Below are 57671 nucleotides of genomic sequence, written 5' to 3'. Positions count from 1 at the left end.
CGTCGTTGATCAACACGGCGGAGTAGGTACCGCTGCCGACCAGCTTCAGGCGGGCGTACAGGCCAGGGGTGTATTCGCCCTTGCTGTTGTCGAACACGGCGCGACCACGGATGGTGCCGGTGGCCGGGTTGACCTGGTTGTCGACGAAGTTCATCTGGCCCAGGTGCGGGTTGCCGGTCTCGTTGGACAGGCCCAGGTAAACCGGAGTGGTCGCACCACGACGGCCTTGGCGGGCCAGCTCGGTGTACTTGAGGAACACACGCTCATCGGCGTCGAAGTAGGCGTAGACCTTGTCGGTGGAGACCACACTGGTCAGCGCGGTGACGTCGGCGGTCACCAGGTTGCCGGCGGTGATTTCGGCACGGCTGACACGGCCGCTGATCGGCGAGGTCACTCGGGTAAAGCTCAGGTTCAGCTTGGCCAGGTCCAACTGCGCCTGGATCCCGGCGACGGCGGCGCGGGCTTCCTGGGCGGACGTGGTGCGCGAGTCGGCCAGTTCGGCGGAGATCGCATTGCTCTGGCGCAGACGCTCGCCACGTTGGGCTTCGTTATCGCTGCGGGTTGCAGCGGCGCGGGTTTGTTGCAACTGGGCTTCAAGGCGGCGCACTTCGGCCTGGAAAGGACGCGGGTCGATCTGGAACAGCAGGTCGCCTTTCTTCACCAGGGCGCCTTCGGTGAAGGCCACCTGATCGATCTGGCCGGACACGCGCGGACGGATCTGCACGGTTTCCGGGGCTTCCAGGCGACCGGTGAATTCATCCCACTCGTTGACCGGTTGCTCCAGCACCTTGGCCACGCTGACTTTGGCAGCTGGCATGGCGGCCGCTTGTTCTGGGGTCTTGCCGCACGCGCTCATCACCACCACGGCCAAAATCGCCAGGGGGAAGCGCAAATGTTTGAGTGACTGTTCCATGAGGTGCATCCGCCAATGTATTTGAGATGGGCGGATCATGCGCGGCGATGTGCTATGTCACGAATCGAATGAAGCGAAGGTAACTATCATTCGGAATGATATAAGCGAGCGATTAGCCCTCTAGCATGGGGGTTTCGTTAGGGGGCTATCAATAGGCGTGATGACAAAGGTCTTTTGCGTGGGTGGTAAAGACGCGCTGGTGTCAGGCGTTATTAGAAACAGCCATGTGCAGAATATCCCTGTAGTGCCCGATTGCTTGGGGGATTCCGATGCGCAGCACTATTAGCGGCAACAGCACCATGAGGGCTGCGTCACACCTTGAGAATGTCGCCAGCCGCTGGCGCTGCGCACGTCAGGCCGGCGTTTGCGTCAGGATGTCGTGCCCATACTGTTTGCGGTGAGGTTGTTTGTGGATTAAAACAGCCGCCTGTGAGTGTTCACTTCAAGGAGATCTGATGTCGCCGGCGCCCGCTTCAACGTTCCAGATGTTTTTCCGCAGAGGGTTCAAGCGCCTGCTTGAACACTGGACACCGTTTACGGTGACGGTGATTTTCCTGGGCACGGGCTTCGGCATGCTCAGCCTCTACATCTACACCAAAGCCATCGGGCGCCCGGACATTTTCATGTCCACGCTGGACTCCAAATCGGCGTTGCTGGTGTGGGTACTTGTGGTGACCTTCATGATGACCCTGCAGTTGGCAGTGCTGATGGTTTCGGCATGGCTGTACGGAATGTCGGTTTCATTGCTCAACAGCCGCCGCGAGAACACCCGATACATTGCCGGATGGCTTTTGGTGCCACTGGTTGTCGGGTTCACCACGTTTATGACACTGGCTTTTTATTGGAATGAAGAGGTCAGTGCAGGGCAGGCCCTGTCGATTGTTTCGGGTACTACGCTCCTGGCACTGCTGGGGTTGGCTCAAATCAGAACGGTGCGGGTGCTTATCGCGCGAGGAGCGCCCCGGGACCAACGCAAGTGGGTGTACGTGACCATCGCCCTGATGCTGTTGATGACGGTCGTTTCCGGAACACTGCCGACGCTGTTGATCCTGGACAGCTACGTCGGCCAGGATGACGAGGCCGCAGTCACATTTGTGGCGATTTTCTCGATTTGCACCTTCGTGCTCAGCCTGATACCGGCACTCTTGTTTTTTGTCGTCCAGGGCAGTCTGTTTCGTCGCATGTCCATGGTAGCGGTGTCAGTGATGATATTTTTCATCCTGTTCCTGCTTTCCGCGCGCGGGCCCATGTCGAGCATCACTTACATCGTCGCGGGCACATTGGAGATCCGCCAGGCTCACGCTGCCCGGTTCATTCTGGAGGACCAGGTGAAATTGGGCGATCTGGATTCGCTGCAATGGCAGACACGCCTGCGCGATGATGCAAGGGTGCAGGTTAGCGCGTACCAGCTGTTCGCGTTCGGAGACCTATTGTTGATTTGTCCAATGGCTATCCATACCGCCAAACTTCACCAGCTGCCGTCCTATACCAAACTCTGCCTGTTCACCCGCGCCAGCCGGGTACAGCGCATGCCCCCGCAGATGAACCTTCATACACCGCCGACGGCAAAATCGATCTGGACCAAGCAGGCTGCTCGACTCGTGGGCTGGGAGCAGCTTAGACGAGAGATCACGCCGCCGTCGCCGTAACTTGCCGACCCGGTATCGCCGCAATCAATTCCCGCGTGTAGTCACTCGCCGGCTGATTGAATATCCGCTCCACCGAGCCTTGTTCAATCACCCGGCCATTGCGCAGCACCAGCACTTCATGGGCGAAGTTGGCCACCACCGACAGGTCGTGGGACACCAGCACATAGGCAATGCCCATCTCCCGTTGCAGCTCTTCCAAAAGATCAAGAATGTGCGCCTGCACCGACACATCCAGCGCGCTGACCGGCTCGTCCAGTAGCAACAGGTCCGGTTTCAACGCCAGTGCCCTGGCGATGGCGACGCGTTGGCACTGGCCGCCGGACAACTCGCGCGGCAGCCGGTCCAGGTAGCTGACGGGCAAGTGCACGCGACTGATCAACTCCCGCGCGGCCTGTTCCAGGGCCGGTCCTTTTAGCACGCCGAATGACACCAGCGGCTCGACAATGCTGTCGAACACGGTAAAACGTGGGTCGAGGGCGGCAAACGGGTTTTGCTGCACCAGTTGCAGGCGCTGGCGCAGCGGGCGGAAGTCGCGCCAGCTCAGGTCGGTGACGTCCCGTTGCTCGAACCAGACCCGACCCTGCGTGGGTTTTTCCAGGCCGAGGGCGATGCGCAGCGCGGTGCTCTTGCCCGATCCGGACTCGCCCACGATGGCCAGGGTCTGGCCGGGAAAGACCTGTAGGTTGAGGTCTTCCAGGGCCACAAACGTCGAGTCCTCACCCTGGACCTTGGGCAGCGCGAAGGTCTTGCCCACGTTATGCAGGCTCAGTATTGGTGGTTGTGCCGGATCAACGCGCACCAAGGGCTCACGGCGCTTGGCGAACGCGGGCGCGGCGGCAATCAGCGCGCGGGTGTAGTCGTGTTGCGGTGCGCTGAGGATCTGGCGTGGCGGCCCCTGCTCGACAAGTTCGCCTTGCTGCATCACCAGGATTCGATCGGCACGGTCGGCAGCCACGCCCAGGTCATGGGTGATGATCAACAGCGAAATCCCACGCTCACTGACCAAGCGTTGCAAGTGGTCGAGAATCTTGCGCTGCACCGTCACGTCAAGCGCACTGGTGGGCTCGTCGGCGATGATCAAGCGTGGGTTGCCGGCCAGGGCAATGGCGATCAGCACGCGCTGGCGCATGCCGCCGGAGAGTTCATGGGGGTACTGCCGTGCGCGCAGCACGGGCTTGTCGATGCCCACCTGTTGCAGCAGCTCGACAATGTCGGCATCCACGGCGGGGTAGCGTTTGCCCTTGGCCAGGATCAGCGCCTCGGCAATCTGCTGGCCGATGCGCAGGGTCGGGTTGAGGCTGACCATCGGGTCCTGGGGCACCAGGCCGACGGTGCGCCCGCGCAGGCTGCGTTTCTGGCGCTCGTTGGCGTGGGTGAGGTCGTTGCCGTCCACCCAGAGTTGGCCGGTGCTGATCTGCGCATTGTCCGGCAGCAGGCCGAGGATGGCATTGGCCAGGGTCGACTTGCCCGAGCCGGACTCGCCGACAATCGCCACCGTCTCGCCTTGGGCGATGGCGAACGACAGCGTGCGCACCGCTTGATGGACGTGCCCGCCGGAGCGGTAGCTGACAGTGAGTTGGCGAACATCCACTAAAGCGTTCATCGCTGGGTTTCCTCGAAGGTGCGGGCGATATGGTTGAGGCTGAACACCACGGCCACCAGGAACAGGCCGGGCAGCAGCGACACCCACGGCGCAGTGATCAGAAAGTGCCGTCCGTTGGCGATCAAGGTGCCCCATTCGGCTGCCGGTGGCGCGGCGCCAAACCCCAGAAAACTCAGGCCGGCAGTCGCCAGGATGGCCGCGCCAAAGTCCAGGGTCGCGAGCACCGCCACTGGCCCCCAGGCGTTGGGCAGGATGTGCCGCAGCAAGGTGCGGCCCCAGCTTGCACCGCCCAGGCGCGCGGCCTCGACGTAGGGCAATGTCTTGACCCGCAGCACTTCGGCGCGGGTGGTGCGCGCAAACCCTGGAATGATGCCGATGCCTACGGCGATAGCCACTGGCACGGTGCCGAAGCCGATCGCCGTGACGATGGCCAGGGCCAGCAGCAGGCCGGGCAGGGCGAGCAACACATCGACAAAGCGCATGATCACCGCATCAATGCGCCCACCGGCGAAGCCCGACAGGATGCCCAGGCCCAGGCCGCCCAGCAGCGCGATACCCACGGCGAGAAACGCCGCCAGCACCGAAAGGCTGGAGCCGAACACCACGCGGGTGTACAGGTCGCGCCCCAGCTCATCGGTGCCGAACCAATGGCTCAGGTTGGGCGCGCGGAGTTTGTCGATGGGGGACGTGGCGTAGGGGTCGAAGCCGCTCAACAGGTGCGGGGCCACGGCGGCCACCAGCGCAAACACCACCACCAGCAGCGCCAGGCTGAAACCGGGCCTGCGCAGCAGCGGCAACACCACCGCCGTGGCGCGTTGCAGGCGGCTGCGGCGGCGCCACAGCGCCGGGCTGGCCGGGAGGGCGCTGCGGCCCAGGTTCTGCTCAAGGATCGTCATGGTCTAGGACACCTTTGGCGTGTGAGAGATACGCGGGTCGAGCCACGGATAGAGCAGGTCGACCAGCAGGTTCACCAGTACAAATGCCGCTGCCGACACCGCGACGATTGCCAGCACCACCGGTATGTCCTGGCGCAATACCGCTTCCTGGGCCAGGCGGCCAATGCCGGAGCGGGCAAAGATGGTCTCCACCAACACCGCGCCCGACACCGTATTGCCCACCTGCAAGCCGATCAGGGTGAGGATCGGCAGTGCGGCATTCTTGAACGCATGCCGTGCCTGCACCTGGCCACGGCTCAGGCCCTTGGCGTAGGCCGTGGCGATGTAGGACTCTCTCCACACCCCCTGGAAACTGCGTTGCAGCACCTGGGCGTACACCGCCGCACTGGGAATTGCCAGGGTGATGGCCGGCAGCACCAGGCTTTCGAAACCCCGGCTGCCAGTGGCGGGAAACCAGCCCAGGCCAAACGCAAACACCTGGATCAGCAACAGTCCCATCCAGAACACCGGCACCGAAAACCCCAGCGACGGCAGGCGCGCCAAGGCCTGCTTCAACGGCTGCCAGCGGATATAGGCCGTCAGGTAGGCCAGGCCGATCCCACCCAGCAGCGACAGCACGATGGCCAGGCCGGCCAGGGACAAGGTCTGCGGCAGGCGTTCGGCGAGCAGCTCGGCGACCGGGCGATTGAGCGAGAGTGACTGGCCGAAGTCACCGCGCAATGCGCCGAGCAGCAGGTCGAAATACTGTTCGAACAGGCCCTTGTCCAGCCCGTAGTAAGCCCGGGCCTTGGCCAGGTCTTGCACCGACAGCGAGTCGGCTTCCATGCCCGACGCACTGAGCATGATCGACAAGGTGTCACCCGGCAGCAGATAGAGGATGAAATACGTGATGCTGTATGCACCCCACAGCACCAACAGGGCTTGGCCAACGCGACCGATCAAGTAACGGCTCATGGCGTGCCGATCTCGATATCACCCAGCAGCGCGAAGCCCTCGGCGGTCCAACGGAAGTTCTTCACCTTGGGCGACGTCGCCGCCTGCCACACGCGCTCGTACACCGGGAAGGCAGAGCTTTCATCGATCAGCAGGTCCTGCAGGTCACCATAGGCCGCTGCGCGTTGTTGGCCTTGGGTCGCGGTGATACCGGCATCGAACAAGCCCTTGGCTTTTTCCAGCACCGCCGGTTCGTAGGTGTTGGTGGCCACGGTGGAGCTGTTGGCGCTGCGCGGATCGAGGATGGTCTGCAAAATGATTGGGTCGGCGCGGGTCATGTAGTTGATGGTCAGGTCGTAATTGCCGGCAGAGTTGTTGGCGACCCATTCGGCGCGAGTGACCACGCTGAGTTTCAATTCGATGCCGACCTTGCGCAGTTGGTCCTGGATCAACACGTCGCCAGCGGTCTCGGCGGGGCTGATGTTGTAGCTGAGGTTCAGGCGCTTGCCGTTTTTTTGCCGGTAACCGTCCGTGCCCTTGGCCCAGCCGGCTTGGTCCAGCAAGCGTTCAGCGCCCGCAGGGTCATAGGCGAGCTTGTTGCCCTGGCTTTTGAAGTAAGGCGTGGTCACATCGAAGATACCGTCCACCACCGGAAACTCGGCGTTATAGACGGTGCTCGCGTAGCTTTTGCGGTCGAGGGCCTTCTGTACCGCCAGGCGTACGTGCTGGTCAGCGAGGATGCGCTCGCCACGGGTGTTGGGGTACAGGTTGAGCGCAGGCCCTGGCAGCGATCGGCTCTGGATGGTCGCGCCCTTGGACTGGAACAGTTTCAGGTCGACTTCCGAGAACGGGTTGCGTGGCCACAGGATGTCGGCCTTGCCTTGCAGGAACAGACCGTTGCGCACGCTTTCTTCGGGGATGTAGCTGATGTCCACCGCGTCCAGATGCGCTTCACCTTGGTTTTTCATATTGGCCGAGGCCCAGGCGTAGCCCTTGCGCTTGGTCAGGTGCGCACCGACTTCCGGCGTGTAGCTGGCCAGCACGAAAGGCCCGGTGCCGATGATTTTGCCCAGGGAGCGCTCCTTCACCGTCAGTGCGTAGGAGGCGGGCGCGAGGATCGCCAGGTTGGTCGTCGACGTGGCTTGCAGGAAGCCGGCGTTGGGCTTGGACAGCACCAGCTTGACGGTGAAATCGTCTACCACCTCGGCGTGGTCGAAGCCCGCCAGGTAGGTGGCGCCAAAGGTCGCTGGCAGCTCAGTGGCCAGTGCCTTGTCACTGTCGAACGCGGTTTTCACCGCCTTGGCATCGAAGCGCTCGCCGTTGCTGAAGGTGACGTTATCGCGCAGGTGGAAGGTGTAGGTCAGCGCGTCGTCACTGACCTCCCAGCTTTTGGCCAGCCAGGGAATGATCTTGCCGGTCTCCGGGTCCTGGTCGGTCAGGGATTCGGCGACATTGCGCAGCAGCACCCGGTGTTCCAGCCAATAGACCTGGAACGGGTCGACACTGACCAGGGTGGTGTTGTCGCCAAAGAACGCGATGTTCAGAGTCTTGCCGGCATGGGTGTCATTCCCGGGCGAGCAAGCGGCGAGGCTCAACGCCAAGGCGCAGGGGGCCAGCAGACGGCTCATCAAGTTGGAGGTATTCAATGGGGTGCCCTCATGTGGCGTTTCGGGTGCATGCAAGGTGTGGATCAGAAGTCGTACGCCAGCTTGGTGTACCAATAGCCGCCGCCTGGGTAGAACGGTGGGTTGCCGTAGGCTGCCAGGCCGAGGTTGCTGTACACGGCATGTTTGTCGGGGCGTACGTCGAAGATGTTGGTGCCGCCGATGCTGACGGTGAGGCTGTCGACGAAGGTGTAACTGACGTCCATGTCGGTGATCCATTTGGCGCCGAAGCTACGGTCGCCCGTTGGGTTGACGGCCAGGGTCTTCACCGCGCCGTAACGGGCGGTCTGCAGGTTGACGGCCAGGTCCTGGACCTTCCAGTTGGCGCCCAGGATCCACTTGGTCTTGGGTGATGCGTCGGTCAGGTCGCCTTCACGGTCGCGGCCCACCAGGGTCACGCCCGAACCTGCCAGTGCACTCGGCGTGTCGCGGGTGCCTTCGATGGTGGTCTTGTTCCAGTTGAAGCCCAGGCTCCAGCGCACATCGCCCCAGGTATCCAGCGGTGTGGTGTGGTCGGCCACCACGTCCAGGCCCTTGGTGCGCGTGTCGAACGCGTTGGTGTAATAGTTGACCCAGGTACCCGTGGGCACGCCCTGGGCGGCGAGGATGGCGTTGATTGCGCCATTGCCACGGTCATAGAGGTTGCTGGTCAGGGCAATGCGGTCGTCGATGTCGATCAAATAGGCATCGGCGGTGATGCTGGTGCGTGGCGCCGGTTGCCAGGTCAGGCCCAGCCCGAGGTTGCGGGATTTCTCCGGCTTGAGGTCATCGCCGCCAAGGGCCTTGGCCAGGTTGCTGCCCGACGGCGTCAGGCGCGTCACGGCCGGCACCACATTGCCGTTCACATCGGTCGCCACCCGATTGTCGGCCACGGTGTAGCCGATCTGGGTCAGGGAGGGCGCCCGGAAGCCTGTGCCGACGGTGCCGCGCACGGCCACGGTGTCGGTGAGTTCGTAGCGTGAATTCACCTTCAGGCCGAAGGTATTGCCCGAGTCATCGTCGTAATGCTCGACCCGGCCAGCCACGTCGAGAAACCAACGTTCGGTCAGGTCGAAACCCAGGTCCAGGTAACCCGCGTAGTTGTTACGGATCAGGCTCACTTCATCTTCGGGGCGAATCGTCACGGCAGCCTGCGCGCCGGAAGCGGCGGGGTAGGTGCCAGTGACATACGCTTCTGGGTCGCCGGCGAACGTACTGAAGTGCTCCCAACGATGCTCCAGGCCGGCCGATACCTGCACTGGCGGCGTCAGGTTGAACAGGCTGTCGTAGCGGCGGGTGAAGTCCAGGTTGTTGACCCACTGCTCGAAGCGGAAGGTTGCCAGGTTGTCGAATTTGGTCGGCGATGCGGTGCCCAGCGACGGGTTGATATTCAGGTCGCTGGAGTGGTGCACGTTGTTGCGCCCGTAGGTGGTGCTCAGGTCCCAGTTCCAGTCGGCCACCAAGCCCTTGCCGCCGAACAGGAACTGGTAGTCACGGTCCTTGATGTTGTTGAGCGGGAAGTAACCGTCGGGGAACACCTCAGGCACTGCCGCCGTGCCAGTGGGCAAGCGGAAGTAGTTGGCGGCCTCGGCGTCCCGCTCGCCATAGGTAGAGAAGGAGTACAGCGTCACGTCTTCCAGGGGCAGTTCGGCGTTGTAGGCCAGGTTGAAGGCCTTGAGGTCAGGGTCGCCATTCTTGATCGCCACCCGGTCCCAGGCCGCTTGTTTGGCCGGGTCGGTGAAGGCGCGCACGGTGCCGTCGGCCTTGTCGTTCCACGAGGCACTGCCGCGTTTGCGCGCATCGGCCGAAAAGTGGAAGAAGCCGCCTTGGCCGAGTTCAAAGCCCTGGTCACCCGCCACCTTGATGGTTTCGCCCTGGCCGGAATACAGCTGGCCGTAGCTGGTTTCCAGGTGGCCGCCATTCTTGGTGTTCTTGAGGATAATGTTGATCACACCCGCCACCGCGTCCGAACCGTACTGTGCGGCAGCGCTGTCTTTGAGCACCTCGATATGGTCCACGGCACTCACCGGAATCAGGTCGATGTCCACCGCGTTCGCGCCGCTGTTGTCGATTGACCCGCGCTGGCCCGTGGCGCCGTTGTGCCGACGTTTGCCGTTGACCAGCACCAAGGTATAAGCCGGGCCAAGGCTGCGGTTGCTCAAAGGTCGGGTTACCGAGTTATAGCCGGCGATGTTGGTGCCGAAATTGAACGAGGGCAGCAGCTTGGCAATCGCCTCGGACAACTCGGCGCGGCCGGTCTTGAGCAACTGGTCGCTGTTGATCACATCGATCGGCGCCGGGCTGTCCGCCACGGTGCGCTGCTGACCCCGCAGGCCGGTGGAAATCACCGTGACGGTGTCGAGCTTGGCGTCTTCGGTGGCGGCGTCGGCGAAGGAGGGCGCAGCGGCCAATAGCAGGGAGCTGGTCAACAGGGACAGGTGAAATTTCTTGATAGGTGTGGGGGATGCGATGTCTGGCATGGAGGCAACCTGGAGGCTAGGGGGTACGTCCTCCGCCAGGCATGGGGTCGGTCTGTGAAATGAAGATATCTCTATAAAAAACCGTGGGGAAAGTCTTTTTTGGAATAACCTAATTATTAAACATTGTCATGTTGTGAAAAAATAAGATCATCTATTTTTATTTAGTGGCTGTGTCAGTTCTGTAATCTCAGCAGCGGCCAAATCCGGCTCCCTAATGCAGTAGCTGCACTGCCACTTGCCGCTTATAGTCTGCACCCGATGCATCCTCGATAAGCCAAACGGATTCACACCGAATCAAGGACGACGAATGAAACGAATCGAGATTCAACAGATTACGCACCTGCCGGCAGAAGTTTTTACGTTGGAGAAAGAGGCAGTTGCAGAAGGTTTCAGGTTTCTCACGCGCCTGATTTCGGAGTGGGAGTCCGGAACGAATCGCTTCAACGCGCCCGGTGAATGTCTCATGGCAGCGTATTCGAACCAGCAAGTGATAGGTATCGGAGGGCTATCAGTGGATCCCTATACTCAGCCCGATACCGCAAGGCTACGGCGCGTGTACGTGGCACCGGCGGCAAGGAATCAACACGTCGGTCAGGCGCTGGTAAAAGCGTTGGTTGCGCAGGCCACGCTTCACTTTCAGACGGTGCGTCTTTCCACCGATACGTCAGGAGGCGACGCGTTTTACCTGCGCTGCGGTTTCACTCGAACAGAAGATGTCCATGCCACCCACATCATCGAGCTGGCCAACGCCTGACCGGGCAGCTTTCGCCATTGGCGAATTCTGGCGCCCACACCGGCCAGTTCAGCTGCGATGTCGGCATGCCAGTGCGGGCGCTATGACGCAGGTTTGGCGTCAGGCACCCACAAGGTGCAGGATGTTGCGGCCTGGGCGATCAGCCAATCGTGATCGCGCTTCGACAAGGGCCGAGGCATCCCGGCAGAAACCCGAAGTGCCATTTTGTGCGCTCCCGCAACTTCGTTTTCACTCGGCGTCGCCTCTCCCAGCTTTGTATTGTTCTTGAGCCCGCCAATGGCGCCCTGCAGCGCGAGCGTCTGCTTGAAGGTGTCGGCACTTTCTTCAACGATGGATACCGCGATAAAGGCGGCGTTTGAGCAACGATCCATCTTTTCCCACTGCTTCATCTGCGCCTCTGAGCCGAGGGCGGCTGCCGATGACACCAGGACCATAAAACCAATTAAACAACGCATTGTTTGCCTCCCTTCAAATAATCGCCCATCTTCCGGCATCTCACGCAAATAGACTAGCGCTCTCCCATTGAGCGCGCGTCAGTCCGTAACACTTCGCCAAGGCAGGTGCAGCGGATATTTTCAGTTCGGCGTCATACAAATGCACCGCCCCCAACTTCATCGTGGCCGTTTGCGAGCGAATGTTGGTAGGCGCGATGTGGAAATAGACAATGTCGTAAGCCGTGAAGGCATGTTCCAGCATCAACTGCTTAAGTTCGCGGTTGGCATTGCCGCCCCACTTCGCCCGCACCAGAAACGTAAAACCGATGGCTATGCTGTTCGGTAGATCCGGCGGCGTGTAGTAGCTTGAGGTGCCGACGATATCCCCCGAGGCACTCTCGATGACCGCGAGCGCCTTCTTCGTGGCAAGTAGAGAGGCGAAGTACGCCTCGAACACCTCGCGTTTATAGCGATCCCGCGCGGGATGACCGCACCAGATGTCCGGGTCAGCCGCTGCCTGGAACATGCCTTCAAAATCACCGTCTGCCAGCGGTTTAAGCCTTAGGGTGCTGCCGTACAGGTCGGGTTGGCAGTCGAAGTCGGGGGAGGGCATGGGTGTCTTTCCGAGTGGCCAAAGGGGTTGGAGGCAGTCTAGAGCGGCAGTTTGATAAAGAAAGATCCAATGTGACGGGTAACCATGGAGCCATCGCTGTGGAAAGCCGACGGACTTACTCTCCGGTTCCAAAGCGCCCCCTGTTGGAGGCGCCGCCTGGAGCATCACAAACGCTGAGTCATTCCCAAGGCCAACACCAACCGCTCTAGCCCGATGCCGAACCCCGCACCTTCTCGATAGGCACCACCGCCGCAAACTTGTTGCTGTGCACCCAGTAAAGGGCAACGTACTTCGAAGCCATTCCCCTCAAGGTAATAACTGAGTCCACGCTTCACGGCGAGACTGAGTTCATAGTCCAGCCCCAGCGAATCAAGAAAGCCTGTGCAGAGGGTTTGGCTACGCACCAAAGCCTCTGCGGGTTCAGGGCTCAGAATTTCGAGCCCCAGTTGAGTGAACTCGCGATAACGACCCGCTTGAGGTCGCTCATATCGATAACACCGCGCCACGTAGAAAAGCATCGCGTATTCTCGGGGCCCTAGAAGCGCGTCGGTGCGCTCCTGAAAGAGCGCGGTGGCTTCCGGGATGAGGCAGCAGGGACGTCCAGCCTTGTCGTTGAACGCCCACATTTGACCGATAATCTCGCTGCCGCCGGCCTTCTCGATAAAAGTGTCCTGGCCCCACAGCGCAGGAACAATGACCTCTTCAGCCCCGGCATCGATGAAGATAGCTCCGAAAACGGCCTTCTAGTTTACGCATCATTGCAGCTTCTTTCCCCGTCACTATTCGAGTTCCACGAAGCATTGTCATTTGCAAATCTCCAATTTACAGGCAATAAAAAAGGCGCCATTGGCGCCTTGGTTTGGTTCACTGAATCGTCAGAATCGGTGTGTCGAGTTCTGATGAATCGGTGAGCATAAGCAACCGCGGCACCGTGAGAGAGGGCCGTGATGATGATGGCGATTGCTTGGAATATATTGAGTCATGGCTGATCGTTGCACGAAAGCGGGAGCGCCGACAAGCCACAGCATCGACTCAACGATCACTACGGCTCCAGCCAATCAGAATAAAGCTGCGGAAAACGCGCCCCCAGCCACTCATATTCCGCCAGACGACCCTTCGCGGTATCGCCGTAGCACCGCGCTCATCATTTGACCGAATGAAGCTGTTCCTCAACGAACACAAGATCCGCCCCGTGATCGACCAGGTGTACCCATTCGAGCAAGCACGAGAAGCCTACGAGCATCTCGCGAAGGGCGCGTTTGGCAAGGTTGTGATCAAAGTCGCGAAATAACTTCAAGGCGCCATTTGGCGCCTTTCTTCGCCTATCGCAGTGCATTCGACTTTGGCGCCTGAGCCGTGCGAGGCTCGAAGTCGGATGTCAGCTGCTGGCCGTAACCAAGCATCCCTGCGCCGTCATTCCCTATTCCGCAACGCCGCAATCACCACCCTGAACGCAGACGAATGTTCCCGCCGATTAGGATAATAAAGGTGATACCCAGGAAACGGCTGGCACCAATCCTCCAACACGCGCAGCAGCTCGCCGTCAGCCACCGCCTGCAGCACCATATCCTCGGGCAGGAACGCCAGCCCGCAACCCGCGATCGCGGCGCGCAGGATGGGCAGGCTGCTGTTGAAGGTCCATTGGCCTTCAACGCGGGCCTTGAGTTCGTGGCCGTCCTTTTCGAAGTCCCATTGCAACAGGCTGCCGTGGGTAGGCAGCCGCAGGTTGATGCAGTTGTGCTCGGCAAGGTCGCCTGGGATTGCGGGCGAGGGACGGTGCTTGAAGTACTCGGGGGAACCGACCACGGCCATGCGCAGTTGAGGGCCGATCGGCACGGCGATCATGTCCTTGGCCACTTGCTCGCCCAGGCGGACGCCGGCATCGTAGCGTTGCGCGACGATGTCGGAGAGGGCGTAGTCAACGGTGATTTCGACATGGATGTCCGGGTAGTCCGGCAGCACCTTCAGCAGTTTGGGCCACAGGATGTTGTTGGCCGCGTGCTCAGAGGCCGAGAGGCGCACGTTGCCGGCCGGGGTGTCGCGAAACTCGCTGACGGCGGCCAGTTCCAGTTCAATTTCCTCGAAGCGCGGCGCCATCGACAGGTACAGGCGCTGGCCGGCCTCGGTGGTCGACACACTGCGTGTGGTGCGTGTCAGCAACCGCACCCCCAGCCGTGCCTCCAGGGCACGCATGGTATGGCTGAGCGCCGATTGCGAGACGCCCAGTTGCGCCGCCGCGCGGGTAAAGCTGCCTTCGCGGGTAATCACCACGAAGGCCTGGAGGTCATTGAAGTTGGCGCGGGACATTGATGAGCGGTTCACATGAAGGGCAGGACATTGCTGAATGTAAGCATGAGATGCCGGGACGTGCGAGGTTTTATCGTGACTGCACGGCGCCGTCCGCATAGTCCGCGTCTGAGACCTTCTCGGCCCAGGTGACGGCTGTGCCGTTCTCGGCCTCGGCGATAGCGATGTGGGTCATGCTCGACGTCGCAGTCGCGCCGTGCCAATGGCGCACGTGCGGCGGGATCCACACGGTGTCGCCGGGGCGGATTTCCTGGCGCAGGCCGCCCTGTTGCTGCACATAACCGACGCCGGCCGTGACAATCAGCGTCTGCCCCAGTGGATGGGTATGCCAGGCCGTACGCGCGCCCGGCTCGAAGGTCACGGTAGCGCCGCCAACGCGTGCAGGGGGCTCGGCGTTGAACAGGCCATCGACGTGCACCGTGCCGGTGAAGGTTTGCGCTGCGCCCAGGATCGAGGGCTGGGCACCGGCGCGGTTGACGCGGACTTCATTGGCGGTTTCAGCGCGGGTTTCACCGGACAGCAGTGACAAGGCAATCATGGGGGCAATCAGTTTTTTCATCGCAGGCGTCTCAATTTAAAGGTGAGAGATACAAGGGGAACGGGCGTGCTCAACGACCGACACGCGCCTTCAGCGATTCCGGGTAGCGTTCACCCTCGATATGAATCTGCGACAGCGCTGTTTCGATGGCCTCAAGCTCTGCCTTGGAAAGCGACAGCGACGCGCCGCCGATGTTTTCTTCCAGGCGATGCAGCTTGGTGGTGCCCGGGATCGGGACAATGCACGGCGCCTGGGCGAGCAGCCAGGCCAAGGCCACTTGCGCTGGCGTGGCGGCTTTCTGCGCCGCGATCTCACGGATCAGCACCACGAGCGCCTGGTTGGCCTGCAGGGCCTGTGGGTTGAAGCGCGGCACAATGCTGCGGAAATCATCGCTGCCGAACGATGCGTCTGCCGCGAACGCCCCGGTGAGGAAGCCCTTGCCCAACGGACTGAAAGGCACAAAGCCAATCCCCAGCTCGGCAAGCGTCGGAATGATCTCCAGCTCCGGCTCACGCCACCACAGCGAATACTCACTTTGCAGCGCGGTGACCGGCTGCACCGCATGCGCACGGCGGATGGTCTGCACGCCGGCTTCCGACAGGCCGAAGTGCTTGACCTTGCCTTCCTGGATCAGCGCTTTCACCGTGCCAGCGACGTCTTCGATCGGCACGTCCGGATCAACCCGGTGCTGATAGAGCAGGTCGATATAGTCCGTGCGCAAACGCCGCAACGAGCCCTCCACCGCGGCGCGGATGTGTTCCGGGCGGCTGTTGAGGATCTGTTGTTTGTTGTCGTCGCCAAAGGTGAAACCGAATTTGGTCGCAATCACCACCTGGTCGCGCACGGGGGCCAGTGCTTCGCCCACCACGTGCTCATTCAGGTAAGGGCCGTAGACCTCGGCCGTGTCGAAAAACGTCACGCCCAGATTAACCGCTTTGCGAATCAACGAGATGGCGACGCCGGTGTCCGTGGCAGGGCCGTAGCCATGGCTGAGCCCCATGCAGCCCAGGCCCAGGGCCGAGACTTCAAGAGAACTGTTGCCGAGTTTGCGCTTTTGCATAGGAGATCCCCCAGTCTGGCGCGCCGCGTTGAGCGGGCGCCGGGTGTTCACGAACAGGCTGCACTGGCCGGGACGGGCGAGTGCAGATGTGGTGTGAACACCTTAGGGGAGGTGGGTAGGGGGGACTAGACGGTTAAATCGGGATGGACCTATGAGAAGGATTCATGAGTCGCCGGGGGGCGGTTGGGTATTGAGTTGGGTTTTGTGATTCAGAGACTGTCCGGGTCGCCAAAAAACATCTGAATCCGCGACCGCAACCACCGCTCCCCCGGATCATTATCCTGCGACCCACGCCACGCCATGTGCAGTTCAAAGCTGCGCACCGGCAACGGCGGGTCTTCCGCGCGTAAGCCGCCCGCCGAGGTCAAGGCCTCGGCCGCGTAGTCTGGCACGGTCGCCAAGATATCCGTGCCCGCGAGCAATGTGCCGAGGCCGTTGAATTGCGGCACGGCCAGTACCACGTGGCGCTTGCGGTCGAGTTTTTCCAGTTCTTCATCGATGAAGCCGCTCAGGTCGCCTGCGAAGGACACCAAGGCGTGGGGGCGGGCGCAGAAGTCGTCGAGGCTCAGGGAGCCCGGTACGCTGTCGGCGCGCAGCAGTTTCGGCAGGCTGCGGCGCAGTACTTTGCGCTTGGCGTTGGCCGGGAGGTCGGCGGTGTAGCTGACGCCGATGGAGATCTCGCCGGAGGCCAGCAGGCCGGGCATCAGGATGTAGTTGACGCGGCGCACTACCAGGACGATGCCGGGGGCCTCGGCGCGCAGGCGTTTGAGCAGTTGCGGCAGCAGGGCGAATTCGACGTCGTCGGACAGGCCGATGCGGAACACGGCTGTGCTGGTGGCCGGGTCGAACTCGGCGGCGCGGCTGACGGCGGTGGAAATCGAGTCCAGGGCCGGGGAGAGCAGGGCGAAGATTTCGACCGCTCGGGCCGACGGTTCCATGCTGCGGCCGGTGCGCACGAACAGGGGGTCGTCAAACAACCCGCGCAGGCGCGACAACGCCGCGCTGATGGCCGGCTGGCCGAGGAACAGTTTCTCGGCGGCGCGGGTCACGCTGCGCTCATGCATCAAGGTTTCGAATACGATCAAGAGGTTAAGGTCGACACGACGCAGGTCGTTACGGTTCATCTTGTGTCCTGGAAGAGTCAGCAAACTTGACGAGAGCAGCCATATAAGAAGAATGACGGGCATGAATCTTACGGGTAAAGGCTGTTACTCTGCACAGGAAAATTGAGTTTTCTTACAAGCTCTGAGGTCTATTCCTCAGTTGCGGAATCAATGACAGGCATGTCGACTATTAATGGCGACCGGTGGTCTTACCCGGAAAGCCCAGATAGAGTTCATGGCATTAGAGGTTACTTTGACGAGGTTTGCGATGTCCCGCACGATCCGTTTTCACAAGTTTGGTCCGGCCGAGGTGCTCAAATGCGAAGAGCATGCAGCCGCGCAGCCCGCACCGGGCGAAGTGCAGGTGCGTGTCGAAGCGATTGGCATCAGCTGGTATGACATTCTGTGGCGCCAGAACCTGGCGTCTTCCCATGCACGCTTGCCGTCCGGCCTGGGCCATGAGATGGCCGGGGTTGTGGTCGCCGTCGGCGATGGCGTGGATGATTTGGCAGTGGGCGATAAAGTGGCCAGTTTTCCGGCCGAGAGCCCCAATGATTACCCGGTGTATGGCGAGCAGATCGTCCTGCCCCGTTCGGCCCTGACCCGCTATCCGGATGTCCTGAGCCCGATTGAAGCCAGCGTGCACTACACGCCGCTGCTGATTGCCTACTTTGCCTATGTGGATCTGGCGCGGGTCAAGCCTGGGCAGTTTGCCCTGGTGACTGACGCCAGCCACTGCGCCGGCCCGTCCTTCGTACAGCTGGGCAAGGCCCTGGGCGTACGGGTGATTGCCGCCACCAAGGACAGCGAAGAGCGCGAGTACCTGCTGTCCCTCGGGGCAGAGAAGGTCATCGTCACCGAAGAGCAGGACCTGCTGATGCAAATCAACAAGTTCACGGACAACCGTGGCGTTGATGTAGTGTTCGACGGCCTGGGCGGGCCGCAGATGTCGTTGCTTGGCGACGTGCTGGCACCGCGTGGCAGCCTGGTGCTGTATGGCTTGCAGGGTGGCAACCAGACGCCATTCCCGGCGTGTGCAGCGTTTCAGAAGAACATTCAGTTCTTTGTGCATTGCATCGGCAACTTCACCGGCAAGCCTGAGCTGGGCATTATCCAGGATCAGGTGGCCTTGCAGCGAGCCCTGCGGGATATCAACCAGTTGACCGCCGACCGTGTGCTGGTGCCGCTGAAAACCACGGTGTTTCCGTTCAATCAGTTCGTGGAAGCACACCGGTACATGGACGAATGCCCTTGCCGCGAGCGGGTTGCGTTGCAGGTTGAAGCTGTTTAAGACGTAGGAAAATTCGCAAACGACGATGGCGCATGAGGCAAATGCGCCATTTGGCAGGACTGATCCTGCGCCGCCCATCATATGCCTGTCTGGCCCCTTAGCCCCTGAACCTTGCCTTTTTCCCTGACGCCGCCCTGAATTCCAGCGCGGCGTCTTTGTGTGTGGGTTTTTTACGTGCCGGGTGTCATTCATCTGCACTGGTTTTCGGCGTTGTTCTGTATCTATTAATCATTATCCCAGTACTGATAATTACGCCTTCACTTTCATCTCAAGGAATGAGCAATGAATGAATATCCGGCACTACTGTCGCGAGGGGCCGACACTAAAAGCGCAGCTTCCCTGTGGCCTCAGAGAATTAATAATGGGCGTATAAAGCTGAAATCCAGGAAAAGGGAAAGTTGCTGGGTTTATGTGTCGGACATTTCCTTTAATGGTGGGTTAAGAATCTGCAAGGACCTGTCGGAAAGATCCTAGGGTCGTGGCCAAATGCATTTTTATCCAGTAAATCCGGCGCTTTGGCGCGTCCATGGCTTTGGGAGCTTCCCGACGGCATCGGTGTTGTTTTGTTGCGCGGTGCTAATGTCTAGTCATCGGCGCACAAGTCTGTGTGCGGTTTTCTTACACGCGTAATAGGTCGAGCAAGTACTGTCAGCAGTTGCTTGGAACGGATATTTAAACTCAGGTAGTAGAACGATGAGCACTATTCACGAACAGGCTATGAACTATGTTTACCAGCAAGTTCTGCAACGTTTGATTGGCTACTTTAATCGCGCAGAGCGAACGGCGCTCCAGTTGCTGGTCCAACGAATCGTTGTGGCGGCAGGCGGTATGGAACAGGTCGGGGATTACAAGGTGCTGGTGGCCCATGGGGGCGGTGAAGCGAGCACCTACACCCTGGCGTTGTTGCGTGCCGCGCAACTGACCATCGCCGGCCGCGCCCCACGCACCTTTCACTTGCGGGTCGCGACGTTGCGCCATGCCGGGATGACCGAAGGCCGGCTCGACAAACTCAACCTGGGCTATGGCCGCTTGTTTCTCCACGATGATCCCAGGGTTGAGTTACTGATGGTGGAAAACCAGGAAGTATTGCCCTTCAACCACCTGCGGCCAGCCTCTGCCGTCGGGCGGGAGATCAGCCAGCGCAACATGCTGATGATCGGCCACGTGACTTCGGGTGATTGCCGCGCAACCTTGTGCAATGACACCTACCTGGCACTTGGCGATTTCTATCAGCGCGTTACCACCTGCAATGGTGGGGTGCATGCCGTGGTCAACGGCGACTCCCTGCGCAAGCAAAGTCAGTTTCTGGCGTGGCTGAAAAAAACCGCCCAAGGCGCGGGGCTTGCCATCCAACCCAATTGGCCGGTGTCGCTCACGGGCCTGTTTGCGCGCATGGAGGAATGGAGCGCTGGCTATTACCGCGATGTGTATGGCGAGCATTATGTTGCGAGTGACAACCCCAGCAGGGCCGGCCATCGTCACTTGGCCTACATCGGCATTGCCGACCTGCTGGCGGATGTCGACACACAACAGTCGCCGATGCTCAACGAGTTCATGGCCTATGCGCCCGACCCATTGGGCTTTCATTTCAGCCATCCGAGCTACTCCAACCCACAGTTGATGGCGCACCTGCGAGGCTTGCAGGCCCAATGCTTGCGCGATCTGGACTATGAGGAAGGCGTGCGCGGCTTTGTCCATCAGGCGTCCCAGCGCATGCGCAGCGTGCAGGTGCCCGAAGAGTTGCTCGCGAGGGCACAGAGCAGTGAAGGGCGCATCGAATCCAGAATCTACGCGCAACACTACTTTGGCCTGGATGAAACGCAGCTGATCTGCCTGCTGTTTTCTCCGTTTATCCATCATGGTGAGCGCCTGGAAGGCTATCTGCGCCAATGCCACCCGGGCATGCTCGTAGCCCTGCCGGAACTGCACAAGGTCCTGCAGGGCAAGCCATCTGCCGAAATGCTGCAACAGTGGGTCACCGATACCAGCGGCTTGCCGATGCCTCTGGTGCAACACCTGTACCGCAAGCGGCCGTTGATCGGTGTGAGCGGCAAAACAACCCACAGTGCGGGGGCCATGGCTCGCGGCAGCGCGCAGGCCTGTCAATTGTCCGGGCGATGACACTGCGCGGCGAACGGCAGGCGGACTTCGCGTACCAGGCGGTTTATCGCTACATGATCACGCTGATCAACGAAGTCAGCACCAATGCCCGGGTTAAGCTGCCCTCCCTGCGGCAGTTGGCGGGGCGCCTGAATGTGTCGATCTCGACGGTACAGTACGCATACTCACTACTGGAAAAGGAGGGCCGGGTCTACTCGGTGGCCAAGTCGGGCTATTACGCCTGGCCGCTGTCGTCAAACCCACAGGCGTGGGCCGGTGGTGATCTGCTCGACCGGCTCTACGCCGCAGCGCGCCGGCCGGGCATGGTGGTACTCAGTGGCGATGAGCCCGCGTTGCTGGCTTCGCTGGATAGCAGCCTGTTGCGCCTTGAGCGAGAGCTGGTGCGCCAGTACCCACAGCATCTGCAACCCTGGTCCCAGCCTTGCGGGGTGTGGGAGCTGCGCGCGGTACTGGCGGCACGCTATACCTCGTCGCCGACGCGCTGTTGGCACGCCGATGACGTCTACATCGGTGCCGACCTGCGCGGTGTGCTGCATATTCTCATCGACGTGCTGGGCCTGAGGGGGACCACGGTGATTGTCGAATCGCCCTGCGACTGGCTGGTCCTGCGCCTGCTCCAGGATGCCGGGGTGCGCATCATCGAACTACCCTGGATGCCGGACGGTCGCCTGGACCTGGTCAGCCTTGACCGCGTGTTAGCCAACGAGCCGGTGCACCTGGTGCTGCTGTCATCAAAGGTCAGCCTGCCGGCAGGGGTTGTGATGCCGCACCACGACCGCCTGGCCGTTGCACAAATGCTGGATCACTACGGTTGCTGGCTGCTGGAGAACGACACCTTTGGCGAACTGGGATTCAATCATCAACAGCCAGCACTCCGGGAGTTGGTGAACCCTGAGCGGCTCATGGTGTTTTCTTCGTTCGAGAAAGTCCTGGGTTCGGAAGCGCCTTATGGTTACCTGTTGTCCCGGCGCATGAGCAGTGAATTACAGCGCCAGTTCCTGCTGCGCGCCTTTCGTTTGTCGTCGATCCGCCAGCGCGCGATTGCGCGCCTGTATCAAAGCGGGCGTATCGACCAGCACCTGCGTGCACTGCGCCGAGACTTACATGAGCAGGCGCAGGCGATGAGCCAACGGTTGGACCAGCATCTGGAGGGGCAGGTGAGCTTCAGTGCACCTGCTGCCGGGGCGACGTTGTGGTTGCACTCAACGCACCCGGTGGACATGCGCCAGGTATTCCAGCGCCTGCTCGGCCAGCAGGTGGTGATTGCACCCGGTGAGCTGTTCAGCGTCAGCGGCCTGCATCAGCAGGATTTTCGGTTGAGCCTGACCTTTCATGGGCAGCCGGACCTCGATGCTGCCCTGGCGGCCATCAGCGAGGCGCTGCATCAGGCCCAGATGGGATGATTGCGTGAAGTTTCTCTGACTGTTGTAGGATCGATACCGTCGCGCAGGAGTCCAACTCTCAGTAAACTGCCGTTTTTTTTCCAAATCCTTCTTTCCGAGGTTTATGCATGACAATCAGTCCTTTTGCGGGCAAGCCGGCGCCAGCCCAGTTGCTGGTGGATATCCCGCGACTGGTGACGGCCTACTACACCGGCCAGCCTGATGCAGCAATCTCCACCCAGCGCGTGGCGTTCGGTACCTCCGGTCACCGTGGCAGCTCGTTTGAACTGAGCTTCAACGAATGGCATGTACTCGCCATCAGCCAGGCTATCTGCCTGTATCGCGAAGCCCAGGGCATCAATGGCCCGCTGTTTGTCGGCCTGGATACCCACGCATTGTCGACACCTGCCGGTGCCAGCGCCCTGGAAGTGCTGGCCGCCAATGGCGTGCACGTGATGCTGGCGCAAGGCGATGAATACACGCCGACGCCGGCGATTTCCCACGCCATCATCTGCTACAACCGTGGCCGTACCAGCGGCCTGGCCGACGGCATCGTCATCACGCCGTCGCACAACCCGCCGCAGAGTGGCGGGTACAAGTACAACCCGCCCAATGGCGGCCCGGCCGACACCCACGTCACCAAATGGATCGAAGCCAAGGCCAATGAGCTGCTGGCCAATAAACTGGCCGGGGTCAAGCGCATCACCCACGCCCAGGCACTCAAGGCGGATACCACCCATCGCCATGACTACCTCAACAGCTATGTGGCTGATCTGGTCAATGTGATCGACATGGACGCCATCCGCAGTGCCGACCTGCGCCTGGGCGTAGACCCGCTGGGCGGAGCAGGGGTGCGCTACTGGTCGGCGATCGCCGAGCATTACCGCCTGAACCTGGACGTGGTGAACACCGAAGTCGACGCTACCTTCCGCTTCATGAGCGTTGACTGGGACGGCCAGATCCGCATGGACCCGTCCTCCAGCTACGCCATGCAAGGCCTGATCGGTCTCAAGGAACGCTTCGACGTGGCATTCGCCTGCGACCCGGACCACGACCGCCACGGCATCGTCACGCCGTCCGGTGGCCTGTTGGCTCCGAACAACTACCTGGCCGTGTCCATCGACTACCTGTTCCAGAATCGTCCTGACTGGCGCGCCGACGCAGCCGTGGGCAAGACCGTGGTCAGCAGCGGCTTGATCGACCGCGTCGCTGCGCGCATTGGCCGTCGCCTGTACGAAGTGCCGGTCGGCTTCAAGTGGTTCGCCGACGGCCTCTTCGAGGGCTCGTTGGGCTTTGGCGGCGAAGAAAGTGCCGGCGCCTCGTTCCTGCGCAAGGATGGCACCGTCTGGAGCACGGACAAGGACGGCCTGATCCCGGCACTGTTGGCTGCAGAAATGACCTCGCGCAAAGGCCAGGACCCGAGCCAGATTTACCGCGGCCTGACCGACGCCCTGGGCGAACCGTTCGCGATTCGTGTCGACGCCAAGGCCACGCCGGCGCAGAAAGCCTTGCTGGGCAAGCTGTCGCCGGATCAGGTGACGTCCACCGAGTTGGCCGGGGAAAGCATCCAGCAGATTCTCAGCCATGCGTCGGGTAACAACCAGGCAATCGGCGGGTTGAAGGTGATGACCGAAAACGGTTGGTTTGCTGCACGCCCATCGGGTACCGAGGATATCTACAAGATCTACGCCGAGAGCTTTATTGGCGAAGATCACCTCAAGCAACTGGTGGAAGAGGCGCAGGTGCTGGTAGACGGCGCTATCAGCCAGTAACCCATTGCAGGAGCCCGGCTTGCCGGCGATGGCGTTCGTAAGATCGCTATCGCCGGCAAGCCGGGCTCCTACAAAGTTAAGCGAGGTCAACCAAGACGATTTCGCTGTCTTCAACCGCCGTCACCCGCAACACCTGTTCATCCTCTACGGCGACACCGTCTCGCGCTTGCGCACGCACGCCGTTGACTTCAATCACGCCCGTCGCCGGTACCAGGTACGCACGGCGTCCGCTGTCCAACCGGTATTCAGCACTTTCCCCGGCTTTCAGGTTCGCGGCCACCAGGCGTGCATCCGCACGAATGCGCAGGCTTTCGCTGTCCCCGGCCTTGCCACTGGCCAGCGTCACAAAACCTTCGCGATCACCTTTGGGAAACGGCTTGGCGCCCCACGAAGGCGGCAGACCGGCTTCATTCGGAATGATCCAGATCTGGAAGATCTTGGTTGGCGTCTCTTCCAGGTTGTACTCGCTGTGGGCGATCCCGGTGCCGGCGCTCATCACCTGCACGTCACCGGCTTCGGTGCGACCTCTGTTGCCGAGGTTGTCGGCGTGGCTGATCGCCCCTTCGCGTACGTAGGTGATGATCTCCATGTCGCGGTGCGGGTGCTGCGGGAAGCCGGTGCCCGGCGCAATGATGTCGTCGTTCCATACCCGCAGGTTGCCCCAGTGCATGCGCTTGGGGTCGTGGTATTCAGCGAATGAAAAGTGATGATGAGCGTCAAGCCAGCCATGGTGGGCGCCGCCCAGGGAATTGAAAGGTCGAAGTTCAAGCATGATCGTCTCCTGTGGATGGCGCCTATGATCCTGCAGCTCATGATCGATAAAAAGCCGGAAATATGCCTGATTCCTATCAGTCGATTAGATGGGTTAGTGGCGCTTTGACTTTCAGTTCATCGCCTAACTGCATGACAGCAAAGCAATTGGCTGGAACTCAACGTCGATTCCGGCGACCATGGCGCACTTGTCTGAACCCAGCTCATCGCAGGAGTCCGCGTGTCGCAACAAAAGCCTGATCTTCCTCCCGAACTGCGCCCCTTGGCCGAAATGCCGCTATTGAAACGCCTGGCCGCGCGCCTGTTTGGCCATGGCTTGACCCGTTTGCGCGCCCAGCACCGGTTTTCCTGGTTGCACGGGCAGGCCGACGGTTTTCGCAGTGGGCATGAGGCCGGTGTGGAGTACGGCTACCGCGAGGGCAAGGCCGATGGCATCGAGGAAGGCCGGCAAGTCCTGCTGATTCGCGACTTCCGCCCGGATGAGCACCGAGCGCCGGGTGTGGATGACAGCCTCTTCGATGATTGGCGCCTGCCGCTGACGGCCGAGTTGAAGAAACGCATCAAGGCTGACGTTGCGCGGTTACTGCCGGCCCACGCGCAGCCAAGCGCTGCACAGTGGAAGATGATCTTCAGCGATACGCCTTCGACCTCAGTGATAGCCGGCGCCGGTGCGGGTAAATCCACCTCACTGGTGCTGCGTATTTTGCTCCTTACCCACTACCTGGGCTTTGAACTGAGCTCGATGACGGTCGTGACCTTTACCCGTGAGTCGCGCAAAGACTTCATCAACAAGCTCATGGAAATTCTTAGCCTGTGGGGCCAACCCCTTGGCATGAAAGAAGCGCAGGCCGTGGTGCGAACCTTTCACTCGCGCATCCTGCCAATGGTGCGCAGCCTGCCGGGCTTTGAGCGCCTGCAAGCGTTCGAAAACCTCAGTGCAGGCGTTGAGGACGCTGACAGCAACCCCTTTGACCTGCGCATCAACGACGCCCAACGCCAGCAGATGAACGCCTGTTACCACCGCCTTCACGGCCAGCATGCGCGCTTTCGCGAGCTGATAGCGCCGCTGGCACGCCAGGGCCTGCAACTCAAGGAGCTGGAGCGCGAGCATCCCGATGTGCAAAAGCGCGTAGCCGTGACCGAACTGGCGGCCAAGCGTGATGAAGAACTGTGCGATCTGATCGAAGACCTGTGGTTCCGTGCGGGTGCGTGGCCGATCAAGGGCATCGAGCCCAATCGCCAGACCCTGGAGATCAACGGCGCGCAGTTTCACTGTCATGGCTATATACCGGAGCTGGACGCTTGGGTGGTGCTGGGCTTTGACTCAAGGGAGAACGCCCAGATCAGCCGGCCAAATTCAAAATTGTCGGTACGGGCAGAATGGGCGGTAAAGCGCACCCTGTTTCAAGCTTTCTGCCGTAAGCCACTGATATGGCTCGATAGTTATGAATCATCAAAGCGGCTTTTAAGCAGTTTGGCCGGTGATGCCAGCGCCGGGCCAGGCTTTGATTACAAGGTCAAGGGCGAACTGGCCTCGGCGCCGTTGCTGGACAGCTTTGTGATGGCGGCCGGGTTTATCGAAAACCTGGGGCTGGACGTGCCCACTGCGGTTGGGCAGATGAGCTTTGCCAAGGACGACCCGGACCGGTTCTTCTTTGAAGCGCTGAGCATTTTCTGGAAGGCCCTGGAAGATCACCTGTTGGACCAGTCGCCACCGATCATGACCTACAACCGCATGTTTTCGCTGTTCGGTGAAAACACCCCGGAAAACCTCAAGCTGCTCAGTGATCCGCTGTTGCGGCCGCTGTCGCATTTGATGATCGACGAGTTCCAGGACGTCTCGCCGCAGATTGTCTCGTGGATCCGCGCCAGCCTGCGCGAGATCCGCAGTCGCGGCCCGGCCATGCACGTCGGGCGCGGTGCCCAGCGCTCGTCGCTGCTGTGCGTGGGGGATGACTGGCAGTCGATCTACGGCTGGCGCGGGAGTTCGCCCAAGTACTTCATGGCGTTCAACCAGGAATTCCCGTCACCCGCCACCACCCGTGTGATGCTGGGGGAGAACTACCGCAGCCATCAACACATCATCGACGCCGCCGAGCATATTGTGCGGGCCGCACCCGCCATCCCCGGCAAGAAGGCCAAGGCCAGCGGGGCGCCCAAGGATTTGGTGCCCGTCAAGGTGCTGGAGCGCGATGATGCAGCATTGGGGCGGCAGTTGCAGGCGCACTACCAGCGTGGCGACTCAGTGTTGATGCTTTATCGAAAAAGTAGCGATAAGTTCCTGATTCAAGAGCATATTCAGTCTGTAGTTAATGTGGATTCTAGCTTGCCACCCCAGGCGCGCAAGCTAAAGCAACTGACCTATCACAGTGCCAAGGGGCTGCAGGCGGACGCGGTATTTCTGCTTGGGGATTGCCAACACGTGACCAGCTCACCGTACAAGAACCAGGTGTACCGCATGGCCGGCCTGGGCAAGGACGGTGACAGCGAGCCGTACGACACTGCGCAAAAGGACGAAGTGTTGCGCCTGGCCTACGTGGGCATTACTCGGGCGGTGAGCCATTGCTATTGGTACGTGGAAAAGCCCGAAGGCCAGGCGGTGAATGTGCCGAAGGCGTCAGAGCGGGTGGATGGCAGGAAAGCCTTCTTCGACGACCAACGAACCCCTCTGTAGGAGCCGGCTTGCCGGCGATGAGGTCCTTGAAAGACGTGGTGCTCCTGCGAAGCCAGCGCCTACGGAGGTCGGCTCAGGCCCGCAGGGACTGCGGCGGCACAAACGACTCCAATTCATCCTCCACCGCCTCGATAATCCGCTCTACATCGGCGGCGTTCATCACGGTGGCGCAGGGAATGCCGGCGATGGCGATCAGGGTTTCACCGCTGGCACGGTCGAACAGGCGGACGATCATGCTGCCAGGCGCATCCATGCTGCCCTCGAAGCCCATCGGATGGAAATGCCAGCGCATCAGCTGGCAGGCGTTGGGGAACGTCACTTTGTTCATGTTGCCCACCTTGTTCATTGAGCGCTTCCTTTAGCTCGCGGCAGGGGGCCATGACCTTCACTGGTCTTGGCATCGAAGAGCTTAAAAATAGCATCCGTGCGCAACCGCCAGGTGAGTTTTTTGCCTCCGTTCGGCGGTTGTTTTCGATAAGGTTGATGTGGGTCATGTCCTGCTTGAAATTGGGCAAAAGGCCATTAGTCAGAAGTTCCAATTGGCCATTGATGGCCTTGGCAAAATTCGGCAATCTCCACGGTTTACCCGCCATAGAGCCGCCCATGCCCGACATCGCCCTAGACGATGACTCCCAGCACTCCCACGCCACACGCGAGCTGGTGCTGCGCCATCACCTGTGTTGGCGCCACCGGGACCTGGAGGGCGTGATGTCCTACTACCATCCGGATATCCAGTACCACGACTTCTTCCAGAACCGTGTCGTCGGTTTCGCCGACTTGCGCGACTACCTGCAAGCCAGCATGCCGCGCGAGGCCGACGAGGCGATCGAGCACACCGATCGCATCCGCGCCGATGGCGACACTGCGTTCATCCAGTACCGCATTACCTTGCGCGGCGGGCAGGGTTTGGTGTCGTTCCGTACCAGCGAGGCCATCACGGTGCGCGACGGGTTGATCTGGCGGGTCAACGAGTACGCCTCCCTGGTGCATGAGCAGCCAGCCCAGGCTGCGCGGCCTTCGGTCAGCCGCCTGGGCCTGTCGCCCCAGCAATTGGGGCATATGGCCAACGACCTGCAGCAGTATTTCGAACGCAAGCAACCCTATCTCGACCCGGAGCTGGACCTGCAGCGGGTTGCCAAGGAATGTGGCTACAGCCGCAACCAGATTTCCTACCTGCTCAACCAAGTGCTGGGGCAGAGCTTCTATCGCTATGTCAACCAGGCAAGGCTCCAGCATTTACTGGCCGCGCTGGACAAGGCCGTACCCCCGATAAAAATCGACGACCTGGCGTTTGCCGCAGGTTTCAATTCGCTGTCGGCGTTCTACAGTGCGTTTCGCCAGCACACGGGCCAGTCGCCCAAGGCCTACGTCAAACAAATTTCCCTGCGTGCACGCGCGCAAGACAGCCCCTGACAGCCCGCTCTAGGATCGACCCTATCGAAACGAGGTGGGGAACCTGGCATGTCGGCATGGCGCACGATCAGTTTATGGATGGACCAGTTGGACGACCCGCTGCAAGCGCGACCGGCGCTGTCGCATGACCTGGACGTCAACGTGGCCATCATCGGCGCCGGTTACACCGGGCTGTGGACCGCGTATTACCTGAAACGCCAGGCCCCCGAGCTGAAAATCGCCATCATCGAGGCACAGACCGCCGGCTTCGGCGCCTCCGGTCGCAATGGCGGCTGGCTGATGGGCAACCTGCTGGGGGAGGACCGCTTGCTCGCCGGCCTGAACCCCGAACAACGCCGCGCCTCGTTCGACCTGTTGCACGCCATCCCTGACGAAGTCGCCCAGGTGCTGGCGCGCGAAGGCATCGACTGTGACTACCGCAAGGGCGGCGCCTTGTACTGCGCCGCACGCTATCCCGAGCAGGAAGGCAGCCTGCGCCGCTACCTCGACAAACTCTATGCCCAGGGCCTGACCGAAGCCGACTACCGCTGGCTCGGCCCGCAGCAACTGGCCGAGCAGATCCGCATTGCCAAGCCGTATGGCGGCATTTATGCACCCCACGTCGCGACCATCAACCCCGCCAAGCTGGTGCGCAGCCTGGCGCGGGTGGTGGAGAACATGGGTGTAACGATCTACGAGAACAGCCCGGTTACCCACTGGCAATCCGGCAGCCTGCGCACCGCCAAGGCCAGTGTGCGCGCAGCCTGGGTGGTGCCGGCGGTGGAGGGCTACGCGAACACGTTGCCACTGCTGGGCCGTTACCAATTGCCGGTGCAGAGCCTGATCGTCGCCACGGAGCCCTTGCCAGCCAGTACCTGGGATGAAATCGGCCTCAGCCACGGCCAAGCCTTTGGCGAAAGCAGTCGCCAGGTCACCTACGGCCAGCGCACGGTGGACAACCGCCTGGTGTTCGGTGCGCGCGGCGGCTACCAGTTTGCCGGCAAGCTGCGCCACAACTTCGACTTGACCGACAGTGAGGTGGAGCTGCGTCGCTACCTGTTCGGCGAGCTGTTCCCGCAGCTCAAGCACGTGAGGATCAGCCATTCCTGGGGTGGCAACCTGGGCATGTCGCGCAATTTCCGCCCGCACATGCTCTGCGACCACAAGACCGGCATCGCGCTGTCTGGCGGGTATGGCGGGGAGGGCGTCGGTGCCACCAACCTGGGCGGCCGTACCCTGGCCGATTTGATCCTGGGCCACGACACCCCGCTGACCCACCAGCCCTGGGTCATCCGCGAGCGTGGCCTGGAGGCACTCAAGCCCTGGGAGCCCGAACCCTGCCGCTGGCTCGGCTACAACGCGATCATTCGCAGTTTTGTCCATGAAGACCAGGTGTTGGCCAACCCCAATACCGCCCCGTGGCGCCGCAAGCTGGCGACCGGCGTGGCCGGGTTCATGGAAGGTTTCATGCACTAAGCCGTTTCACTCACACGGGAAAACCCATGAGCATCACTCAATTCAAAGACACGCTGAACGCCCACCTGCCGGACTCGTCGCCCGTCGCCGTGCCGCTGGGTGAACCCATTGCCGTGGCCTCGACCCTGAGCGTCGAGCGCAACGACGGCGTCGAGACCGGCATCTGGGAGTGCACCCCCGGGCGCTGGCGTCGGCAGATCAAATCCCAGGAGTTTTGCCACTTTGTCCAGGGCCGCTGCACCTTCACCCCGGACACCGGTGAAATCGTCCACATAGAAGCCGGCGATGCACTGATGTTGCCGGTCAACAGCACCGGCATCTGGGATATCCAGGAGACCGTGCGCAAGACCTACGTATTGATTCTGTAACGCTTTGATCCTTGATCGCCTGCCATAAAAACAGCCCTAAAACCGCCAGGAAATCGAACCATGAAAGCCATTGCCCTGTTGCCCTTGATGTTGGTGGCCTCTATCAGCCAAGCCGCCGAGACGGTGAAAATCTACAACTGGTCGGACTACATTGCGCCGGACACCACCAAGAACTTCCAGAAAGAAACCGGCATCGGTTTCACCTACGACGTGTACGACAGCAATGAAACCCTCGACGGCAAGTTGATGACCGGTAAATCCGGCTACGACGTGGTGTTCCCGTCCAACCATTTCATGGCCCGGCAAATCCAGGGCGGCGCTTTGAAGAAACTCGACAAGAGCCAGTTGCCCAACTGGAAAAACCTCAACCCTGTGCTGCTCAAGGCCCTGGAAAACAACGACCCAGGCAATGCCCATGGCTTTCCGTACCTGTGGGGCAGCACCGGCATCGGCTACAACATCGACAAGGTCAAGGCGGTACTGGGCGACAACGCACCGGTCGATTCCTGGGACCTGATCTTCAAGCCCGAGAACATGGCCAAGCTGCAGAAATGCGGGGTGGCGATTCTGGATAATGGCCCGGAGCTGCTGCCGGCCGCGCTCAACTACCTGGGTTTGCCACATCACAGCAAGAAGCCCGAGGACTACAAAAGGGCTGAAGACCTGCTGATGAAAGTGCGACCTTATGTGGCGTACTTTCATTCCTCGAAATACACCGCGGACCTGGCCAACGGCGACATCTGCGTGGCGGTGGGCTTCTCTGGCGACATCCTGCAGGCTGAAAGCCGTGCCAAGGAAGCCAAGAACGGCGTGAACATCGGCTACAACATTCCCAAGGAAGGCGCTGCGATCTGGTTCGACATGGTCGCCATGCCCGCCGACGCGCCCAACGAAAAAGCCGGCTACGCATTCATGAACTACCTGTTGCGCCCGGAAGTGATGGCCAGCATCACCAACTACGTGCACTACGCCAACGGCAACCAAGCCGCCGACAGCCTGGTGGACCCGGCCATCAAGGCGGATACCAAGGTCTATCCGAGTCCGGAAATGATGGGCAAATTGTTCGCGTTGGAAGCGATGCCGTTGAATATCGACCGGGTGCGTACGCGCGTGTGGAACACCATCCGCACCGGGCGCTGAAGACCTGTTATAAATTGTGGTGAGCGGGCTTGTCCCGCGCTGGGGCGCGAAGCGGCCCCAATAAGATCACCGCGGTTATCCAGATAAACCGCGGCGTCTGGCCTTGGGGTTGCTGCGCAACCCAGCGCGGGACAAGCCCGCTCACCACATAAGCTGGCCTGCCACCGGTCAAGGGTTTTCCAGGTCATGCCCCAACGACTGGATAAACAACGAAAACAGCTCAGGCTGTGACGAGATATCCAGCTTCGCGTACAAGTGCCGACGGTGCACCTTCACCGTGTCCGGCGAGATGTTCAGGCGTTCGGCCATGGCCTTGGACGAGAACCCGCGCAGCACCAGGCGGGCGATTTCCAGTTCGCGGTCTGACAGCACGCCACAGCCGAATTGGCTCAACGCATCCCTGATCTGGCTGTCCATCGCCGGCGCGCGCTGGGTGCTTTGCTGCCAGTGCTGCTGCATCAGCGGCAATACCCAGGCGGCCACGGTGGTCATCAGCCCGGTCTCTTCAAAAGTGAAACGCCGCTGCATGCCCAATGACAGCGACAAGGTCCCTGCGCCCGGCAATTGCAGAATGAATTGCACCTCGTCTTCCAGCACGTTGTCGTGGAAGTAATTGAGGAAGTACTCACTCTGGCGAAAATGATCCGGCGCCACTTCCTCCAAGCGGTACACACCGCTGGCATAGCCCTCGCGGCACGCCTGGAAAAACGGGTCGAGCAGATACAGACCATTGAGGTACGCCAGCATCGACGCTGGCTTGCTGCTGGGTTGCGCGTCGTATTCTTCCAAGGCCTGGGGCGGGCCCTCCTGGGGGTAGAAGATCGCCAGGGCGTTATCGAAGGGCAGGCACTGGTGCAACAACAGCACCAGTTGTTTCCAGAAACGCTCGGTACCGATGTGCGCGACGGTGCGGCCCAGGCCGGCGTGCATCCCAACCTCCCGAAACAGGCTCATGTGACAGGCTCCCGCCAGCAAAAGATCGGCCAAGGGTTCGGCTTTTGCCGGGTGGCGTCAAGGGGAGTACGCCAATAGGGGAATTGGCTGACAAGCCGACGGCCATTACCGTCGGCATCATTCAACGGGAAACATATCCCGTGACTTCCAGACTTTTCGTTTCTGCCTCACACCAAGAACAACGACAGAGGATAACGATATGAGCACTTCCCCCACGCCCGACGGCGTGCTGAAACCCACCTTGAGTGTCTTCGATGTGGTCGCCATTACCGTGTCGGCGGTGACGCCGGCCAGTTCTGTATTCGTCATCGCGCCTTTCGCTATCCAGCAGGCCGGCAGCGGCGTGTTCCTCGCGTTTGTGATGGCCGGTTTGCTCGCGCTGATGTTTGCCTTTTGCTACGCCGAACTCGGCCGCGCCCACAACAGCGCCGGCGGTGAGTACGTGTACGCCAAGCGTGTGTTCGGTGGCATGGCCGGCTATGCGACGTTTCTCACCGTGCTGGTGATGTTGCTGTTTATCCCGCCGGTACTGGCCACGGGCGCGGCGACGTACCTGAATAACGCCCTCGGCACGACATTCGATTCCCAGACCGTCGCCCTGGTAATCGTGGTGTGCAGTTACGCCCTGGGCATCCTCAACATCAAGCTTAATGCCTGGATCACCGGCACCTGCCTGTTGCTGGAAGTGGCGGCCTTGCTGGTGATCGTGGTGATTGGTTTCGGCAACCCGGTGCAACCGGCCAGCGTGCTGTTCCAACCGCAGATCGTCGAAAACGGCGTGCTGCACCTGGCGCCGTGGGCCCTGGTGATCGGTGCCGTGGGCATCGGCCTGTTTTCCTACAACGGCTACGGCCCGGCGGTGTTGCTCGCCGAGGACATGAAATGCGGCGGCAAAGGTGTGCACAAGGCGGTGCTGTGGTCCCTTGGCCTGGTGGTGGTCATCGAACTGGTGCCAATCACCGCACTGTTGATCGGCGCGCCGTCCCTGAGCGAGATGATCAGCAGCCCGGACCCTATCGGCTACCTGTTGACCAGCCACGGCAATGAAACCTTGTCGCGCCTGGTCAGCGCCGGGATCTTCCTGTCGGTGTTCAATGCGATCGTCGCCATCGTGATCCAGATCGGCCGCGTGGTGTTCAGCAGTGGGCGTGATGCGCTGTGGACGCCGAGCATCAATAAGCTGTTCACGCGTATTCATCCGCGCTGGGATTCGCCGTGGTTGGCTACGCTGTTCCTGGCGATTCCTTCGGCGCTGCTGAGTTTCAGCTCCAACCTGGCTGACCTGACCTCGTTCAGCGTGCTGCTGATCATGCTGGTGTACCTGGTGGTGGCGTTGAGCGCGCTGATGAGCCGGGTGTTGCTGCGTGATCGCGAGCATCCCTATCGCATGCCGCTGTGGCCGCTACCGGCATTGCTCGCAGTACTGGGCGCGGGGTACCTGTTGGTCACCCTGGTGGCCGCCGCGTCGGTGCGGGACATCATGATTATCATCGGCCTGCTGGCACTGTCGGTGATCCTGTATTGCATCAGTGGCCGGTTGAGTCCGGTCTTCCAGAAATTGTAAGGAGTGGTTATGCGCGCACGTCAATTGGGCATTACGTTGGGCCTGGGCACGCCCGGTGAGTGGAACGCCATCACCGATGTGCCCGGCGTTCGGGTTGGTCATAGCACCCTCAAGGCGTGTATCGACGGCAAGCAGGTGCGCACTGGCGTCAGCGTGATCCAGCCGCGCGCGGGGGAGGCCCGCCTGCAACCGTGCTTTGCCGGGTACCACGTGCTCAATGGCAACGGTGATGCCACCGGTCTCGAGTGGGTCAGTGAAGCTGGGTTGCTGACCACGCCGCTGGCCATCACCAACACCCACAGCATCGGCACGGTACGCGACAGCCTGATCGCCCTGGAGCGCGAGCGCCTGGCGGACCCTGCGGTGTACTGGTGCATGCCGGTGGTGATGGAAACCTATGACGGCCTGCTCAACGATATCTGGGGCCAGCACGTCGGCCCCGAGCACGTGCGCGAAGCGGTGGGCAACGCCGAAACGGGGCCGGTGCAGGAAGGCGCGGTCGGCGGCGGCACCGGCATGATCTGCCACGAGTTCAAGGGCGGCATTGGCACAGCCTCGCGGCGCTTGCCGGCGGAGCAGGGCGGCTGGACCGTCGGCGTGCTGGTGCAAGCCAACCATGGCAAGCGCCAGGAACTGCGGGTGGATGGCTACCCGGTGGGGCGCCGGCTGATGGAGATTCCCTCGCCGTTCGCCGAGCAAGGCACACCGGGGATGGGCTCGATCGTGGTGATCCTGGCCACCGATGCGCCGTTGTTGCCGCACCAATGCCAACGCCTGGCGCAACGCGCATCGATCGGCATCGCCCGTACCGGTGGCGGCACCGAGGACTCCAGCGGCGACCTATTCCTGGCGTTTGCCACGGGCAACCAGGATTTGCCGCCGGCGGACTACGGACGCAAGCAGCTGCCCTTCAGCACAGCGTTGCAGATGGTCAACAACGACCATATCTCGCCGTTGTTCAGCGCTGCGGCGGAGGCGGTGGAAGAAGCCATTATCAATGCAATCCTGGCCGGGGAGGACATGCTCACCGATCACGGCGTCCTGGTGCCTGGCCTCAAGGGTGACACGTTACTGTCGGCACTCAGCAAGACGGGTTGGAGTGTGTCCCGGTAATAGGGGCCACTTGAAGTTATTAATACAAGTAATGGCTGTTTAATGTTGCCAATGACACCCTGGCAATATAGTGGATCCAATAACTAACAGCGCCGGTCAACTTGATCGGCGTTAGTGCTATTTAATATTTAAATAACGGGGCGCTGTTTTTTGTCGGACAAGCGCCACGCCGCCCAACAAACACGGACTGCAACTTCATTAAGTTGTAGGTTCGGCGGTTTTTAGTGCTGGAAAAGATGTAGACGAAAGATTTCAAGTTGTGTCAGTTTTCTTACGCCTTCAAAAGAGGCGAGTGATAGGACGATCTCGCCCGCGGGGTTCCTATCGATCAAAGACTGATGCACTTGCAAACAAGGAAGTACGTTTATGTCAAAAGTAAAAGACAAGGCTATCGTGTCGGCGGCGCAAGCCAGTACCGCTTACTCGCAAATCGATAGCTTCAGCCATCTGTATGACCGTGGCGGCAACCTCACGATCAATGGCAAACCCTCCTATACCGTTGACCAGGCGGCCACCCAGCTGCTGCGTGACGGCGCCGCGTACCGGGACTTTGACGGCAACGGCAAGATCGACCTGACCTACACCTTCCTGACGTCGGCCTCTTCGAGCACCATGAACAAACATGGCATCGCAGGCTTCAGCCAGTTCAACGCACAGCAAAAAGCACAGGCCGTATTGGCCATGCAATCCTGGGCGGACGTGGCCAACGTCACCTTCACCGAGAAAGCCACCGGCGGTGACGGTCACATGACCTTTGGCAACTACAGCAGCGGCCAGGACGGCGCTGCCGCCTTCGCCTACCTGCCCGGCACCGGCGCAGGCTACGACGGCACGTCGTGGTACCTGACCAACAACAGCTACACGCCAAACAAGACCCCGGACCTGAACAACTATGGCCGGCAAACCCTGACCCACGAAATCGGCCACACCCTGGGCCTGGCCCACCCTGGCGACTACAACGCCGGGAATGGCAACCCGACCTACAACGACGCGACCTATGGACAGGACACGCGCGGCTACAGCCTGATGAGCTACTGGAGCGAGAGCAACACCAACCAGAACTTCAGCAAAGGCGGGGTCGAGGCTTACGCGTCCGGCCCGCTGATCGACGACATCGCGGCGATCCAGAAGCTCTACGGCGCCAACTACAACACCCGCGCCGGCGACACCACCTACGGCTTCAACTCCAACACCGGGCGTGATTTCCTCAGCGCCACCTCCAATGCCGACAAGCTGGTGTTCTCGGTGTGGGACGGTGGTGGCAACGACACCCTGGACTTCTCCGGCTTCACCCAGAACCAGAAGATCAACCTCAATGAAGCGTCGTTCTCCGACGTTGGCGGCCTGGTGGGCAACGTGTCCATCGCCAAGGGCGTGACCATCGAGAACGCCTTCGGCGGCGCGGGCAATGACTTGATCATTGGCAACAACGCGGCCAACGTCATCAAGGGTGGGGCCGGCAACGACCTGATCTACGGCGGCGGCGGGGCGGACCAACTGTGGGGCGGCGCGGGCAACGACACCTTTGTGTTCGGTGCCAGCTCCGACTCCAAGCCTGGGGCTGCGGACAAGATCTTTGACTTTACCTCGGGTTCGGACAAGATCGACCTGTCCGGTATCACCAAGGGTGCAGGCCTGACCTTCGTCAATGCCTTCACCGGGCATGCCGGCGATGCTGTGCTGACCTACGCCGCAGGTACCAACCTGGGCACCTTGGCAGTGGACTTCTCCGGTCACGGCGTGGCGGATTTCCTCGTCACTACCGTCGGCCAGGCAGCGGTCAGCGACATCGTAGCGTGATACACGGGCGCGGCGCTTCGGCGCCGCGCTTTACGGCTGGAGCATGAAGATGCAGCGTTTTTTCACTTTGATCATTTGCATCGTGCAGGTGATGTTCGTGTCGGCAGGAGCCCACGCAATGGCGAGCAGTCTCGTATTACCCACCACCGCCCAGTTGGCCGGGCATTGGCAGTTGCACCAGCAGGGCCAAGTGTGTGCGCTGGACCTGTTGGAGCAGGCCAATGCCTTGGGCGGTGATGTGGCGTGCGTCGCGCAATGGTTGGGCGACAAGCCCCTGACCTGGACGCCAACACCGGACGGTATCTGGTTGATGAACGCCGAAGGCAGTGGCATTACCCACCTCAACCGGCAGAAGGAAGGCGAATATAAAGGGCGCACGCCCACCGGCCTGGAAGTTGTATTGCAACGTACGCCTTAGTTGCGGTTATAAGCTTATCACTTGATTTTATTAGTTGACCGCTCCGTGCATCGGGGCTGGGGCAACTATTGCGCGTAATTTGCTTCAGGGAAGATAAAAAGCCATGGCGAAGTTCCATGCCGTCGCGCCGTTATTCAAGGCGCTGGGTGAATACAAACGTATTTTGATCAGTGTGGGCTGTTTCACCGCATTGATTAACCTGTTGATGCTGGTGCCGTCGATTTACATGCTGCAAGTGTACGACCGCGTGCTGTCCTCCCAGAATGAAACCACCCTGGTGATGTTGACGCTGATGGTCGTGGGCTTCTTTGCCTTTATTGGCCTGCTGGAAGTGATCCGCAGTTTTATCGTGATCCGTATTGGCAGCCAGTTGGAGCGGCGCTTCAACTTGCGCGTCTACAAGGCCGCGTTTGAACGCAACCTGCAACGCGGCCAGGGGCACGCCGGACAGTCCCTGGGCGATTTGACCCATATCCGCCAGTTCATCACGGGGCCTGCGCTGTTCGCGTTTTTCGACGCGCCGTGGTTTCCCATCTACCTGTTTGTGATTTTCCTGTTCAACGTATGGCTGGGCGTGTTGGCCACGGCGGGTGCCGTGCTGCTGATCGGCCTGGCGTGCCTGAATGAATACCTGACCAAAAAGCCGTTGGGCGAAGCCAGCGGTTACTCCCAGCAATCCACGCAATTGGCCACCAGCCACTTGCACAACGCCGAAACCATCCAGGCCATGGGCATGCTCGGCGCGCTGCGCAGCCGCTGGTTTGCCGTGCACTCGCAGTTCCTCGGCCTGCAGAACGCGGCCAGCGATACCGGTTCGGTGATCACTTCCCTGAGCAAGTCCCTGCGCCTGTGCCTGCAGTCGTTGGTGTTGGGCCTGGGCGCACTGCTGGTGATCAGGGGCGACATGACTGCCGGGATGATGATCGCCGGCTCCATCCTGATGGGCCGGGTGTTGAGCCCCATCGACCAGTTGATTGCGGTGTGGAAGCAATGGAGTTCGGCCAAGCTGGCTTATCAACGCTTGGACGACTTGCTGCGTGAGTTTCCCCCGGAAGTCGAGCAGATGAAGCTGCCGACGCCCAAGGGCCAGGTCAGTTTCGAGCAGGTCAGTGCCGGACCGCCGGGGCGGCGTATGGCGACGTTGCACCAGGTCAGCTTTAACCTGAGCGCTGGTGAAGTACTGGGTGTGCTCGGCGCGTCGGGCTCCGGTAAGTCGACCCTGGCCCGTGTGCTGGTGGGGGTATGGCCGACGCTGGCCGGCACCGTGCGCCTGGACGGTGCCGACATTCACCGCTGGGACCGCGACGACCTTGGCCCGCATATCGGCTACCTGCCCCAGGACATCGAGCTGTTCAGCGGCAGCATTGCCGACAATATTGCGCGCTTTCGCGATGCCGACCCCGAGCAGGTGGTGCGTGCCGCGCAGCAGGCCGGCGTGCATGAACTGATCCTGCGCCTGCCCCAGGGCTACGACACGGTGCTTGGCGACAACGGCGGCGGCCTGTCCGGCGGCCAGAAACAACGCGTAGCCCTGGCCCGCGCGCTGTATGGCGGGCCACGCCTGATCGTGCTGGACGAGCCCAATTCGAACCTCGACACCGTCGGCGAGGCCGCCCTGGCCAGTGCCATCGTGCAGATGAAAGCCCAGGGCAGCAGCGTGGTGCTGGTGACCCATCGCTCCTCGGCGCTGGCCCAGGCCGACAAGCTGCTGGTGCTCAGCGACGGGCATCTGCAGGCGTTCGGGCCCAGCCAGGAAGTGCTGCGGGCATTGTCCGGCCAGCAGGAGGCGCCGAAGGAAAAACCCGGCGTGAGTTTCAGTCGTCAGTACCAGGCCGGAAGGAATCCAGGCGCATGAGCAGCATCACTGTTGAACCACGCTTCAAAGAACGCGACGCGCGGTTTTTCACGCGCATGGGTTGGCTGCTGACGCTGGTCGGTGCCGGTGGGTTTTTCTTGTGGGCCAGCCTGGCGCCCTTGGACCAGGGCATTCCGGTCCAGGGCACGGTGGTGGTGTCAGGCAAGCGCAAGGCTGTGCAGACCTTGAGCCCCGGCGTGGTCAGCCGGATCCTGGTGAAGGAGGGCGAGCATGTGAAACAGGGCCAGCCGCTGTTTCGTCTCGACCAGACCCAGCACCAGGCCGACGTGCAGTCCCTGCAAGCCCAGTACCGCATGGCCTGGGCCAGCGTGGCACGCTGGCAAAGCGAACGGGATAACCTCACCAGCATCCGCTTTCCCGCTGAACTGAGCGCCAATCCCGACCCGGCCCTGGCGTTGGTGCTTGAAGGCCAGCGCCAGTTGTTCAGCAGCCGTCGCGAAGCCTTTGCCCGCGAGCAGGCCGGCATTCGCGCGAATATCGACGGCGCCACGGCGCAGCTGGGCGGCATGCGCCGTGCCCGCAGTGACCTCACCGCCCAGGCGCAATCCCTGCGCGACCAACTGAGCAACCTGCAGCCCTTGGCAGACAACGGCTACATCCCGCGTAACCGGCTGATGGAGTACCAGCGCCAGTTGTCCCAGGTGCAGCAGGACTTGGCGCAAAACACCGGGGAAAGTGGCCGTGTCGAGCAGGGCATTCTTGAATCGCGCCTGAAATTGCAACAGCACAGCGAGGAATACCAGAAGGAAGTGCGCAGCCAACTGGCCGACGCGCAACTGCGCAGCCTGACCCTGGAACAGCAACTCACCTCGGCCGGGTTCGACCTGCAACACAGTGAAATCAATGCCCCGGCAGATGGCATCGCGGTCAATCTCAGTGTGCACACCGAGGGCGCCGTGGTGCGCGCCGGTGAAACCTTGCTGGAAATCGTGCCCCAGGGCACACGCCTGGAGGTGGAAGGGCACTTGCCGGTGCACTTGGTGGACAAGGTTGGCACGCACCTGCCAGTCGACATCCTGTTCACCGCCTTCAACCAGAGCCGCACCCCTCGGGTACCGGGGGAGGTCAGCCTGATTTCTGCCGACCAGATGCTCGACGAAAAGACCGGCGCGCCCTATTACGTGCTGCGCACCACGGTCAGCGACGCCGCGCTGGAAAAACTCCACGGCCTGGTGATCAAGCCCGGCATGCCCGCCGAGATGTTCGTGCGCACCGGCGAGCGCTCGTTGCTTAACTATCTGTTCAAGCCGCTGCTCGACCGCGCCGGCTCCGCGTTGACCGAGGAATAGACATGAAACCTGTGTTTATCGCCTTGTTGTTGACCTGCTCCACCGCCCAGGCGGCCATGGGCCCGTTCGATGTGTACGAGCAGGCCTTGCGTAATGACCCGGTGTTCCTCGGCGCGATCAAGGAGCGCGACGCCGGCCTGGAAAACCGCGCCATTGGCCGCGCTGGCCTGCTGCCCAAGCTGTCCTACAACTACAACAAGGGTCGCAACAATTCCCAGGCCACCTTGCCGGACGGGCGCGGAGGCAATTACCACGACGACCGCAACTACAACAGTTACGGCTCCACGTTCAGCCTGCAACAGCCGCTGTTCGACTACGAGGCTTACGCCAACTACCGCAAGGGCGTGGCCCAGGCGCTGTTTGCCGATGAGAGCTTTCGCGACAAGAGCCAGGCGCTGCTGGTGCGGGTGTTGAGCTATTACACCCAGGCATTGTTTGCCCAGGACCAGATCGATATCGCGCGTGCGAAGAAGAAGGCGTTCGAGCAGCAGTTCCAGCAGAACCGGCATTTGTTCCAGCAAGGCGAGGGCACCCGCACGGACATTCTCGAAGCCGAATCGCGCTACGAACTGGCCACCGCCGAAGAGATCCAGGCGCTGGATGAGCAGGATGCGTCTTTGCGCGAACTGGGCGCCTTGATCGGGGCGCAAAGCGTCAACATCGATGACCTGGCACCGCTGAACCAGGGTTTTGCCGCGTTCGCCCTGACCCCGGCCAACTACGACACCTGGCATGAACTGGCGATCAGCAACAACCCCACGCTGGCTTCCCAGCGGCAAGCCCTGGAAGTGGCGCGGTATGAAGTGGAGCGCAACCGCGCCGGGCACTTGCCCAAGGTCACGGCGTACGCCAGCTCGCGTCAGCAGGAGTCTGACAGCGGCAACACCTACAACCAGCGCTATGACACCAACACCATCGGCGTCGAAGTCAGCCTGCCGCTGTACGCCGGTGGCGGCATCTCGGCGTCGACCCGCCAGGCCAGCCGCGCCATGGAGCAGGCCGAGTACGAGCTTGAAGGCAAGACCCGCGAAACCCTGATTGAGCTGCGTCGACAGTTCAGCGCTTGTTTGTCGGGGGTGAGCAAGCTGAGGGCGTATCAGAAGGCTCTGGTGTCGGCGGAGGCGCTGGTGGTGTCGACCAAGCAAAGCATCCTGGGTGGGGAGCGGGTCAACCTCGATGCGCTGAACGCCGAGCAGCAGCTGTACAGCACCCGGCGTGATCTGGCGCAGGCGCGGTATGACTACTTGATGGCGTGGACCAAGTTGCATTACTACGCGGGCAACCTGCGCGATACGGACTTGGCCAAGGTGGATGAGGCGTTTGGGCGTTGATTGTAGGGTTTTACAACAATAAGAGAGGGATCGATATGGGTATGTTTGACTATAAAAGCCTCGGCACCGAGGGCTCTAAGGCGTTGTTTGCGGATGCAATGGCGATCACCTTGTACAGCTATCACAACCTGGATAACGGTTTTGCCGTGGGTTATCAGCACAATGGCCTGGGGCTGGGATTGCCGGCCACGTTGGTCGGGGCATTGCTGGGCAGCACGGATTCCCAGGGCGTGATCCCGGGCATCCCGTGGAACCCGGATTCGGAAAAAGCGGCATTGGACGCGGTGCAAAAGGCCGGCTGGACGCCGATCAGCGCCAATACCCTGGGCTATGACGGCAAGGTCGATGCGCGGGGTACGTTTTTCGGCGAGAAGGCGGGCTACACCACCGCCCAGGTCGAGGTGCTGGGCAAGTACGATGACGCTGGCAAATTGCTGGAAATCGGCATCGGTTTTCGCGGCACCTCCGGGCCTCGGGAGACCTTGATCAGCGACTCCATCGGCGACCTGGTCAGCGACTTGCTCGCGGCGCTAGGGCCCAAGGACTACGCGAAGAATTACGTGGGCGAGGCCTTTGGCGGCTTGCTCAAGAACGTGGCTGACTACGCCAGCGCCCATGGCTTGAGCGGCAAGGATGTGGTGGTCAGCGGCCATAGCCTGGGCGGCCTCGCGGTCAATAGCATGGCGGACCTGAGTACCGATAAGTGGGCCGGCTTCTACAAGGACGCCAACTACGTGGCCTACGCATCGCCCACCCAGAGCGCCGGCGACAAGGTGCTCAATATCGGCTACGAGAACGACCCGGTATTCCGTGCGCTGGATGGCTCATCGTTCAACCTGTCGTCACTGGGCGTGCACGACAAGCCCCATGAGTCGACCACCGACAATATCGTCAGCTTCAACGACCACTACGCCTCGACGCTGTGGAATGTGCTGCCGTTTTCCATCGTCAACCTGCCGACCTGGATCTCGCACCTGCCTACCGGCTATGGCGATGGCATGACGCGCATTCTCGAATCGGGCTTTTATGAGCAGATGACCCGTGACTCCACGGTGATTGTCGCCAACCTGTCTGACCCGGCGCGGGCCAACACCTGGGTGCAGGACCTCAACCGCAACGCCGAGCCGCACAAGGGCAATACCTTCATCATTGGCAGTGACGGCAATGACTTGATCCAGGGGGGGAAGGGCGCAGACTTTATCGAAGGCGGCAAGGGCAATGACACGATCCGTGATAACAGCGGGCATAACACCTTTTTGTTCAGCGGGCACTTTGGCCAGGACCGAGTGATCGGGTACCAGGCGACGGACAAATTGGTGTTCAAAGGGGTGGAGGGGAGTGTGGATTACCGTGAGCACGGCGGGGATACGGTGATCAGTGTTGGGGGGGATACGGTGACGTTGGTGGGCGTGAGTGGGGGGCTGGGCGAGGTGGTGATCGGGTAGGGCTGGAATGGGCGGGCTTTCTGCGGCGGTGGGGATGTGCAATTTTGATGGGGCTGCTGCGCAGCCCCGCGCGGGGCAAGCCCGCTCACCACAGCAAGCCCGCTTTGGGGGGGATCAGTTTTCCTTGCGCACGGTGGCCACGTCGTCGGCCTTGACCCGTACACGCTTGCCGGCGATGTCGGTGAATTCGTAGAAGCCGTCGGCGGTCTTGGTTTTTGGGGTGTCCTTGGTCAAATACTGTGTGCCGTTTTGCAGTGTAACTACGGTTTGCGTTGCGCAACCGGCCAATACCAGAAAAGTGAGTGCAACCAGTGGCAGCCCCAAATTCTTCATGTTCATAACCCTTACCTTAACCTTGAAAAGTCCCACGCCAGAGGCCGCGGGCAACAAATGTTACGCCATCAACTCCCCCATCTGATCACTTTTATGCAAAAAGTTGCAGACGCCATTTATCTGTTACCGATTGCAACCTGGCATTGGCGACGGCACTCTGTATGCATAACCAGTATTTGATCGCTGCGCACCATGGCCAATCCCCTCGAAGAACCGCTCTATTACCTGCATAACTTCCGCCAGGTCCTGCAATGGCTGGGGCAGCGCTATGCAGACTTGCTCGATCCTGACGAAGCGCATTTCATTCAGCAATTTGACAGGTTGCCGCAGGCGTCCCAGGCGTTGTTGGTGCGCATGGTAATGCGCAAGGGTGTGCATTTTCGTGCGGGCAAGCTCAATTACCTGGAGATCGGTTGCCCCCATGCGGCAGCTGAGCCACTGCTGGCACTGGGCTGGGTGGATAACGAATGCCTGCTGGCCTTTGAAGAGCTGTTCGCCTTGCTGCAAAAAGGCGAGCTTCTCGCAACGTTCAAGCCCTGGATCGACCAGCCCAAGGGTAACAAAGCCGATTGGCTGGCAGGGTTGTCGGCGCACTTCACCGACAGCCGCTGCTTTGCCAACTGGTGCCCTGATCTGGCCGACACGTTGTACAGCCTCACCGTGATGGAACTGTGCGATCGCCTGCGCTTGATGTTCTTTGGCAACCTGCATCAGGACTGGTCCGAGTTCGTGCTGGCGGACCTGGGCATCTACACCTACGAAAAAGTCGAGTTCTGCGCCGAATCCCGGGGTTTGCGCAGCCGTGACGACGTGCTGGACTTTTTGTTCCTGCACCAGTGCCAGCAGGCCTTTGAAACCGGTGACGCACTGGAGGCGGTATTGGCCCAGGTTGCAACGCTGCAAACGGACAACCCCTGGCTGGAAAAACGCCGGGCCAAGCTGTTGTTCCAGGTGGGCCAATATTGCGAGCGCACGGCCGAATTGGCGCTGGCGGAGCGCATCTATCGCACCTGCGCCTACCCCGGCGCCCGCTCACGGTTGATCCGCGTGCTGGAACGCCAGGAGGACTACGTGCAAGCCATGGCCCTGGCGAACACCGCCCAACAAGCCCCGGAAAGCGCCGCCGAACAGCAGCACTTGCTTCGCGTGATGCCACGCCTGCGGCGCAAACTCGGCGAGCCGGCCTTGCCCAAGGTCAAGCCCCGGCCCGTCACGCGCCTGGACCTGGACCTCGCGCTCCCGGAACCGTTGATGTCGGTGGAATACTGCGTGCAGGCGCACCTCAGCGAGCCCGATGGGCCGGTGCACTACGTTGAGAATGGGCTGATCAATTCGCTGTTCGGCCTGCTGTGCTGGGACGTGATCTTTGCACCCTTGCCGGGATCGTTTTTTCACCCGTTCCAGCGCGGGCCGGCGGATTTGCACAGCGAAGACTTCCACCCGCGCCGCGCGCCACTGTTCGCCGCCTGTTTCGAGCAACTGCAGGACGAGCGCTACAAAACCACCATCCGCCAGCGCTACAGCGAAAAGTGGGGGATCCAGTCGCCCTTCGTGTTCTGGAACCTGCTCAGCGAAGACCTGCTGGAACAGGCCCTGGCCTGTCTGCCCGCCGAACACCTGCGCTACTGGTTTGAACGGCTGCTGCTGGACATTCGCGCCAACCGCGCCGGCATGCCAGACCTGATCCAGTTCTGGCCGGCGCAAAAGACCTACCGCATGATCGAGGTCAAGGGTCCCGGCGATCGCCTGCAAGACAACCAACTGCGCTGGCTGGAGTTCTGTGGCGAATACCAGATGCCGGTGACCGTCTGCTATGTGCGCTGGGCAGCGTCCGCTTGAGCTACAGCGTTGCCGTGCGTGCGCTGTGTGAATTCACGGCCAAGGTCGGTGACCTCGACCTGCGCTTCACGCCATCACCCAGCGCCCAGGAAGGTATTGTCGGCCATCGCACCGTCGCCTCACGGCGCAGCCAGCACTACCAGAATGAAGTGGCGCTCGAGGGTGTGTATCAGCAATTGACGGTGCGGGGCAGGGCAGACGGGTACGACCCGGACGCCAACCGCCTGGAAGAAGTGAAGACCTATCGCGGCGACCTCGACGCCCAGCCCGCCAACCATCGGCAACTGCATTGGGCCCAGGTCAAAGTGTATGGCTGGTTGATGTGCCGGAAACTCGGTCTTTCCGAGATCGACCTGGCGCTGGTGTACTTCGATATCGTCGGCGAAGGCGAGACGCTGCTCAACCAACGCTTCCACGCCAGCGAACTGGAGCCGTTCTTCAACCAGCAATGCGCGCTGTTCCTCGGTTGGGCCCAGCAGGAAATGGCGCACCGCCAAGCGCGCAACAGCGCCGCGCAGACCCTGGCATTCCCCCATGCCGGCTTCCGCCCTGGCCAGCGCTCGCTTGCGGAGACGGTGTACAAGGCCGTCAGCACCGGCCGCTGCCTGATGGCCCAGGCGCCTACCGGCATCGGCAAGACCATCGGCACGATTTTCCCCTTGCTCAAGGCCCTGGCGCCCCAGCGACTGGACAAGCTGTTCTTCCTCACCGCCAAGACCCCCGGCCGCAAACTCGCCCTGGATGCTGCCGACGTGCTGTATGCCAGCAGCCCCGACCTGCCACTGCGCGTGCTGGAATTGGTGGCGCGCGACAAAGCCTGCGAACACCTCGACAAAGCCTGTCACGGTGATTCCTGCCCGTTGGCCAAGGGTTTCTACGACCGTTTGCCCGCCGCACGCATCGCCGCGTCCAAGGTGCGCCTGCTCGACCAGCGCAACCTGCGCGACGTCGCCCTGGCCCATGACGTCTGCCCCTATTACCTGAGCCAGGAAATGGCGCGCTGGGCCGACCTGGTGGTTGCCGACTACAACTACTATTTCGACTTTGGCGCCATGCTGTTCGGCCTGGCCCAGCTCAATCAATGGCGGGCGGCGGTGCTGGTGGACGAGGCGCACAACCTGGTCGAACGGGCCCGCTCGATGTACAGCGCCAGCCTTGACCAGTACCACCTCAAGACCCTGCGCGACACCGCTCCCGAGCCGTTGAAGAAACCCTTGCAGCGCCTCAACCGTGAGTGGAATGCGCTGCACAAGGACCAGCTCGCGCCCTACCAGGCCTATGCCGCCCGCCCGGAAAAACTGCTGCAGGCCCTGAGCCTGTGCGCCAGCAGTATGGGCGAATATTTCAATGACCATCCCGAGTCACTGAGTGGCGACCTGCAAGCCTTCTATTTCGACGTGCTGCAATTTGCCAAAGTCGCCGAGCTATTCAATGAACACTTCATCTTCGATATCAGCAAGCGTCAGCTCAGTGGCAAGCGCAGCAGCTCGACCCTGTGCCTGCGCAACGTGGTGCCCGCCGAATTCATCCGCCCACGATTGACCGCTGCCCGTAGCAGCGTGCTGTTTTCCGCAACCCTGAGCCCGCGGCATTACTACGCCGACTTGCTGGGTTTGCCAGCCGACACGGCATGGGTCGATGTGGAGTCACCGTTCAAGGCCGAGCAATTGCAGGTGCGCATCGTCGATGAAATCTCCACGCGTTTCGTGCATCGCCATGCCTCCCTGGAACCCATCGTTGAGCTGATCGCCCGCCAGTACACCGGGCAGCCTGGCAACTACCTGGCGTTCTTCTCAAGCTTTGATTACCTGCAACAAGTGGCGCAGTTGCTGGCCGAGCGACATCCGCAGATCACACGGTGGCAGCAGTCACGCGGCATGGCCGAAGCCGAGCGCCAGGCATTTCTCGACCAATTCACCGAACACAGCCAGGGCATTGGTTTTGCTGTGCTCGGCGGCGCCTTCGGCGAAGGCATCGACCTGCCCGGCGCCCGCTTGATCGGCGCCTTCATCGCCACCCTCGGTTTACCCCAACTCAACCCGGTCAATGAGCAGATGAAACTGCGCATGGGCGCGATATTCGGTGCAGGCTACGACTACACCTACCTGTACCCCGGCATCCAGAAGGTGGTACAGGCCGCGGGCAGGGTGATCCGCAGCCAGCAGGACCGTGGCGTGGTGATGTTGATCGATGACCGCTTCGGCGAAGCGCGGGTACGCCAGTTGTTGCCACGCTGGTGGGCGGTTGCATGAGTTATTCCCGCCATCAATGATGCTGGTGGCCTTGTGAGCAATGCCGCACGCTGGGCAAAACCTTCGAAAAGGTTATGCCCATGAGCCCGCAATTAATCCTCGTCAACGGTATTGAGTTAAGCGTCCACATAGCGGGCCCCGAACACGGCTCGCCGATTTGGCTGTTGCACGGTTTTCCGGAGTGCTGGCATTCCTGGCGCGAGCAGATTCCTGCCCTGGCGGCGGCAGGCTATCGGGTGTTTGCCCCGGAAATGCGCGGCTACGGCCAATCAAGTTCGCCGGCAGAAGTTGCCGACTATGAGTTGCTGACGCTGTGTGGCGATATCCAGCAGGCCATGGACCATTTTGGCCATGCGCAGGTGGTGATGGTCGGCCACGACTGGGGCGCGGTCGTGGCCTGGCACCTGGCGTTGCTCGAACCTGAGCGGGTCAGGCGCTTGATCACAATGTCGGTGCCTTTCGCCGGGCGCGCACGGCGGCCGGTGATTGAAATCATGCGCGAGCTCTACGCCGACCGCTTCAACTACATCCTGTATTTCCAGGAACCGGGCGTAGCCGAACAGGAATTGAACGCCGATGTCGAGCGTACCTTGCGCTTGTTCATGCAGGACCAGGATGTGTTCCTGCAAAGCAAACCGGCGAACGCCAGGCTGCTTGAAGGCGTCGCAGCCCCCGGCGCCTTGCCGCAGTGGTGTTCCCAGGCGGATTTGGATATCTACGTGCAAACCTTCGCCGAGCATGGGTTTCGCGGCCCGCTGAATTGGTACCGCAACTTCGAGCGCAACTGGCAACGCACCGAACGCCTGGCGGGCAGGCAGGTGCTGCAACCCACGCTGTTCCTGATCGGCGACCGCGACCCGGTGGGGGTCTTCGAAGCCCACACGCTCAAGCGCATGCCTGACTCAGTGCCCAAGCTTGAGCAGCACGTGCTGCCCAACTGCGGGCACTGGATCCAGAACGAGCAGGGGCAGCGGGTCAACGCGCTGATGCTCGGGTTTCTAGGGAAAACCTGAAGGTTGCCCCCCGACCCGGTTGATCCACCAGGCGAATGCTGCGCCCGTGCAGTTGCAGGATACGGTGCACGATGCGCAAGCCCAGGCCGCCGTCACGGCGGGCGCCGCCGATAGTAAACGCACGCAGGAACAGGCCTTCGCGCAGTTCCACGTCGATGCCCGGGCCGCTGTCGCTGACCGTGACGGCCACGGCGTTGGTTTCGGGCGACAGGATGACTTCGATTTCGCCGTTGACCGGCGTATGGCGCAGCGCGTTATCCAGCAGGTTGGTAAGCACCCGTTCGATCAGGCCCAGGTCAGCAAACACGGTGGGCACCTGCGGTGGCAGGGTGGCGGTGAGCGTGACGGCACGTGCTTCGGCGGTCAGTTCGAATTTCTGGAAGATGTCTTGCACCAGGTCCGGCAATGAAAAGCCTTCGATCACCGGCTGTACAAAGCCATGCTCCAGGCGCACCAACTCCAGCAACGACTGGGCGAGGCCGCCGACTTTGCGGCTCTGGTCCAGGGCGATGCCGAGGTAGCGGCGACGTTCCTCTGGGCTCAGGCTCGCGTCCTTGAGTGACAGGGTTTCCAGGTAGCCATGCAACGAGGCCAACGGTGTGCGCAGGTCATGGGAGATATTCGCGACCATTTCCCGTCGTTCCTGATCCTGATGGGTGATGGCGCGCCATTGCTCGCCCAGGCGGTTTTCCATTTGCACGAAGGCGTGGTCGAGTACGGCAATTTCATCGCCGCTGTTCAGTTCGGTCGCAATCGGCTCGGCCGGTTTGGGCGCGCCGTTGATGTCGAACTGGCCGACTTTGTCGGTGAGCTGGCGCAACGGCCGGGTGATCCAGGCAAATGCGATCAGGCCGGCCATCAGGCAGAGCAGGGCGACCAGGCCGATGGACCAGAGTGCAATCTTCAACGCCATGCCGGTCGCATCCTTGGCGTCGTACACGTCGTGGGCTTCACCGAGCAGCACCACATACAGAAAGCCGGCCTGCTGGCCGCCGACCTTGAGCGGTGCCGCGCTGAATACCTTACGCCCATCGACGCTGCGCGGGTCGTCACCGAGGATTGGTAGCATCGCGCCGCTGAGAAAGCGCCGAATCGGCGTCAGGTCCACCTGGTCACGCAGCATATGCCCCTTGGGTGCGGCGTTGCCGACCACACGGCCGTCGATGTCGAGCAGGTACACCTCGACGCTGGGGTTGACCAGCATCAGCTGGCTGAACAGGTTGCGCACCGCGTCGGGCTTGAGGCCGTCGGCGTCCATCAGTTGGGTGTCGCGGGCAATATGCGCTGCCAGGTCGCGGGACAGGCCTTGCACCACTTCCAGTTCGTGCATGTGGTTGGAGCGCACTTGCAGCCAGGCCGAGGTGCCGCAGCAAATCAGCAGTAATACGGCGAACACCACCGACAGGCGCTGGGTCAGGCTGAGCTTCATGGCGGGCTCTCGGCAAACTTGTAGCCACGGCCCCACACCGTGAGGATGCGTGCCGGGTTGGCCGGGTCAATTTCAACCTTGGCGCGCAGGCGGTTGATGTGGGTGTTGACCGTGTGTTCATACCCTTCGTGGCTGTAGCCCCACACCGCGTTGAGCAGGTCCATGCGCGAAAACACTTTGCCCGGCTGCCGCGCGAAGAAGTACAGCAGGTCGAATTCCCGTGGTGTGAGGTCCAGGCGCTGGCCTTGCAGGGTGGCGTCGCGGGTCAGCGGGTTGATGAACAATGGGCCGAGGTCGAGGCTGCCGGCGTCCATTTTCAGGTTGCGTGCCATGGCGTCCACACGGCGCAACAGCGCCTTCACGCGGGCCACCAGTTCCGGCATGGAGAATGGCTTGGCCAGGTAATCATCCGCGCCCAGCTCCAGGCCAAGGATGCGGTGCAATTCGCTGGAGCGTGCACTGGTGATGATGATCGGCGTGTAGCGCGTCATGGCGCGGGCGCGCCGGCAGATTTCCAGGCCATCGACGCCGGGCAGCATCAGGTCGAGGATCAGCGCATCCCAGCCACCTTGCTCCAGCAGGCGCAGGCCTTCGTTGCCGTCGGCGCTGTGCACCACCTCGAACTGTTCATCACGCAAGTGCAGGCAGATGAGGTCGGCAATATGGGCATCGTCCTCGACCACCAGGACACGTTTGGGCTGATCCATGTGGAGAAACCTTCGCTTGTAGTCCGCGCATTGTGCGGGTTTTGCCACAGTGTAGTTATCACGAATTGTTTAACTCTGCGTGAGGATTCCGCGACCGTCCTACGAGCATGATCGCCTCATTGGTAACGGTAAGCACCTCTCATGTGGTGAGCGAGCTTGCTCGCGCTGGAGTGCGGAGCGCTCCCATTTTTCTAGGGCCGCTGCGCAGCCCAGCGCGAGCAAGCTCGCTCACCACAGGCGCTGCGCCAGTCATAAATTGGAGAACATCATGTACTCACGCCGACAACTATTACTGGCCGGTGGCGGCCTCGGCGTCGCCGTCCTGGCCGGTGGCCTGATCAAACGGCTCAACATGGTCACCGAAGCCGAAGCCGCCGAAACCTTCGAAGTCACCCACACCGATGCCGAATGGCGCAGCCTGCTGACCGCCGAGCAATACAACATCCTGCGCGAAGCGGGCACCGAACGTCCCTACACCAGCGCCCTCAACGACGAACACCGCGCCGGCACCTTCGCCTGTGCCGGTTGTGCGCTGCCGCTGTTCTCCTCAACCACCAAGTTCGACAGCCACACCGGCTGGCCCAGCTTCTGGCAGCCACTGGACAACGCCGTGGCCAGCCATACCGACACCTCCTATGGCGTGGTGCGCAAGGAAATCCACTGCCGTCGCTGCGGCGGCCACCAGGGGCACGTGTTCGATGACGGCCCGGCACCGACCGGGCTGCGTTACTGCATGAATGGCGCCGCCATGACGTTCACGGCGGCTTAGGCCAATGTTTTTTCATTCGTATAAGGGAAGATCCCATGTGGCTTCTGGTTCTCGCGTACCTGGGCGGCGTGCTGACAATCGTCAGCCCGTGCATCCTGCCTGTTCTGCCTTTTGTCTTCGCTCGCACCGGGCAGCCGTTTTTGCGCAGTGGCTTGCCGCTGTTAGCGGGGATGGCGGTGACATTCGCCCTGGTGGCCTCGCTGGCGGCAGTGGGCGGCGGTTGGGTGGTGCAAGTCAATCAATACGGGCGCTGGCTCGCGTTGCTGTGCGTTGCCCTGTTCGGACTCACACTGTTGCTGCCGCAACTGTCGGAGCGCCTGACGCGCCCCTTGGTGGCCGCCGGCAGTCGCTTGTCGGAAGCCGCCGGGGCCGATGCCAGGCCGCGCCCGGGCGCGTCGTTCCTGATCGGCGTGGCCACCGGGCTGTTGTGGGCACCCTGCGCCGGACCGATCCTGGGGCTGGTGCTCACCGGCGCCGCGCTGCAAGGCGCCAGTATCGGTACTACCTTGCTGTTGCTGGCCTACGCCGCCGGTGCTGCCACCTCCCTCGCGCTGGCATTGCTGGTCGGCGGTAAAGTCTTTGGCTTCATGAAGCAATCCCTCGGCGCCGGTGAATGGCTGCGCCGTGGCCTGGGTGCGTTGATGCTGGCCGGTGTGGCCGCCATTGCGCTGGGCCTGGATACCGGCGTGCTGGCGCGCGTGTCGACCGCATCCACCGGTGGCCTGGAACAAAGCCTGGTGGACAAGCTCAACGCCAAACCGGAACCAAAGGGTGGGGCGATGAGGGCCGGGGGCGCGATGATGGCCGCCGCCAACCACAGCGACACGCTGCCGATCGAAGGTGCGCTGCCGCCTTTGGAGGGCGCCGTGCAATGGCTCAACAGCCCACCGCTCACGGCTGAAGCACTCAAGGGCAAAGTGGTGCTGGTGGATTTCTGGACCTACTCCTGTATCAACTGCCTGCGTACCTTGCCGTATGTGAAGGCGTGGGCCGAGAAATACCGCGACCAGGGCCTGGTAGTGATCGGTGTGCACGCGCCGGAATTCGCCTTTGAACGCGATGTGAGCAATGTCACCAAGGCCATGAAGGACCTGGGTATCACTTACCCGGTAGCGATCGACAACAACTACAAGATTTGGCGCGCATTCAACAACCAGTACTGGCCGGCCCATTATTTTGCTGATGCCAAGGGCCAGATTCGCTACCACCACTTTGGCGAGGGCGACTATGCCGAGTCCGAACGGGTGATCCAGCAGTTGCTGCGTGAAGCCGGTGCCAAGAACGTTGCGGGTGGTTTGATCGAGGCCGACGCCAAGGGCGTGCAACTGGCAGCGGACACCAATGAAGTGCAGTCGCCGGAAACCTACCTGGGCTTCCAGCGCGCCGAAAACTTCGTCACCACCGGCACCCTGGCCACCAACCAGGTGGCGAACTACCCGGCCGCCGGTAACCTGGCCCTGAACAACTGGACCCTGGAAGGCCAATGGAACGTCGGCGGCCAGCAAGCCACCCTCGACCAGGCCGGTGGGCGCATCGTCTATCGCTTCCACGCCCGTGACCTGCACCTGGTGCTCGGCCCTGGCGCCGATGGCAAGCCGGTACGCTTCAACATCACGGTCGACGGCCAAGCCCCAGGCGACGCCCACGGCACCGACGTCGCGCCGGATGGCAGCGGCACCGTTACCGAGCAGCGCCTGTACCAACTGGTACGCCAGCCAGGCGCCGTCAAGGACCGAACCTTCACCATCGAATTCCTCGACCCGAACGTATCGGCCTACGCCTTCACCTTCGGCTGACCCGCAAACCGTCACCTCGGTGATATGAAACCCCACCCCCCGTAGGAGCCGGCAAGCCGGCTCCTACAGTGGACTGTGCTCAGGAGTGAACGCTATGAAAATCCTCAACTACCTGCCGGTGCTTGCCTTTGCCGCTTTCATCGGGCAAACCCCAGCCTTGTCCTTCGGTGCCTCCGACGATGCCGTCGCCATTGCGCCACCCGCTCTCGACCTGCCCGCAGACAGCAGCAACCTGCAAACTGCCGTGTTCGCCGGCGGCTGTTTCTGGGGTGTACAAGGCGTGTTCCAGCATGTGCAAGGGGTAAAGAACGCCGTTTCCGGCTACGACGGCGGTGCCGCAAGCACCGCGCAATATGAGTCCGTCAGCGACGGCAACACCGGCCACGCCGAAGCGGTTTCCGTGACCTACGACCCGAGCAAAGTCAGCTACGGCAAGTTGCTGCAGATCTATTTCTCGGTAGCCCACAACCCCACCGAACTCAACCGCCAGGGCCCCGACACCGGCACCCAGTACCGCTCGGCGATCTTTGCGCAGAACGCCGAACAGCAGAAAATCGCCCAGGCCTACATCGCCCAACTGGACGCAGCCAAGTCCTTCGACAAACCCATCGTCACCCACATCGAGACGGGCAAGACGTTCTACCCGGCGGAGTCCTACCACCAGGACTTCCTCACCGAAAACCCGTCCTACCCCTACATCGTGATCAATGACCTGCCCAAAGTGGCGCAACTCAAAAAGCTGTTCCCCGACCAATACCGCGCCGAGCCGGTGCTGGTGAAAAACCAGTAATCAGCCCTTGGCCTTGGCCAGGTACGGCGCCAGGCGCCGGCCCATTTCTTCACCCAGGGCCTGCAGCCCACTCAACGGGCGGACCATCACTTCAAACTCGATGATCTGCCCTTGTTCATTGAAGCGGATCAGGTCAATGCCCTTGAGCTGCTTGTCACCGACACGCGCACTGAACTCCAGCACGACACTGTGGCCGTCGCCACTGGCCAGTTCGCGGTGATAGGTGAAGTCTTCGAATACCTTGATGACGGTGTTGAGGATCATCGACACCACCGGCGCGCCAGGGTAGGGGGTGTGAGCCATGGGCGAGCGGAATACGGCGTCTGGCGCCAACAGTTCGGGCAGTGCGTTGAGGTTACGATCCGCCAGCATGGCGTGCCAGCGTTGCAGGGTATGGGCGGCGGCAGGGGTGAGGTTGAGTTCGGACATGCGCGGTACCTGTTCTTATGATGGGAAGGCAGTTCACCTGCCCAACATAAGAGCGGTACCAAAGCAGGGTCAATCACCCGAATTGACAGTTAAGTGATCGCAATGAACAGGGTCAGACCACTTCCAGGTACGAGCTATGAATCGCCCGCGCCAACTCGCGCACGGTGTCGATGAACTCGGTGAGCCGGCTGTGCAACCCGTCCTCCAGAATCTCATCAATCCCCGTGTACCTCAGCCGCGCCTCGAACTCCGCCGCCAACCGTTGCGCCGTGCGCCCATAACTGCCGGGCAGGTCCGCAAGGATATGGCTCAATTCCTCGATGCACGCATGCAACGAGCGCGGCACATCGCTGCGCAACAACAGCAGTTCCGACACCGACCGCGCATTCAGTGCGTTCGGGTACAGCTCGGTGTACGCCTCGAATGACGACAGCGCACGGAGCAGGGCGCTCCACTGGTAATAACCGCGTGCCGACAAGTCGCTGACTTCTTCCGATTCCTCGCCAAACATTTCATAACGCGCATCCAGCAAACGCAGGGTGTTGTCCGCGCGCTCGACAAAGGTGCCCAGGCGGATAAACCGATAGGCGTCATTGCGCATGATCGTCCCGGAGGTCGCCCCACGGAACAGGTGCGAACGCTGCTTGACCCAGTCACAGAAGTGGCTGATGCCATGCCGCGCCAGGCCGCCGGCGGCGATGCTGCGCATTTCCAGCCAGGTGGCGTTGAGGTTTTCCCACATGTCGGCGGTGATGCGCCCGCGTACCGCGTGGGCATTGCCACGGGCGGCGCGCAGGCAGTTGTAGATGCTGGCCGGGTTTTCTTCGTCGAGGGCGAAGAAGTGCAGCATGCGCTCGGCATCCAACTGTTTATGACGTTCAAGGTAACTGTCCAGTGTGCCGCTGCTGAGCAACGACATGGCCAGTTCGTCCAGGCCATCGCTGCGTCCGGCCTGGGGCATCAACGACAACGAGTAACTGACTTCCAGCATGCGCGCCAGGTTCTCGGCACGCTCCAGGTAACGGGACATCCAGTACAGATCTGCGGCGGTTCTACTCAACATACTCAGCCCTCCACCACCCAGGTGTCCTTGGTTCCGCCGCCCTGCGACGAGTTGACGATCAACGAGCCTTCCTTAAGCGCCACGCGGGTAAGGCCGCCGGGCACCAGGCGGGTTTCCTTGCCCGAGAGTACAAAGGGCCGCAGGTCGATATGCCGTGGAGCGATGCCGTTTTCGACAAAGGTGGGGCACGTGGACAGGCTCAAGGTCGGCTGGGCGATGTAGGCGTGGGGCCTGGCCTTGATGCGTTGGCGGAAGTCCTCGATCTCGGCGGCGGAAGAGGCCGGGCCGACCAGCATGCCGTAGCCGCCGGAGCCCTGGGTTTCCTTGACCACCAGTTCCGGCAGGTTGGCCAGGACGTGGGACAGCTCATCGGGCTTGCGGCACTGGAAGGTCGGTACGTTTTGTAGCACCGGTTCTTCATCCAGGTAGAAGCGGATCATTTCCGGCACATAGGGGTAGATCGACTTGTCGTCGGCCACGCCGGTGCCAATTGCATTGGCCAGCACCACATTGCCAGCGCAATAGGCGGCGACCAGGCCCGGCACGCCGAGCATCGATTCGGGGTTGAAGGCCTTGGGGTCAAGGAAGGCGTCGTCGATACGCCGGTAAATCACGTCCACCGGCTTGGGCCCATCGGTGGTGCGCATGAACACCTTGAGGTCGTGCACGAACAAGTCGGCACCTTCCACCAGTTCCACGCCCATTTCCCGCGCCAGGAACGCATGTTCGAAGAACGCGCTGTTGAAGCGGCCCGGCGTCAGCACCACCACATTTGGGTTGTCCAGGCGGCTTGAGCTTTTGAGGGTCTTGAGCAGCAGGTTGGGGTAGTGGTCCACCGGCGCAATGCGCTGCTTGGCGAACACCTCGGGAAACAGGCGCATCATCATCTTGCGGTCTTCGAGCATGTAGCTCACGCCGCTGGGGGTGCGCAGGTTGTCTTCAAGCACGTAGTAGGTGCCGTCGCCGTCGCGCACCAGGTCCACGCCCGAAATATGCGAGTAGATGTCGCGGTGCAGGTCCAGGCCGACCATCGCCTTCTGGTAACCCTCGTTGCCCAGCACCTGGTCCGCTGGAATGATCCCGGCCTTGATGATGCGCTGGTCGTGGTAGATGTCGGCGAGGAACATGTTCAGCGCGTTGACGCGCTGGATACAGCCGCGTTCGATCACGCTCCATTCGCTGGCGGGGATGCTGCGGGGGATGATGTCGAAGGGGATCAGGCGCTCGGTGTCTTGCTCGTCGCCATAGAGGGTGAAGGTGATTCCGGCGCGGTGGAACAGCAAATCGGCTTCACGGCGACGCTGGGCCAGCAGTTCCGGCGGCGTATTCGCCAGCCAGCGGGAGAAATCCTGATAATGCGCACGGCACACGCCATCTGCGTCATTCATTTCATCGAAGAAAGATCGAGCCATTCCAGTACCTTGTCAGTGCCGAGGGACGCTTGGGTGGCACTGCCGTTTCAAAAAACGCATTTTTATAAGGGCCGTGGCTAAGGGTGCCAACGGGCCTGGTCCTTACTTTCTTATGGGGTCGGCTCTGGGTCGGGGGGTAACGAATGCTCCTGTATCCGGGCAGATGAAAGGATAAAGCAATGCCTGTGCCGGAACCGCACATTCCTTGTAGTGAGCGGGCTTGCCCCGCGCTGCCCCGCGCTGGGCTGCGCAGCGGCCCCAGAAACAGAGGGAGCGCTGCGCACTCCAACGCGGGGCAAGCCCGCTCACCACAAGGGGGCAGCGCCTGGCAGGTGCCCCGACTTGGTGCACGAACAAACTTGAACTTCACCCACCCCCGATTCTTCTAAAAGGACTCGAACCTGTGTGGAGCACTGTCGTGCCCAGAATCATCTCGCCCAACACGCCGGAGTCGGCCCTGACCGACCACAGCGAACACAACGCCAAGATCTTCGGCTCGCCCAAGGACCGCCTCGATTTCTACCGGCGTGAAATCCAGTACGAAACCACCATCCTCGCCAACCGCACTGACGCCTACCTCACGGCGCAATCCTTCCTGGTGATCGCCTTTGTGTCCGGCATGGGTAACCTCAACCCGGAGTGGGGCAAGCTGTTCACCCTGGTGGTGCCGGTGTTCCTGGTCTCGCTGGGCATTCTCAGTTCCCTCAATGCCTGGCCGGGCATCCGGGCCGCGTAT

The 57671-nt window shown here is 61.4% G+C and carries 49 protein-coding genes and 1 pseudogene (2 of these 50 running past the window's edge); 28 read left to right on the top strand and 22 right to left on the bottom strand.

What is annotated here, in order from left to right:
• On the bottom strand, positions 1-913 hold the 5' portion of the coding sequence (gene mexE, locus AC0IYN_RS26515; RefSeq protein ID WP_406596574.1) for a multidrug efflux RND transporter periplasmic adaptor subunit MexE. The gene continues 329 nt to the left of window position 1, outside the view; the window shows 913 of its 1242 coding nt (coding positions 1-913); it begins with the start codon at positions 911-913; the stop codon falls past the left edge of the window.
• A gap of 455 nt (positions 914-1368) precedes the next feature.
• Here mexE and AC0IYN_RS26510 point away from each other — a divergent pair, with 455 nt between their 5' ends.
• Complete coding sequence (locus tag AC0IYN_RS26510) at positions 1369-2562, top strand: hypothetical protein (RefSeq protein ID WP_471844073.1); 1194 nt, start codon at positions 1369-1371, stop codon at positions 2560-2562.
• Here the strand turns inward: AC0IYN_RS26510 and AC0IYN_RS26505 are convergent.
• The 5 genes from AC0IYN_RS26505 to AC0IYN_RS26485 all read right to left on the bottom strand — a co-directional run bounded on the left by AC0IYN_RS26505 (position 2543) and on the right by AC0IYN_RS26485 (position 10117).
• Positions 2543-4165 (bottom strand): dipeptide ABC transporter ATP-binding protein, encoded by a 1623-nt coding sequence (locus tag AC0IYN_RS26505; RefSeq protein ID WP_471844071.1) that lies wholly within the window; start codon positions 4163-4165, stop codon positions 2543-2545. The genes AC0IYN_RS26510 and AC0IYN_RS26505 overlap by 20 nt on opposite strands.
• Entirely contained in the window at positions 4162-5061 is a 900-nt protein-coding gene (locus tag AC0IYN_RS26500) for an ABC transporter permease (RefSeq protein WP_471844069.1), read from the bottom strand. The genes AC0IYN_RS26505 and AC0IYN_RS26500 overlap by 4 nt, the downstream gene beginning before the upstream one ends.
• 3 nt (positions 5062-5064) lie before the next feature.
• On the bottom strand, positions 5065-6015 hold the full coding sequence (locus AC0IYN_RS26495) for an ABC transporter permease (protein ID WP_457238448.1): 951 nt from the start codon (positions 6013-6015) through the stop codon (positions 5065-5067).
• Complete coding sequence (locus AC0IYN_RS26490) at positions 6012-7622, bottom strand: ABC transporter substrate-binding protein (RefSeq protein WP_471844830.1); 1611 nt, start codon at positions 7620-7622, stop codon at positions 6012-6014. The genes AC0IYN_RS26495 and AC0IYN_RS26490 overlap by 4 nt, the downstream gene beginning before the upstream one ends.
• Before the next feature lie 62 nt (positions 7623-7684).
• Complete coding sequence (locus AC0IYN_RS26485; protein WP_471844066.1) at positions 7685-10117, bottom strand: TonB-dependent receptor plug domain-containing protein; 2433 nt, start codon at positions 10115-10117, stop codon at positions 7685-7687.
• A 307-nt stretch (positions 10118-10424) separates the two neighbouring features.
• On the opposite strand from AC0IYN_RS26485, the gene AC0IYN_RS26480 reads away from it, so the two are divergent.
• Entirely contained in the window at positions 10425-10871 is a 447-nt protein-coding gene (locus tag AC0IYN_RS26480; protein ID WP_457238450.1) for a GNAT family N-acetyltransferase, read from the top strand.
• Positions 10872-10951: 80 nt separating this feature from the next.
• Here AC0IYN_RS26480 and AC0IYN_RS26475 read toward each other — a convergent pair whose 3' ends face one another.
• The 3 genes from AC0IYN_RS26475 to AC0IYN_RS26465 form a co-directional block, all read right to left on the bottom strand.
• Entirely contained in the window at positions 10952-11326 is a 375-nt protein-coding gene (locus AC0IYN_RS26475; protein WP_250883724.1) for a hypothetical protein, read from the bottom strand.
• Positions 11327-11366: 40 nt separating this feature from the next.
• Complete coding sequence (locus tag AC0IYN_RS26470; protein ID WP_406596567.1) at positions 11367-11918, bottom strand: GNAT family N-acetyltransferase; 552 nt, start codon at positions 11916-11918, stop codon at positions 11367-11369.
• Between the two features lie 164 nt (positions 11919-12082).
• Positions 12083-12643, bottom strand: coding sequence for an ATP phosphoribosyltransferase regulatory subunit (locus AC0IYN_RS26465; RefSeq protein ID WP_406596603.1), 561 nt, complete (start codon positions 12641-12643; stop codon positions 12083-12085).
• On the opposite strand from AC0IYN_RS26465, the gene AC0IYN_RS26460 reads away from it, so the two are divergent.
• Both AC0IYN_RS26460 and AC0IYN_RS26455 read left to right on the top strand, forming a co-directional pair.
• On the top strand, positions 12545-12829 hold the full coding sequence (locus tag AC0IYN_RS26460) for a hypothetical protein (protein ID WP_406596566.1): 285 nt from the start codon (positions 12545-12547) through the stop codon (positions 12827-12829). The two genes, AC0IYN_RS26465 and AC0IYN_RS26460, sit on opposite strands and share 99 nt — an antisense overlap.
• A 179-nt stretch (positions 12830-13008) precedes the next feature.
• Positions 13009-13209 (top strand): annotated as a pseudogene (locus AC0IYN_RS26455) (zinc-binding dehydrogenase); the annotation flags it as partial.
• Between the two features lie 122 nt (positions 13210-13331).
• On the opposite strand, the gene AC0IYN_RS26450 reads toward AC0IYN_RS26455, so the two are convergent.
• From AC0IYN_RS26450 to AC0IYN_RS26435, 4 genes are all read right to left on the bottom strand, one after another.
• Positions 13332-14225: a LysR family transcriptional regulator gene (locus AC0IYN_RS26450; protein WP_471844062.1), complete on the bottom strand. Its 894-nt coding sequence runs from the start codon at positions 14223-14225 to the stop codon at positions 13332-13334.
• Between the two features lie 70 nt (positions 14226-14295).
• Positions 14296-14784, bottom strand: coding sequence for a (R)-mandelonitrile lyase (locus tag AC0IYN_RS26445; protein ID WP_471844060.1), 489 nt, complete (start codon positions 14782-14784; stop codon positions 14296-14298).
• A gap of 49 nt (positions 14785-14833) precedes the next feature.
• The gene (locus AC0IYN_RS26440) at positions 14834-15823 is read right to left on the bottom strand and encodes an aldo/keto reductase (RefSeq protein ID WP_406596563.1); all 990 of its coding nucleotides are present in this window, start codon (positions 15821-15823) and stop codon (positions 14834-14836) included.
• A gap of 209 nt (positions 15824-16032) precedes the next feature.
• Entirely contained in the window at positions 16033-16947 is a 915-nt protein-coding gene (locus tag AC0IYN_RS26435; protein ID WP_028616088.1) for a LysR family transcriptional regulator, read from the bottom strand.
• Positions 16948-17194: 247 nt separating this feature from the next.
• Here AC0IYN_RS26435 and AC0IYN_RS26430 point away from each other — a divergent pair, with 247 nt between their 5' ends.
• The 4 genes from AC0IYN_RS26430 to pgm all read left to right on the top strand — a co-directional run bounded on the left by AC0IYN_RS26430 (position 17195) and on the right by pgm (position 23492).
• Positions 17195-18217, top strand: a complete 1023-nt coding sequence (locus tag AC0IYN_RS26430; protein ID WP_016975808.1) for a zinc-dependent alcohol dehydrogenase family protein — start codon at positions 17195-17197, stop codon at positions 18215-18217.
• A gap of 693 nt (positions 18218-18910) precedes the next feature.
• Positions 18911-20338, top strand: a complete 1428-nt coding sequence (locus AC0IYN_RS26425) for a hypothetical protein (RefSeq protein ID WP_471844057.1) — start codon at positions 18911-18913, stop codon at positions 20336-20338.
• The gene (locus tag AC0IYN_RS26420; RefSeq protein WP_406596457.1) at positions 20335-21741 is read left to right on the top strand and encodes an aminotransferase-like domain-containing protein; all 1407 of its coding nucleotides are present in this window, start codon (positions 20335-20337) and stop codon (positions 21739-21741) included. Before AC0IYN_RS26425 ends, AC0IYN_RS26420 begins: the two co-directional genes overlap by 4 nt.
• Before the next feature lie 107 nt (positions 21742-21848).
• Positions 21849-23492: a phosphoglucomutase (alpha-D-glucose-1,6-bisphosphate-dependent) gene (gene pgm / locus AC0IYN_RS26415; protein ID WP_471844054.1), complete on the top strand. Its 1644-nt coding sequence runs from the start codon at positions 21849-21851 to the stop codon at positions 23490-23492.
• Between the two features lie 76 nt (positions 23493-23568).
• Here pgm and AC0IYN_RS26410 read toward each other — a convergent pair whose 3' ends face one another.
• The gene (locus tag AC0IYN_RS26410; RefSeq protein ID WP_457240025.1) at positions 23569-24264 is read right to left on the bottom strand and encodes a pirin family protein; all 696 of its coding nucleotides are present in this window, start codon (positions 24262-24264) and stop codon (positions 23569-23571) included.
• A gap of 219 nt (positions 24265-24483) precedes the next feature.
• Here AC0IYN_RS26410 and AC0IYN_RS26405 point away from each other — a divergent pair, with 219 nt between their 5' ends.
• Positions 24484-26937, top strand: coding sequence for a UvrD-helicase domain-containing protein (locus AC0IYN_RS26405; RefSeq protein WP_471844052.1), 2454 nt, complete (start codon positions 24484-24486; stop codon positions 26935-26937).
• A 73-nt stretch (positions 26938-27010) separates the two neighbouring features.
• On the opposite strand, the gene AC0IYN_RS26400 is transcribed toward AC0IYN_RS26405, so the two are convergent.
• Complete coding sequence (locus AC0IYN_RS26400; protein WP_049708382.1) at positions 27011-27283, bottom strand: DUF1652 domain-containing protein; 273 nt, start codon at positions 27281-27283, stop codon at positions 27011-27013.
• 257 nt (positions 27284-27540) lie between these two features.
• On the opposite strand from AC0IYN_RS26400, the gene AC0IYN_RS26395 reads away from it, so the two are divergent.
• The 4 genes from AC0IYN_RS26395 to AC0IYN_RS26380 are packed head-to-tail and all read left to right on the top strand — an operon-like array spanning position 27541 to position 31313.
• Complete coding sequence (locus AC0IYN_RS26395) at positions 27541-28350, top strand: helix-turn-helix transcriptional regulator (RefSeq protein WP_406598893.1); 810 nt, start codon at positions 27541-27543, stop codon at positions 28348-28350.
• A gap of 48 nt (positions 28351-28398) precedes the next feature.
• Positions 28399-29805: an NAD(P)/FAD-dependent oxidoreductase gene (locus AC0IYN_RS26390; protein WP_406598894.1), complete on the top strand. Its 1407-nt coding sequence runs from the start codon at positions 28399-28401 to the stop codon at positions 29803-29805.
• 26 nt (positions 29806-29831) lie between these two features.
• Entirely contained in the window at positions 29832-30173 is a 342-nt protein-coding gene (locus tag AC0IYN_RS26385; protein ID WP_457240023.1) for a cupin domain-containing protein, read from the top strand.
• Positions 30174-30233: 60 nt separating this feature from the next.
• Entirely contained in the window at positions 30234-31313 is a 1080-nt protein-coding gene (locus tag AC0IYN_RS26380) for a polyamine ABC transporter substrate-binding protein (RefSeq protein WP_471844049.1), read from the top strand.
• A gap of 168 nt (positions 31314-31481) precedes the next feature.
• Here AC0IYN_RS26380 and AC0IYN_RS26375 read toward each other — a convergent pair whose 3' ends face one another.
• The gene (locus tag AC0IYN_RS26375; RefSeq protein ID WP_457247721.1) at positions 31482-32267 is read right to left on the bottom strand and encodes a helix-turn-helix transcriptional regulator; all 786 of its coding nucleotides are present in this window, start codon (positions 32265-32267) and stop codon (positions 31482-31484) included.
• Between the two features lie 199 nt (positions 32268-32466).
• On the opposite strand from AC0IYN_RS26375, the gene AC0IYN_RS26370 reads away from it, so the two are divergent.
• From AC0IYN_RS26370 to AC0IYN_RS26335, 8 genes are all read left to right on the top strand, one after another.
• Complete coding sequence (locus AC0IYN_RS26370; RefSeq protein WP_406598897.1) at positions 32467-33831, top strand: APC family permease; 1365 nt, start codon at positions 32467-32469, stop codon at positions 33829-33831.
• Between the two features lie 9 nt (positions 33832-33840).
• Positions 33841-34944: a DmpA family aminopeptidase gene (locus AC0IYN_RS26365; RefSeq protein WP_406598898.1), complete on the top strand. Its 1104-nt coding sequence runs from the start codon at positions 33841-33843 to the stop codon at positions 34942-34944.
• A gap of 366 nt (positions 34945-35310) precedes the next feature.
• Positions 35311-36744: a serralysin family metalloprotease gene (locus AC0IYN_RS26360; protein WP_078048413.1), complete on the top strand. Its 1434-nt coding sequence runs from the start codon at positions 35311-35313 to the stop codon at positions 36742-36744.
• A 49-nt stretch (positions 36745-36793) separates the two neighbouring features.
• Positions 36794-37162, top strand: coding sequence for a protease inhibitor Inh/omp19 family protein (locus tag AC0IYN_RS26355; RefSeq protein ID WP_078048414.1), 369 nt, complete (start codon positions 36794-36796; stop codon positions 37160-37162).
• A gap of 103 nt (positions 37163-37265) precedes the next feature.
• Positions 37266-39017 (top strand): type I secretion system permease/ATPase, encoded by a 1752-nt coding sequence (locus AC0IYN_RS26350; protein WP_457267573.1) that lies wholly within the window; start codon positions 37266-37268, stop codon positions 39015-39017.
• Positions 39014-40327, top strand: coding sequence for an HlyD family type I secretion periplasmic adaptor subunit (locus tag AC0IYN_RS26345; RefSeq protein ID WP_406598900.1), 1314 nt, complete (start codon positions 39014-39016; stop codon positions 40325-40327). The genes AC0IYN_RS26350 and AC0IYN_RS26345 overlap by 4 nt, the downstream gene beginning before the upstream one ends.
• Positions 40328-40329: 2 nt before the next feature.
• A complete protein-coding gene (locus AC0IYN_RS26340) occupies positions 40330-41658 on the top strand; it encodes a TolC family outer membrane protein (protein WP_457267571.1) in 1329 nt (442 codons plus the stop codon).
• Positions 41659-41693: 35 nt separating this feature from the next.
• Entirely contained in the window at positions 41694-43103 is a 1410-nt protein-coding gene (locus AC0IYN_RS26335; protein ID WP_471844043.1) for a polyurethane esterase, read from the top strand.
• A 114-nt stretch (positions 43104-43217) separates the two neighbouring features.
• Here the strand turns inward: AC0IYN_RS26335 and AC0IYN_RS26330 are convergent, their stop codons facing one another.
• Entirely contained in the window at positions 43218-43442 is a 225-nt protein-coding gene (locus AC0IYN_RS26330) for a YgdI/YgdR family lipoprotein (RefSeq protein ID WP_406598903.1), read from the bottom strand.
• A gap of 186 nt (positions 43443-43628) precedes the next feature.
• Here AC0IYN_RS26330 and AC0IYN_RS26325 point away from each other — a divergent pair, with 186 nt between their 5' ends.
• From AC0IYN_RS26325 to AC0IYN_RS26315, 3 genes are all read left to right on the top strand, one after another.
• Positions 43629-45275, top strand: coding sequence for a VRR-NUC domain-containing protein (locus AC0IYN_RS26325; RefSeq protein WP_471844041.1), 1647 nt, complete (start codon positions 43629-43631; stop codon positions 45273-45275).
• A complete protein-coding gene (locus AC0IYN_RS26320; RefSeq protein WP_471844039.1) occupies positions 45272-47527 on the top strand; it encodes an ATP-dependent DNA helicase in 2256 nt (751 codons plus the stop codon). The genes AC0IYN_RS26325 and AC0IYN_RS26320 overlap by 4 nt, the downstream gene beginning before the upstream one ends.
• Before the next feature lie 80 nt (positions 47528-47607).
• Positions 47608-48540 carry an alpha/beta fold hydrolase gene (locus tag AC0IYN_RS26315; protein WP_457240015.1) on the top strand — a complete coding sequence of 311 codons (933 nt, stop codon included), beginning with the start codon at positions 47608-47610 and terminating at the stop codon, positions 48538-48540.
• On the opposite strand, the gene AC0IYN_RS26310 is transcribed toward AC0IYN_RS26315, so the two are convergent.
• Entirely contained in the window at positions 48503-49969 is a 1467-nt protein-coding gene (locus tag AC0IYN_RS26310; protein ID WP_471844036.1) for a sensor histidine kinase, read from the bottom strand. The genes AC0IYN_RS26315 and AC0IYN_RS26310 overlap by 38 nt on opposite strands.
• On the bottom strand, positions 49966-50676 hold the full coding sequence (locus AC0IYN_RS26305; RefSeq protein ID WP_252992300.1) for a response regulator transcription factor: 711 nt from the start codon (positions 50674-50676) through the stop codon (positions 49966-49968). The genes AC0IYN_RS26310 and AC0IYN_RS26305 overlap by 4 nt, the downstream gene beginning before the upstream one ends.
• A 268-nt stretch (positions 50677-50944) precedes the next feature.
• Here AC0IYN_RS26305 and msrB point away from each other — a divergent pair, with 268 nt between their 5' ends.
• The 3 genes from msrB to msrA all read left to right on the top strand — a co-directional run bounded on the left by msrB (position 50945) and on the right by msrA (position 54031).
• A complete protein-coding gene (gene msrB, locus AC0IYN_RS26300; RefSeq protein WP_406598908.1) occupies positions 50945-51445 on the top strand; it encodes a peptide-methionine (R)-S-oxide reductase MsrB in 501 nt (166 codons plus the stop codon).
• 35 nt (positions 51446-51480) lie between these two features.
• Positions 51481-53241 (top strand): cytochrome c biogenesis protein DipZ, encoded by a 1761-nt coding sequence (locus AC0IYN_RS26295; RefSeq protein ID WP_471844033.1) that lies wholly within the window; start codon positions 51481-51483, stop codon positions 53239-53241.
• Between the two features lie 94 nt (positions 53242-53335).
• Entirely contained in the window at positions 53336-54031 is a 696-nt protein-coding gene (gene msrA, locus AC0IYN_RS26290; RefSeq protein WP_406598910.1) for a peptide-methionine (S)-S-oxide reductase MsrA, read from the top strand.
• Here the strand turns inward: msrA and AC0IYN_RS26285 are convergent, their stop codons facing one another.
• From AC0IYN_RS26285 to AC0IYN_RS26275, 3 genes are all read right to left on the bottom strand, one after another.
• On the bottom strand, positions 54032-54460 hold the full coding sequence (locus AC0IYN_RS26285; RefSeq protein ID WP_406598911.1) for a nuclear transport factor 2 family protein: 429 nt from the start codon (positions 54458-54460) through the stop codon (positions 54032-54034). It abuts the gene before it with no gap.
• 112 nt (positions 54461-54572) lie between these two features.
• A complete protein-coding gene (locus AC0IYN_RS26280) occupies positions 54573-55523 on the bottom strand; it encodes an alpha-E domain-containing protein (protein WP_012724311.1) in 951 nt (316 codons plus the stop codon).
• A gap of 2 nt (positions 55524-55525) precedes the next feature.
• Positions 55526-56935, bottom strand: a complete 1410-nt coding sequence (locus tag AC0IYN_RS26275) for a circularly permuted type 2 ATP-grasp protein (RefSeq protein ID WP_406598912.1) — start codon at positions 56933-56935, stop codon at positions 55526-55528.
• A 418-nt stretch (positions 56936-57353) separates the two neighbouring features.
• Here AC0IYN_RS26275 and AC0IYN_RS26270 point away from each other — a divergent pair, with 418 nt between their 5' ends.
• On the top strand, positions 57354-57671 hold the 5' portion of the coding sequence (locus AC0IYN_RS26270; RefSeq protein ID WP_078048430.1) for a hypothetical protein. 228 nt of this gene lie beyond the right edge of the window; only the first 318 of its 546 coding nucleotides appear in the window; the start codon lies at positions 57354-57356; the stop codon falls past the right edge of the window.

The sequence above is a fragment of the Pseudomonas sp. AC112 genome (assembly GCF_979253545.1).
The sequence above is the reverse complement of the archived record's forward strand: the minus strand, read 5'-3'. Positions and strand labels throughout refer to the sequence as shown.

Coding starts and splice junctions, on each gene's coding strand:
- AC0IYN_RS26480 (WP_457238450.1), top strand. CDS start 10,425: ATGAAACGAATCGAGATTCAACAGATTACGCACCTGCCGGCAGAAGTT.
- AC0IYN_RS26340 (WP_457267571.1), top strand. CDS start 40,330: ATGAAACCTGTGTTTATCGCCTTGTTGTTGACCTGCTCCACCGCCCAG.
- AC0IYN_RS26285 (WP_406598911.1), bottom strand. CDS start 54,460: ATGTCCGAACTCAACCTCACCCCTGCCGCCGCCCATACCCTGCAACGC.
- AC0IYN_RS26425 (WP_471844057.1), top strand. CDS start 18,911: ATGAGCACTATTCACGAACAGGCTATGAACTATGTTTACCAGCAAGTT.
- AC0IYN_RS26380 (WP_471844049.1), top strand. CDS start 30,234: ATGAAAGCCATTGCCCTGTTGCCCTTGATGTTGGTGGCCTCTATCAGC.
- AC0IYN_RS26275 (WP_406598912.1), bottom strand. CDS start 56,935: ATGGCTCGATCTTTCTTCGATGAAATGAATGACGCAGATGGCGTGTGC.
- msrA (WP_406598910.1), top strand. CDS start 53,336: ATGAAAATCCTCAACTACCTGCCGGTGCTTGCCTTTGCCGCTTTCATC.
- AC0IYN_RS26395 (WP_406598893.1), top strand. CDS start 27,541: ATGCCCGACATCGCCCTAGACGATGACTCCCAGCACTCCCACGCCACA.
- AC0IYN_RS26485 (WP_471844066.1), bottom strand. CDS start 10,117: ATGCCAGACATCGCATCCCCCACACCTATCAAGAAATTTCACCTGTCC.
- AC0IYN_RS26330 (WP_406598903.1), bottom strand. CDS start 43,442: ATGAACATGAAGAATTTGGGGCTGCCACTGGTTGCACTCACTTTTCTG.
- AC0IYN_RS26490 (WP_471844830.1), bottom strand. CDS start 7,622: ATGAGCCGTCTGCTGGCCCCCTGCGCCTTGGCGTTGAGCCTCGCCGCT.
- AC0IYN_RS26295 (WP_471844033.1), top strand. CDS start 51,481: ATGTGGCTTCTGGTTCTCGCGTACCTGGGCGGCGTGCTGACAATCGTC.
- AC0IYN_RS26450 (WP_471844062.1), bottom strand. CDS start 14,225: ATGTCCCGCGCCAACTTCAATGACCTCCAGGCCTTCGTGGTGATTACC.
- msrB (WP_406598908.1), top strand. CDS start 50,945: ATGTACTCACGCCGACAACTATTACTGGCCGGTGGCGGCCTCGGCGTC.
- AC0IYN_RS26400 (WP_049708382.1), bottom strand. CDS start 27,283: ATGAACAAGGTGGGCAACATGAACAAAGTGACGTTCCCCAACGCCTGC.
- AC0IYN_RS26375 (WP_457247721.1), bottom strand. CDS start 32,267: ATGAGCCTGTTTCGGGAGGTTGGGATGCACGCCGGCCTGGGCCGCACC.
- AC0IYN_RS26410 (WP_457240025.1), bottom strand. CDS start 24,264: ATGCTTGAACTTCGACCTTTCAATTCCCTGGGCGGCGCCCACCATGGC.
- AC0IYN_RS26345 (WP_406598900.1), top strand. CDS start 39,014: ATGAGCAGCATCACTGTTGAACCACGCTTCAAAGAACGCGACGCGCGG.
- AC0IYN_RS26510 (WP_471844073.1), top strand. CDS start 1,369: ATGTCGCCGGCGCCCGCTTCAACGTTCCAGATGTTTTTCCGCAGAGGG.
- AC0IYN_RS26500 (WP_471844069.1), bottom strand. CDS start 5,061: ATGACGATCCTTGAGCAGAACCTGGGCCGCAGCGCCCTCCCGGCCAGC.
- AC0IYN_RS26350 (WP_457267573.1), top strand. CDS start 37,266: ATGGCGAAGTTCCATGCCGTCGCGCCGTTATTCAAGGCGCTGGGTGAA.
- AC0IYN_RS26360 (WP_078048413.1), top strand. CDS start 35,311: ATGTCAAAAGTAAAAGACAAGGCTATCGTGTCGGCGGCGCAAGCCAGT.
- AC0IYN_RS26335 (WP_471844043.1), top strand. CDS start 41,694: ATGGGTATGTTTGACTATAAAAGCCTCGGCACCGAGGGCTCTAAGGCG.
- AC0IYN_RS26495 (WP_457238448.1), bottom strand. CDS start 6,015: ATGAGCCGTTACTTGATCGGTCGCGTTGGCCAAGCCCTGTTGGTGCTG.
- AC0IYN_RS26440 (WP_406596563.1), bottom strand. CDS start 15,823: ATGCAAAAGCGCAAACTCGGCAACAGTTCTCTTGAAGTCTCGGCCCTG.
- AC0IYN_RS26430 (WP_016975808.1), top strand. CDS start 17,195: ATGTCCCGCACGATCCGTTTTCACAAGTTTGGTCCGGCCGAGGTGCTC.
- AC0IYN_RS26305 (WP_252992300.1), bottom strand. CDS start 50,676: ATGGATCAGCCCAAACGTGTCCTGGTGGTCGAGGACGATGCCCATATT.
- AC0IYN_RS26365 (WP_406598898.1), top strand. CDS start 33,841: ATGCGCGCACGTCAATTGGGCATTACGTTGGGCCTGGGCACGCCCGGT.
- pgm (WP_471844054.1), top strand. CDS start 21,849: ATGACAATCAGTCCTTTTGCGGGCAAGCCGGCGCCAGCCCAGTTGCTG.
- AC0IYN_RS26280 (WP_012724311.1), bottom strand. CDS start 55,523: ATGTTGAGTAGAACCGCCGCAGATCTGTACTGGATGTCCCGTTACCTG.
- AC0IYN_RS26325 (WP_471844041.1), top strand. CDS start 43,629: ATGGCCAATCCCCTCGAAGAACCGCTCTATTACCTGCATAACTTCCGC.
- AC0IYN_RS26315 (WP_457240015.1), top strand. CDS start 47,608: ATGAGCCCGCAATTAATCCTCGTCAACGGTATTGAGTTAAGCGTCCAC.
- AC0IYN_RS26390 (WP_406598894.1), top strand. CDS start 28,399: ATGTCGGCATGGCGCACGATCAGTTTATGGATGGACCAGTTGGACGAC.
- AC0IYN_RS26505 (WP_471844071.1), bottom strand. CDS start 4,165: ATGAACGCTTTAGTGGATGTTCGCCAACTCACTGTCAGCTACCGCTCC.
- AC0IYN_RS26310 (WP_471844036.1), bottom strand. CDS start 49,969: ATGAAGCTCAGCCTGACCCAGCGCCTGTCGGTGGTGTTCGCCGTATTA.
- AC0IYN_RS26435 (WP_028616088.1), bottom strand. CDS start 16,947: ATGAACCGTAACGACCTGCGTCGTGTCGACCTTAACCTCTTGATCGTA.
- AC0IYN_RS26420 (WP_406596457.1), top strand. CDS start 20,335: ATGACACTGCGCGGCGAACGGCAGGCGGACTTCGCGTACCAGGCGGTT.
- AC0IYN_RS26355 (WP_078048414.1), top strand. CDS start 36,794: ATGCAGCGTTTTTTCACTTTGATCATTTGCATCGTGCAGGTGATGTTC.
- AC0IYN_RS26475 (WP_250883724.1), bottom strand. CDS start 11,326: ATGCGTTGTTTAATTGGTTTTATGGTCCTGGTGTCATCGGCAGCCGCC.
- AC0IYN_RS26470 (WP_406596567.1), bottom strand. CDS start 11,918: ATGCCCTCCCCCGACTTCGACTGCCAACCCGACCTGTACGGCAGCACC.
- AC0IYN_RS26370 (WP_406598897.1), top strand. CDS start 32,467: ATGAGCACTTCCCCCACGCCCGACGGCGTGCTGAAACCCACCTTGAGT.
- AC0IYN_RS26385 (WP_457240023.1), top strand. CDS start 29,832: ATGAGCATCACTCAATTCAAAGACACGCTGAACGCCCACCTGCCGGAC.
- AC0IYN_RS26445 (WP_471844060.1), bottom strand. CDS start 14,784: ATGAAAAAACTGATTGCCCCCATGATTGCCTTGTCACTGCTGTCCGGT.